The sequence below is a fragment of the Flavobacterium tructae genome, from assembly GCF_002217475.1.
Taxonomy (GTDB): Bacteria; Bacteroidota; Bacteroidia; order Flavobacteriales; family Flavobacteriaceae; genus Flavobacterium; species Flavobacterium tructae.
Genome location: NZ_MUHH01000003.1, coordinates 57,672 through 115,342, shown reverse-complemented (window position 1 = coordinate 115,342; position 57,671 = coordinate 57,672). Strand labels below are relative to the sequence as shown.

General features: G+C 37.0%; 52 protein-coding genes (2 of these 52 cut by a window edge). 25 read left to right on the top strand and 27 right to left on the bottom strand.

What is annotated here, in order from left to right; genetic code table 11:
* From hemE to hemA, 5 genes are all read right to left on the bottom strand, one after another.
* Positions 1 to 193 carry the 5' portion of a uroporphyrinogen decarboxylase gene (gene hemE / locus B0A80_RS00890; RefSeq protein WP_089076101.1) on the bottom strand. Its footprint begins 833 nt before the window's first position, so the window shows 193 of its 1,026 coding nt (coding positions 1–193); the start codon lies at positions 191 to 193; its stop codon lies beyond the left edge, outside the window.
* Between the two features lie 98 nt (positions 194 to 291).
* Positions 292 to 957 carry a uroporphyrinogen-III synthase gene (locus B0A80_RS00885; protein ID WP_089076100.1) on the bottom strand — a complete coding sequence of 222 codons (666 nt, stop codon included), beginning with the start codon at positions 955 to 957 and terminating at the stop codon, positions 292 to 294.
* The gene (gene hemC / locus B0A80_RS00880; protein ID WP_089076099.1) at positions 957 to 1,880 is read right to left on the bottom strand and encodes a hydroxymethylbilane synthase; all 924 of its coding nucleotides are present in this window, start codon (positions 1,878 to 1,880) and stop codon (positions 957 to 959) included. The genes B0A80_RS00885 and hemC overlap by 1 nt, the downstream gene beginning before the upstream one ends.
* Before the next feature lie 71 nt (positions 1,881 to 1,951).
* Positions 1,952 to 2,332, bottom strand: coding sequence for a GxxExxY protein (locus B0A80_RS00875; RefSeq protein ID WP_233430678.1), 381 nt, complete (start codon positions 2,330 to 2,332; stop codon positions 1,952 to 1,954).
* 168 nt (positions 2,333 to 2,500) lie between these two features.
* Entirely contained in the window at positions 2,501 to 3,751 is a 1,251-nt protein-coding gene (gene hemA, locus B0A80_RS00870; protein ID WP_017495823.1) for a glutamyl-tRNA reductase, read from the bottom strand.
* Positions 3,752 to 3,978: 227 nt separating this feature from the next.
* On the opposite strand from hemA, the gene B0A80_RS00865 reads away from it, so the two are divergent.
* The 6 genes from B0A80_RS00865 to B0A80_RS00840 all read left to right on the top strand — a co-directional run bounded on the left by B0A80_RS00865 (position 3,979) and on the right by B0A80_RS00840 (position 9,594).
* On the top strand, positions 3,979 to 4,851 hold the full coding sequence (locus tag B0A80_RS00865) for an AraC family transcriptional regulator (protein WP_017495824.1): 873 nt from the start codon (positions 3,979 to 3,981) through the stop codon (positions 4,849 to 4,851).
* A gap of 241 nt (positions 4,852 to 5,092) precedes the next feature.
* Positions 5,093 to 6,106 (top strand): ferrochelatase, encoded by a 1,014-nt coding sequence (hemH, locus tag B0A80_RS00860; RefSeq protein ID WP_089076097.1) that lies wholly within the window; start codon positions 5,093 to 5,095, stop codon positions 6,104 to 6,106.
* 43 nt (positions 6,107 to 6,149) lie between these two features.
* Complete coding sequence (locus B0A80_RS00855) at positions 6,150 to 6,698, top strand: CopD family protein (RefSeq protein WP_089076096.1); 549 nt, start codon at positions 6,150 to 6,152, stop codon at positions 6,696 to 6,698.
* Positions 6,699 to 6,840: 142 nt separating this feature from the next.
* Positions 6,841 to 8,256 carry an ATP-binding protein gene (locus B0A80_RS00850; RefSeq protein ID WP_017495829.1) on the top strand — a complete coding sequence of 472 codons (1,416 nt, stop codon included), beginning with the start codon at positions 6,841 to 6,843 and terminating at the stop codon, positions 8,254 to 8,256.
* 10 nt (positions 8,257 to 8,266) lie between these two features.
* Entirely contained in the window at positions 8,267 to 9,049 is a 783-nt protein-coding gene (locus B0A80_RS00845) for an enoyl-CoA hydratase/isomerase family protein (RefSeq protein ID WP_017495830.1), read from the top strand.
* A 146-nt stretch (positions 9,050 to 9,195) separates the two neighbouring features.
* Positions 9,196 to 9,594 carry a hypothetical protein gene (locus B0A80_RS00840; RefSeq protein WP_089076095.1) on the top strand — a complete coding sequence of 133 codons (399 nt, stop codon included), beginning with the start codon at positions 9,196 to 9,198 and terminating at the stop codon, positions 9,592 to 9,594.
* Between the two features lie 389 nt (positions 9,595 to 9,983).
* Here B0A80_RS00840 and B0A80_RS00835 read toward each other — a convergent pair whose 3' ends face one another.
* The 3 genes from B0A80_RS00835 to B0A80_RS00825 form a co-directional block, all read right to left on the bottom strand.
* A complete protein-coding gene (locus tag B0A80_RS00835) occupies positions 9,984 to 10,637 on the bottom strand; it encodes a metal-dependent transcriptional regulator (protein WP_070906288.1) in 654 nt (217 codons plus the stop codon).
* Between the two features lie 98 nt (positions 10,638 to 10,735).
* Positions 10,736 to 12,604, bottom strand: coding sequence for an Nramp family divalent metal transporter (locus B0A80_RS00830; RefSeq protein ID WP_089076094.1), 1,869 nt, complete (start codon positions 12,602 to 12,604; stop codon positions 10,736 to 10,738).
* Positions 12,605 to 12,678: 74 nt separating this feature from the next.
* Positions 12,679 to 13,071 (bottom strand): Fur family transcriptional regulator, encoded by a 393-nt coding sequence (locus B0A80_RS00825; protein ID WP_017495834.1) that lies wholly within the window; start codon positions 13,069 to 13,071, stop codon positions 12,679 to 12,681.
* A 93-nt stretch (positions 13,072 to 13,164) separates the two neighbouring features.
* On the opposite strand from B0A80_RS00825, the gene B0A80_RS00820 reads away from it, so the two are divergent.
* The 8 genes from B0A80_RS00820 to B0A80_RS00785 all read left to right on the top strand — a co-directional run bounded on the left by B0A80_RS00820 (position 13,165) and on the right by B0A80_RS00785 (position 21,208).
* Positions 13,165 to 13,512, top strand: a complete 348-nt coding sequence (locus tag B0A80_RS00820) for a MerC family mercury resistance protein (protein ID WP_089076093.1) — start codon at positions 13,165 to 13,167, stop codon at positions 13,510 to 13,512.
* Positions 13,513 to 13,514: 2 nt separating this feature from the next.
* Positions 13,515 to 14,720, top strand: a complete 1,206-nt coding sequence (locus B0A80_RS00815; protein WP_089076092.1) for a GTP-binding protein — start codon at positions 13,515 to 13,517, stop codon at positions 14,718 to 14,720.
* A 15-nt stretch (positions 14,721 to 14,735) separates the two neighbouring features.
* The gene (locus tag B0A80_RS00810) at positions 14,736 to 15,647 is read left to right on the top strand and encodes an NAD(P)/FAD-dependent oxidoreductase (protein WP_394364263.1); all 912 of its coding nucleotides are present in this window, start codon (positions 14,736 to 14,738) and stop codon (positions 15,645 to 15,647) included.
* 131 nt (positions 15,648 to 15,778) lie between these two features.
* Positions 15,779 to 18,040: a TonB-dependent receptor gene (locus tag B0A80_RS00805; RefSeq protein WP_089076090.1), complete on the top strand. Its 2,262-nt coding sequence runs from the start codon at positions 15,779 to 15,781 to the stop codon at positions 18,038 to 18,040.
* A 137-nt stretch (positions 18,041 to 18,177) separates the two neighbouring features.
* Complete coding sequence (locus B0A80_RS00800; RefSeq protein ID WP_089076089.1) at positions 18,178 to 18,642, top strand: thioredoxin family protein; 465 nt, start codon at positions 18,178 to 18,180, stop codon at positions 18,640 to 18,642.
* Positions 18,643 to 18,660: 18 nt separating this feature from the next.
* Positions 18,661 to 19,848 carry a lycopene cyclase family protein gene (locus B0A80_RS00795; RefSeq protein ID WP_089076088.1) on the top strand — a complete coding sequence of 396 codons (1,188 nt, stop codon included), beginning with the start codon at positions 18,661 to 18,663 and terminating at the stop codon, positions 19,846 to 19,848.
* A 3-nt stretch (positions 19,849 to 19,851) separates the two neighbouring features.
* Positions 19,852 to 20,652: a tetratricopeptide repeat protein gene (locus B0A80_RS00790; protein WP_089076087.1), complete on the top strand. Its 801-nt coding sequence runs from the start codon at positions 19,852 to 19,854 to the stop codon at positions 20,650 to 20,652.
* Between the two features lie 145 nt (positions 20,653 to 20,797).
* Entirely contained in the window at positions 20,798 to 21,208 is a 411-nt protein-coding gene (locus B0A80_RS00785; protein ID WP_017495842.1) for a BrxA/BrxB family bacilliredoxin, read from the top strand.
* A 163-nt stretch (positions 21,209 to 21,371) separates the two neighbouring features.
* Here the strand turns inward: B0A80_RS00785 and B0A80_RS00780 are convergent, their stop codons facing one another.
* From B0A80_RS00780 to B0A80_RS00770, 3 genes are read right to left on the bottom strand one after another with little or no spacing between them, the layout of a single operon-like run.
* Positions 21,372 to 22,742 carry a TolC family protein gene (locus tag B0A80_RS00780; protein WP_233430677.1) on the bottom strand — a complete coding sequence of 457 codons (1,371 nt, stop codon included), beginning with the start codon at positions 22,740 to 22,742 and terminating at the stop codon, positions 21,372 to 21,374.
* Positions 22,732 to 25,908, bottom strand: coding sequence for an efflux RND transporter permease subunit (locus B0A80_RS00775; RefSeq protein ID WP_089076085.1), 3,177 nt, complete (start codon positions 25,906 to 25,908; stop codon positions 22,732 to 22,734). The genes B0A80_RS00780 and B0A80_RS00775 overlap by 11 nt, the downstream gene beginning before the upstream one ends.
* Before the next feature lie 17 nt (positions 25,909 to 25,925).
* Complete coding sequence (locus tag B0A80_RS00770) at positions 25,926 to 27,071, bottom strand: efflux RND transporter periplasmic adaptor subunit (protein ID WP_089076084.1); 1,146 nt, start codon at positions 27,069 to 27,071, stop codon at positions 25,926 to 25,928.
* Between the two features lie 325 nt (positions 27,072 to 27,396).
* Here B0A80_RS00770 and trhO point away from each other — a divergent pair, with 325 nt between their 5' ends.
* A complete protein-coding gene (trhO, locus tag B0A80_RS00765; RefSeq protein WP_089076083.1) occupies positions 27,397 to 28,755 on the top strand; it encodes an oxygen-dependent tRNA uridine(34) hydroxylase TrhO in 1,359 nt (452 codons plus the stop codon).
* 140 nt (positions 28,756 to 28,895) lie between these two features.
* On the opposite strand, the gene B0A80_RS00760 is transcribed toward trhO, so the two are convergent.
* Together B0A80_RS00760 and B0A80_RS00755 are read right to left on the bottom strand one after the other, a co-directional pair.
* On the bottom strand, positions 28,896 to 29,363 hold the full coding sequence (locus B0A80_RS00760; protein WP_089076082.1) for a hypothetical protein: 468 nt from the start codon (positions 29,361 to 29,363) through the stop codon (positions 28,896 to 28,898).
* Positions 29,364 to 29,466: 103 nt separating this feature from the next.
* Positions 29,467 to 31,302, bottom strand: coding sequence for a T9SS type B sorting domain-containing protein (locus tag B0A80_RS00755; RefSeq protein WP_165769205.1), 1,836 nt, complete (start codon positions 31,300 to 31,302; stop codon positions 29,467 to 29,469).
* 227 nt (positions 31,303 to 31,529) lie between these two features.
* On the opposite strand from B0A80_RS00755, the gene B0A80_RS00750 reads away from it, so the two are divergent.
* Positions 31,530 to 31,760: a hypothetical protein gene (locus B0A80_RS00750; RefSeq protein ID WP_070906302.1), complete on the top strand. Its 231-nt coding sequence runs from the start codon at positions 31,530 to 31,532 to the stop codon at positions 31,758 to 31,760.
* Between the two features lie 77 nt (positions 31,761 to 31,837).
* Here B0A80_RS00750 and B0A80_RS00745 read toward each other — a convergent pair whose 3' ends face one another.
* Together B0A80_RS00745 and B0A80_RS00740 are read right to left on the bottom strand one after the other, a co-directional pair.
* Positions 31,838 to 32,410, bottom strand: coding sequence for a hypothetical protein (locus B0A80_RS00745; RefSeq protein ID WP_089076080.1), 573 nt, complete (start codon positions 32,408 to 32,410; stop codon positions 31,838 to 31,840).
* 9 nt (positions 32,411 to 32,419) lie between these two features.
* Positions 32,420 to 33,784, bottom strand: coding sequence for a hypothetical protein (locus B0A80_RS00740; RefSeq protein ID WP_089076079.1), 1,365 nt, complete (start codon positions 33,782 to 33,784; stop codon positions 32,420 to 32,422).
* 311 nt (positions 33,785 to 34,095) lie between these two features.
* On the opposite strand from B0A80_RS00740, the gene B0A80_RS00735 reads away from it, so the two are divergent.
* From B0A80_RS00735 to B0A80_RS00705, 7 genes are all read left to right on the top strand, one after another.
* Positions 34,096 to 35,439, top strand: coding sequence for a PSP1 domain-containing protein (locus B0A80_RS00735; RefSeq protein ID WP_089076078.1), 1,344 nt, complete (start codon positions 34,096 to 34,098; stop codon positions 35,437 to 35,439).
* Entirely contained in the window at positions 35,423 to 35,902 is a 480-nt protein-coding gene (locus B0A80_RS00730; RefSeq protein ID WP_017495853.1) for a gliding motility lipoprotein GldH, read from the top strand. The genes B0A80_RS00735 and B0A80_RS00730 overlap by 17 nt, the downstream gene beginning before the upstream one ends.
* Before the next feature lie 10 nt (positions 35,903 to 35,912).
* Positions 35,913 to 38,219, top strand: coding sequence for a penicillin-binding protein 1A (locus tag B0A80_RS00725; protein WP_089076077.1), 2,307 nt, complete (start codon positions 35,913 to 35,915; stop codon positions 38,217 to 38,219).
* Between the two features lie 218 nt (positions 38,220 to 38,437).
* Positions 38,438 to 39,139 carry a CoA transferase subunit A gene (locus B0A80_RS00720; RefSeq protein ID WP_017495855.1) on the top strand — a complete coding sequence of 234 codons (702 nt, stop codon included), beginning with the start codon at positions 38,438 to 38,440 and terminating at the stop codon, positions 39,137 to 39,139.
* A gap of 99 nt (positions 39,140 to 39,238) precedes the next feature.
* Positions 39,239 to 39,895 (top strand): CoA transferase subunit B, encoded by a 657-nt coding sequence (locus B0A80_RS00715; RefSeq protein WP_089076076.1) that lies wholly within the window; start codon positions 39,239 to 39,241, stop codon positions 39,893 to 39,895.
* A 366-nt stretch (positions 39,896 to 40,261) separates the two neighbouring features.
* The gene (locus B0A80_RS00710) at positions 40,262 to 43,030 is read left to right on the top strand and encodes a M4 family metallopeptidase (RefSeq protein WP_089076075.1); all 2,769 of its coding nucleotides are present in this window, start codon (positions 40,262 to 40,264) and stop codon (positions 43,028 to 43,030) included.
* 133 nt (positions 43,031 to 43,163) lie between these two features.
* The gene (locus tag B0A80_RS00705; RefSeq protein WP_165769204.1) at positions 43,164 to 44,054 is read left to right on the top strand and encodes an SAM hydrolase/SAM-dependent halogenase family protein; all 891 of its coding nucleotides are present in this window, start codon (positions 43,164 to 43,166) and stop codon (positions 44,052 to 44,054) included.
* A 112-nt stretch (positions 44,055 to 44,166) separates the two neighbouring features.
* On the opposite strand, the gene B0A80_RS00700 is transcribed toward B0A80_RS00705, so the two are convergent.
* Positions 44,167 to 44,697, bottom strand: a complete 531-nt coding sequence (locus B0A80_RS00700; RefSeq protein WP_017495859.1) for a DUF6646 family protein — start codon at positions 44,695 to 44,697, stop codon at positions 44,167 to 44,169.
* Between the two features lie 51 nt (positions 44,698 to 44,748).
* Positions 44,749 to 45,483: a metallophosphoesterase family protein gene (locus tag B0A80_RS00695; protein ID WP_089076074.1), complete on the bottom strand. Its 735-nt coding sequence runs from the start codon at positions 45,481 to 45,483 to the stop codon at positions 44,749 to 44,751.
* Positions 45,484 to 45,717: 234 nt separating this feature from the next.
* On the opposite strand from B0A80_RS00695, the gene dinB reads away from it, so the two are divergent.
* Positions 45,718 to 46,800 carry a DNA polymerase IV gene (gene dinB / locus B0A80_RS00690; RefSeq protein WP_089076073.1) on the top strand — a complete coding sequence of 361 codons (1,083 nt, stop codon included), beginning with the start codon at positions 45,718 to 45,720 and terminating at the stop codon, positions 46,798 to 46,800.
* A gap of 99 nt (positions 46,801 to 46,899) precedes the next feature.
* The gene (locus B0A80_RS00685; protein ID WP_089076072.1) at positions 46,900 to 47,397 is read left to right on the top strand and encodes a PAS domain-containing protein; all 498 of its coding nucleotides are present in this window, start codon (positions 46,900 to 46,902) and stop codon (positions 47,395 to 47,397) included.
* 146 nt (positions 47,398 to 47,543) lie between these two features.
* Here the strand turns inward: B0A80_RS00685 and B0A80_RS00680 are convergent, their stop codons facing one another.
* From B0A80_RS00680 to B0A80_RS00635, 10 genes are all read right to left on the bottom strand, one after another.
* Positions 47,544 to 49,148: a fumarate hydratase gene (locus tag B0A80_RS00680; RefSeq protein ID WP_089076071.1), complete on the bottom strand. Its 1,605-nt coding sequence runs from the start codon at positions 49,146 to 49,148 to the stop codon at positions 47,544 to 47,546.
* 71 nt (positions 49,149 to 49,219) lie between these two features.
* Entirely contained in the window at positions 49,220 to 49,951 is a 732-nt protein-coding gene (locus tag B0A80_RS00675; protein WP_089076070.1) for a hypothetical protein, read from the bottom strand.
* A gap of 529 nt (positions 49,952 to 50,480) precedes the next feature.
* Entirely contained in the window at positions 50,481 to 50,942 is a 462-nt protein-coding gene (gene tnpA / locus B0A80_RS00670) for an IS200/IS605 family transposase (RefSeq protein WP_089076069.1), read from the bottom strand.
* 92 nt (positions 50,943 to 51,034) lie between these two features.
* Positions 51,035 to 52,474 carry a nucleoside recognition domain-containing protein gene (locus B0A80_RS00665; RefSeq protein ID WP_070906317.1) on the bottom strand — a complete coding sequence of 480 codons (1,440 nt, stop codon included), beginning with the start codon at positions 52,472 to 52,474 and terminating at the stop codon, positions 51,035 to 51,037.
* 110 nt (positions 52,475 to 52,584) lie between these two features.
* A complete protein-coding gene (locus B0A80_RS00660) occupies positions 52,585 to 53,655 on the bottom strand; it encodes a winged helix DNA-binding domain-containing protein (protein ID WP_089076068.1) in 1,071 nt (356 codons plus the stop codon).
* A 14-nt stretch (positions 53,656 to 53,669) separates the two neighbouring features.
* Positions 53,670 to 54,383, bottom strand: a complete 714-nt coding sequence (locus tag B0A80_RS00655) for a 3'-5' exonuclease (RefSeq protein ID WP_089076067.1) — start codon at positions 54,381 to 54,383, stop codon at positions 53,670 to 53,672.
* Positions 54,384 to 54,523: 140 nt separating this feature from the next.
* Complete coding sequence (locus tag B0A80_RS00650; protein WP_089076066.1) at positions 54,524 to 55,000, bottom strand: methylated-DNA--[protein]-cysteine S-methyltransferase; 477 nt, start codon at positions 54,998 to 55,000, stop codon at positions 54,524 to 54,526.
* Positions 55,001 to 55,187: 187 nt separating this feature from the next.
* On the bottom strand, positions 55,188 to 56,012 hold the full coding sequence (locus B0A80_RS00645; protein WP_089076065.1) for an NAD-dependent epimerase/dehydratase family protein: 825 nt from the start codon (positions 56,010 to 56,012) through the stop codon (positions 55,188 to 55,190).
* Positions 56,013 to 56,083: 71 nt separating this feature from the next.
* Positions 56,084 to 56,503, bottom strand: a complete 420-nt coding sequence (locus B0A80_RS00640) for an SRPBCC family protein (protein ID WP_089076064.1) — start codon at positions 56,501 to 56,503, stop codon at positions 56,084 to 56,086.
* A gap of 12 nt (positions 56,504 to 56,515) precedes the next feature.
* Positions 56,516 to 57,671 carry the 3' end of a M28 family peptidase gene (locus B0A80_RS00635; protein ID WP_165769203.1) on the bottom strand. It continues 1,250 nt past the right edge of the window, so the window shows 1,156 of its 2,406 coding nt (coding positions 1,251–2,406); its start codon lies off the right edge, out of view — the gene reads right to left on this strand; it ends in the stop codon at positions 56,516 to 56,518.

Here is a 57,671-nt window from a genome sequence, read left to right as displayed (position 1 = left end):
CAATTCTACGGATTGGCTGAACGGTAATTTCGGCAGCCAGTTCCGGAGTTTCACATCTGGTGAAAAAATCATATTTATCACGCAAAGCTCTAAATTCCGGTAAATATCTTCCGGCTTGACGCATCATCCAAACTGGTGGACGCTGAACGGTTTCTCCTTTTAGTGCTTTTAAAAATAGGTCGTTTTTTAACATTGTTTCTTTGCTTTAGGCTTTAAGCTTTAGGCTTTAAGCGATGTTTGTTTTTTATTTTTTGTGTTTGCTTACAGCCTAAAGCTTACAGCATACAGCGATTATTTATATTCTTGTAAAACATCCTCAATGACATCTTCAACCGTTGGCTGATCTGCAATAACGATATTTTTGGTAATTTTTTCTAAAGCCTCTGCAGTAGTTTCACCAATGCAAAAGCAGGTTTCTTTTTTAATCGAATTTTCTTTCAGATAACTTTGTACACCTGATGGACTGAAAAACAGAATAGCATCAACAGGAGTCTTTATTTTCTGAGGGGTCAAAGAAGTATTATAAACCTGAATTTCATTGAATTTTAGCTCTGCTTCTTTTAAGGCTTTGGGTAAAGTTTCTCTGCGAAGATTTCCACTGAAAAAAGTATAACTTTCACTGCGGTATATTAAAGTGATAATTTCGGCTAAATCGGCAGCATAACCAGTGTAAGCGACAACATTGAATCCGTTTTCTGATAAGAGGATCTTGGTTTTTAAGCCAACGCAAAATACATTTTTACTTTTCAGTTCTTCCGATTTGGGATGGGAAAGAACACTATGAACGGCATTCTGACTTGTGAAAATCAAATTATCGTTGAGGTCTTTTATTTCGAAAGGTTTATTTTCGGTTTGAATAAAATCGGCTTCAATAACTTCAAGATGAGCGGTTGTTAAGGCTTGTCTTTGCTCTGTTGAAAGCTTTTTTGTAGATACTATTTGAATTGATTTACTCATTATTTTTTCAAAGATTCTTTAATGGCTTGCATCAATTCTGTTCCGCCGTTGTTCAGAATTTCCTGGGCAGCAAAGAATCCCAGTTTTTTCCACTCTCCAATTTCAACAGTCTTGTTGATTTCGAGTTTTTGTTTTCCATCAACCGAAAGTAAAACACCCTGAAAGTGAAGCGTGTCCTCCTCTTCATTATAACGAACCAAAGCCCCAATAGGAGCCGTACAGCCTCCTTCAAGAGTTCTTAAAAACTGACGTTCGATATAGGTGCAAATCTCAGTTTCAATATCGTTTAATTGTGAAAGAGCTTCAAGGGCATAGTTGTCGTTTTCCATGGCCACAACCACCATGGCCCCTTGTGCCGGTGCGGGAATCATCCAGTCCAGATCGATATAATTTTCCGGTTTTAAGTTGATACGCTCCAAACCTGCTGCTGCAAAAACAGCCCCGTCCCAGTTGTTGTCCTGTAATTTTTGCATACGGGTATTTACATTTCCGCGTAAATCAACAACAGTATGATTGGGGTATTTGTTGAACCATTGCGCCTGACGACGTAAACTTCCGGTTGCGATTGTACTTGGATTGGCAAAGTCAGGATTTCCTTTATGAACCAGAATATCAAGAACATTGGCTCTTTCTAAAACTGCTGCCTGAACAATACCTTTTGGTAAAGCTGTAGGTACATCCTTCATCGAGTGAACGGCAATATCTACGTCACCATTTATCATAGCAATATCTAACGTTTTGGTGAAAATTCCGGTGATGCCAAGTTCATAAAGTGGTTTGTCAAGGATAATATCACCTGTAGATTTTACTGCAATAATTTCGGTTTTATAACCCAGATCGTTTAGTTTTTTCTCGACAGTGTGTGCTTGCCAAAGTGCCAGTTCGCTATCGCGGGTTCCAATTCTGATTGTTTTTTCTGCCATTTTTATATTTTAACCATTAAGATATTAAGGTTCATTTAGCTTTGTGTTGATTTTTTAAGCTAATGAAGCTGTTAATCTATTAGTCTTGCAAAATAATCATTTACAAGTGGTTTCATTGATTTTGTTATATTTAGAGTATTGAAATTAATTAATAGTCCTTGAGGTCTTTGCAATAATTTCATATAAGTTAAAAGTTGTGCTTCATGAATTGGTAATAGATTTTCTATTGCTTTCAGTTCAACAACGACACAATCATTAACAAGAAGATCAATTCTTAAATCAGATTCCAACTCAAGATTATAATATTCTATTTTAACACTCAGCTGCTGTTTAACATCGTATCCATTTTGTTCTAATTCATATTTGAGGCACTTTTCATAAATGCTTTCTAAAAGTCCCGGGCCTAAGGCTTTATGCACTTTTATAGCAAAACCGGTAATTTCGTAAGCCAATTGAGTTACCTCCTTTTTGTCATAGAACTTTTTGTATTTCAACGATTAAGATATTAAGGTTCATTAAGCGTTGTGATTAATTTAAGAAAGTTAAGTTTCAAATCAGTTTTGCTTAATTTCCTTGACAAAGCTTGGCTTAATGAATCTAATATCTTAATGGTGAAAACCTTAAGATGCTTTTATTTTGAAGACTTTTTCGATCCATTCGATGCTTTCATCAACCATGGTATCGTCATCTTTTAAGTGATTGGCAAAATGAGTAGTGATTTTCTGAATGATTCGGTTACTGATAATCTCAGCCTGTTCCTCATTAAAATCAGCAATTTTTCTGCTTTGAAAATCTAATTCCGAGTTTTTAATCGCGTTTAGTTTTTCTTTCAAAGCATTAATGGTAGGAGCAAATTTACGGCCTTTAGTCCAGGTTATAAACTCTTCTTTAACTTCTTCTATAATGGCTTCGGCAGCAGGAATATGCAGTTTTCTGTTTTCCAGCGTTTCATCTGTCAACTGTGATAAATAATCCATGTGAATCAAGGTTACTCCTTCTAACTCCTCAACATTTTCATTAACGTTTTTCGGAATAGATAAATCCAGAATCAATAAAGGTTTTTTAAGATTTAGGATCGCTTTGTCAACCGTTGGGTTTTGAGCCCCGGTTGCTACCACGACCACATCAGCTTTTTGAAGCTCAAGATGTAGTTCGGAGTAATCTTTAACAATAAGATTCAGTTTTCCGGCTAATTTCTCTGCTTTGTCTTTCGTACGGTTGATTAAGGTGATGTGTTCGTTTTTAGTATGTTTTACTAAATTCTCGCAGGTATTTCTCCCTATTTTTCCAGTTCCGAAAAGCAGAATGTTTTTGTTTCCGATATCTTCTACATTTTTAAGAATGTATTGTACCGAGGCAAAAGAAACCGAAGTGGCTCCTGAACTGATTTCTGTCTCGTTCTTGATTTTTTTACTCGCCTGAATCACGGCGTTTACCAGTCTTTCCAAAAAAGCATTGGCTAAACCCATTGATTTCGAATGGGTAAAACTGGTTTTGATTTGAGAGATAATTTCAAAATCACCTAAGATTTGACTGTCTAAGCCGGTTCCTACGCGAAACATATGATTGATCGCTTCCTGATTTTTATAAACGAATCCTACTTTTTGAAAAGCATCAACAGATCCGTTACTATTATCGCAAATTAACTTTATTAATTGAAAAGGATGTTCTGCAAAACCGTAGATCTCGGTTCTGTTGCAAGTCGAAGTGACAATTAAACTTTCTATTCCCTCTTTTTTAGCCTGTTCCAACAAATGTGTTTTGGCAACTGCATCCAGACTAAATTGACCTCTGACCTCAGCATCAGCTTTTTTATAACTCAGACCAACTGAATAAAAATAAAGGTGTTTCGGTACGTTATTGTTTTCCATAAATTCACTTTCATAAAAGTGCAACAAAATTATCATTATAGTGTTTAGAAAAATAACGCTAAAAGTACTTTTTGTATCGCTACATGTTTTTTTGTTTCTAAACAGCTGTTTTTATGCAAAAAGAAGTATTTTTGTAGCAAAATCAAGTTGTTAGAAAAGGTTTGTTTAGAGTGATTCTAAATAACATTCTCTGTTTATGCTAATTTTTGTTTCAAAAAAATATCGCTATGAGTTCTCAGGAAATTATTAAAATCGAAGATGACTTTACGCTGATCCGTTTCCAAAACGACAGTTCAGAGCTCTTTTTGGGGCAGCACGAAGTAGGTAGTGGTCTGATACAGTTTCATTTCGGGATAAAAGGCAACGCTAAATTTTTGTTCAATCAGGGGACTTATGCTCTGGAATTGAAAGAAGAAAAATCGCTCCTTTTGTACAATCCACAAAAAGAATTACCATTGAATTTAGAACTTTCTCCAAATTCCTGGGTGATTTCGGTAATCGTATCGATCAAAAAATTTCACGCGTTGTTTTCTGCTGAAGCAGATTATATTACTTTTTTAAGTCCTGATAATAAGGACAAAAAATATTATAACGAAGGAAATATTAGTCCCTCTATGGCTATTGTGCTGAGTCAGCTGTTTCATTACAACCTGCATCCGTCCATAAAAAACCTTTATTATAAGGGAAAAGGATATGAATTACTGAGTTTGTATTTTAACCGAACCGAAGATCCAAATGCAGAACAATGTCCGTTTTTGATTGATGAAGATAATGTTTTGAAAATAAGACGAGCCAAAGAAATTATCATTGCAAATATGGCTGAACCACCGGGTTTGCAGGAACTGGCAGATGAGATTGGTCTAAACCTGAAGAAACTAAAAATGGGTTTCAAACAAATTTATGGCGATACAGTGTACGGATTCCTGTTTGATTACAAAATGGATTTCGCTCGAAAACTGCTCGATAGCGGTTCGTATAACGTAAACGAAGTTGGACTGAAAATCGGTTATAGCACAGGGAGTCATTTTATTGCGGCATTTAAAAAGAAGTTTGCTACAACTCCGAAAAAGTATTTGATGTCGATTAATGCAAATGTTTAAGTTTTAAACAACCGGAACGATAATAAAGTGCCAGGGCAATTTCAGAAATGAACTTGAAAGAATATGCAAAATCTGCGTGAAAATTTCTAACGAATCAATTTTTGATATTCGACAATAAACAAAAAGTAACATTTATCATATTTCTAAAAAGCTGCAAGCGCTACTTTTGACGAAATTTTTTAAAACAAACATATTAAAAGCTTAAAGCTTAGAGCTTAAAGCCTAAAGCAAAAAAAACATAATGAAAGGCGTATTATTAGTAAACTTAGGATCTCCGGAAAGCCCGGAACCAAAAGATGTAAAACCATACTTAGACGAATTTTTAATGGATAAATACGTGATCGATGTTCCGTATTTATTAAGAGCTTTGTTGGTTCGTGGTATTATTTTAAGAAAAAGACCGGAAGAATCAGCACATGCTTATGCGAAAATATGGTGGGATGAAGGTTCTCCTTTGGTCGTGCTTTCTGAAAGAATGCAAAAAAAGGTTCAGCCTTTGGTAAATGTACCGGTGGCTTTAGCAATGCGTTACGGAAGTATGACCATCGAAAAAGGACTTCAGGAATTGCATGAAAAAGGTGTTACAGAGGTATTGCTTTTCCCTTTATACCCGCAATACGCAATGGCTTCGACTTTGACTATTTTAGTTAAGGCAGAAGAAATTCGTAAGAAGAAATTTCCACAAATGACTTTTACTGATGTTCCTGCGTTTTACAATAAACCGGATTATATCAAGAATCTGGCTGATTCTATTCAGAAACATTTGGTTGGTTTTGATTACAATCATTTATTGTTCTCGTACCATGGAATCCCGGAACGTCATATTCGTAAAACCGATGTGACGAAATCACACTGTAAAATTGACGGATCTTGTTGCAATACACCTTCACCTGCGCATGATTTTTGCTACCGTCATCAATGTTATGAAACAACCAGGCAAGTCGTGAAGTTATTAGGACTTCCTGAAGATAAGTATAGCTTAACATTTCAGTCACGTTTAGCGGGAGACAAATGGCTGGAACCTTATACTGATGTTGAAATTGATAAGATGCCAGCAAAAGGAATCAAAAATTTGGCGGTTGTAACACCAGCTTTCGTTTCGGATTGTTTAGAAACTTTAGAGGAAATCGCAATGCGTGCCAAAGAAGATTTTGAAGCAAACGGAGGTGAAGAGTTTTTGGCAATACCTTGTTTGAATGACGACGACGAGTGGTGCCAGACAGTTGGAAATTGGATTAACGATTGGGCGAAATAGAAAATAGAAAATAGAATAAAGAGTAAAGAAAAAAGACTTTATGATGGAGTACTACAATTACTTAAAATCACTACATCTTATATTTGTAATCACTTGGTTTGCAGGATTGTTTTACATCGTGCGTTTATTTGTATATCAAATAGAAGCCAGTGAAAAACCGTCTCCCGAAAAAGAGATTTTACAGGCACAGTACAAAATAATGGCCTATCGTTTGTGGTACATTATTACATGGCCGTCAGCAATATTGGCCAGTATTTTTGCTTTTTGGATGCTGCTTTTTACAGATTTGGGTAACGCCTGGCTTAAAATGCCATGGATGCATGTAAAATTGTGTTTTGTTTTTTTACTTTATCTCTATCATCTAAAATGCCATCAGATTTTTAAACAATTACAAAAGGATGAGGTGAAATATTCCAATAACTTCATGCGTTTATGGAATGAAGGTGCTACCATCATACTATTTGCAGTAGTTTTTTTAGTAGTTTTAAAAAGTGCCATCAACTGGATTTTTGGTGTGATCGGAATTATTTTATTCTCAGTTCTGATCATGTTAGGATTTAGATTTTATAAAAGAATAAGAGAGAGGAAATAGTTTTTTAGTTTCAGGTTTCAAGTTTCAAGTTGCCAATCGTCAAGAAACCTGAAACTTGAAACCTGAAACAAACAAAACAAAAACTATGTTTAACAACTTCAAAATGTCGATGCTTTCGCTGCGTGTCAGGATTTTCCTGTCGATGATTGTATTGATTGTTGTGGCATCGTTTTTATTAGCTTCTATTTCTATTATTCAGTTTAAAAACGAAGCAAAAGAATACCATCAGGAACGTTTGGAACGCAAAGAGAATGCGGTGAAGGAACACATTAATTATGTGCTTTCCACAACAACATATCCTTTAAAAACCGCCAATCTGGATTTAATTTTTAAAGATAAAATACACGAACTGGCTCAGATTCATAAAATCGAAATCAATATTTACAGTCTTGACGGAAAATTATTGAAGTCCTCAAAGGAGTCTTTCGCCGTTGATAAAGTTGCTCCTCCAATTCCCGAATACATCCTGAAATTAGTGCGTTCTTCTATCGAAAAACGTTTTGTAGATATTAAAACCATTGATGGTGTTAAAAACAGATCGTCTTACAGTTTGATTAAAGACGAAAAGTTCAAACCGTTAGGAATTCTAAACCTTCCCTATTTAGAAGACGATGGGTACTACGACAATGAGCTGAATACCTTTTTGATTCGTTTAAGTCAGGTATATTCCTTCATGCTTATTGTGGCTTTTGGATTGGCTTATTTTTTATCGACTTATATTACAAAATCACTTAAAACAATTTCGGATAAACTGGAAGAAACTAATTTAGACCAGAAGAACGAGAAGATCGTTTTAGAAGCTAACAGTAAGGAAGTCAATTTCTTAATCAAGGCTTATAACGGAATGGTCGATAAACTGGAAACCAGTGCTATAAAATTAGCTCAAAGTGAACGTGAAGAGGCATGGCGCGAAATGGCGAAACAAGTAGCCCACGAAATCAAAAATCCGCTTACACCGATGCGTTTGACTGTGCAGAGTTTTCAACGCAAGTTTGATCCAACTGCACCGGATGTTAAGCAAAAACTAAATGATTATTCAGAAACCTTAATTCAGCAAATCGATACCATGACAGCGGTGGCATCGGCATTCTCGAACTTTGCTTCGATGCCGGCACAACAAAACGAAACCTTAAACGTGGTTGAGGTTGTGGAGCTTGCTTTAGATATTTTCAATGAAGATTATATCGTTTTTGAAAGTGAAGAGGAGGAAATTATCTCCAAGATGGATCGTACACAATTGATACGGGTTATCACCAATCTTGTTAAAAATGCGACACAGGCAATCCCGGAAAGCCAATTTCATAAATCGATTGTAGTTACTGTAAAACGTATAGACGACGATGTTGAAATTGCTGTAAAAGACAACGGTATCGGAATTCAGAAACAGGATATCAGCAGAATTTTCGAGCCAAAATTTACCACAAAAACAAGTGGAATGGGACTTGGACTCGGAATTATCAAAAACATCATAGAAAATTACAAAGGAACAATTACCTTTGAATCAACTTACGGAAAGGGAACCACATTCAGAGTTTCTTTACCGATAACAAACTCATAAAATTAGCATCATGAACTACGAAAATATTTTAATCTCAATAGAAGAAAGAATTGCGACCGTAACCATCAATAGACCTACCAAATTAAATGCGTTAAACAAAGCTACGATCAGTGACTTAAGTAAAGCAGTGAAGTTGTTGGGTAAAAATGATGATGTTCGTGTTATCATTATCACCGGAAGTGGGGAGAAGGCATTTGTAGCGGGAGCTGATATTTCGGAATTTGCCAATTATACCATCATCGAAGGAGCGCAATTGGCAGCAGAAGGACAGGAAACCTTATTTGATCTTATTGAAAATTTGAAAAAACCTGTAATTGCGGCTGTAAATGGTTTTGCTCTTGGTGGAGGATTGGAATTGGCAATGTCTTGTCATTTCAGAGTGGCCTCAGACAATGCTAAAATGGGCTTGCCGGAAGTAACTTTAGGATTGATTCCGGGTTATGGAGGAACGCAGCGTTTACCACAATTAGTAGGGAAAGGCCGCGCGATGGAAATGATTATGACCGCTGCTATGATTGGTGCAGAAGAGGCCAAACAGTACGGTTTAGTGAATCATGTAGTGCCACAAGCAGAGCTTTTGGATTTTACTACCGGAATTGCTCAAAAAATTATTAAAAATGCACCATTTGCAATCGCTAAAGCCATAAAAGCGATCAATGCAAACTATACCGATGGTAAAAATGGTTTTGATACTGAGATCAAATCATTCGGAAAATGTTTCGGAACTCAGGATTTCAAAGAAGGAACAACGGCATTTTTAGAAAAACGTAAAGCTGAATTTACTGGGAAATAAGTTATTCCACAAAGTCACACGAAGACAGCACAGAGGTTCACAAAGAAAACTTATATAAATCTTTGTGCAACTTTGCAATAAAATGATAGATTGAGGTTTTAAAAACTCAGAACCTCAGCATCTTAGAACCTTAGAACCTTAAAAAAATGTACGAACCAATATTTGCCCTTTTTTGTGAACGAGTTAAGGAAAGCATCCAGGCGGGAACTTTCGCAAAATTGACTTTGGCCAAAACAATGGGAGATACCGAGATTAAGAATATTTATTTTCGTTTAGTTTTGAATGAGGATAATACCTTCTCTATTTCTTTAACAACCAGATACAAAACCGAAGAAATTGAAAGTATTCATACGCTGGATGAAGCTTTATTGGTGTTAGGAACTTATATTAAAAATCCATTTTTAACAGCTTTATTGTTTACCACAGATAATGACTTGACGTTTAAGGTGAACAAGAAGAATGCCGGAAGTATTATCGAACAGCCGCCAACGTTTAAAAACGCTTCTCCGGTAATGCTGGAAATGATCGAGAAAGGGATTGTTTAAAGTATACTATTTATCGTTACGGTTATTGTGTAGAGAAATGGTTTGAAGCAAAGGCCTCGTTCCGATGGAACTCTATTGTATTTTTGCATTTTTTGGGTCAACGGATTAAAATCCATTGCTACAATATGTTCCGTTCCTTTGGAATTTCAATGGTATGGTGTGTTTCCAGATTATCGAATTAAAATCTATTGCGACATCATTTGCCATTTCTCTGAAGTTTTCTGAAACTATGATTAAAAGAGAGCCATAGGCTCGTTCTTTAATTTTGTAGGGATGGATTTTAATCCGTCCAAACGATAAATTCCCACTCCCACAAGATTGAGAGCCCGTAGGCTCGGCTCATTTATGGAGATCTAAAAAATCTTTATCCATTAACGAATAACAAACCTCTAAACCAGCTTCACAAACAAGTTTGAGGCAATTTTATTCGAAATAGACAATTCCCGTCCATCAACCTTAATTTTAACGGATAAATCAAATGATTCTTTCGATAAAAGATCAATTTTAGAACCCAAAGCAATTCCTTGTTTGTCCAGATACTTTAAAAACTCTGAGGAAGTATCTTTTACACCCACACAAACCCCGGTTTGATATTCTGTTAATTCTGAAAGCAATTGTTTTTCGATTTTGACGATTCGTCCATTTGCATCGGGAATCGGGTCTCCATGAGGATCTTCGGTCGGATTTCCCAAAAAGTCATCCAGACGATTAATCAGTTGTTCCGATTTGATGTGTTCCAGCTGTTCGGCAATATCATGAACCTCATCCCAGGAAAAGTTGAGTTTTTCTACTAAAAAGACTTCCCATAAGCGATGTTTTCTAACAATCATTTTGGCGGCCAGCTTTCCATTCTCCGTCAGCGAAACACCCTGATACTTTTTATAGTTGACTAAATCTTTCTCCGACAATTTTTTAAGCATATCAGTAACTGATGAAGCTTTAGTTTCCATCATTTCGGCAATGGCATTAGTGCTCACTTCAGCATCGTTAGAAGCCGTAAGGTGGTATATGGATTTAAGATAGTTTTCTTCTGAAAAAGTCATTTTTTTTGAGGTTCTGAGGTTCTGAGGTTCTGAGTTGCTAAGTTAAAGGACTCTAACAGAAAACCTGAGGACCTTAGCAGCTTAGAACCTTAGCCACTTTATTTAACAATTAGCAAAGGTATAGAAATTTTGTGTCTCAATTTGTCTACCGTTGTGCCAAACAAAATATCTTTTAGTCCGGTGTGGCCATGGGTTCCCATTACTAAAATGTCGAAATTACCAAGATTGATGATTTCCGGAATAACACTGTTGGGTTTTCCAAAGCCAAGTTCTGTTTCGATTTTGAAACCTTTTAAAGACAGCATCTCTTTGTATTCTAATAATAGCTTTTCGTCGATAGTCGTTTCATGATCGTCAACGTTACCTCCATACATCAAAGCTCCAACAGTTTCAACGATGTGAATTAAGGTGTATTGTGCATCGATTCCGCCCAGTTCAAAGGCATTGTTGAGTGCAACTTCATCGGCCTTAGAAAAATCGACTGTAATCGCTATATTTTTCTTGCCATAGCTTTCTTTTGGCGTATAGACTAATTTTAAATGATGTGGAGAATGATTCTCGATATTTGACTTTATTCTCGTCACAAAAGGCTTGAATACGATGTAAAGCAATAAAGCCAGAAATCCAAAGGCAAGCGGAACTACTGTCAACCAGAGAACGGTTGGATTATCAGAGTTTTGCAACCACGAAGTGATTTCGTCATATACCAGCTTTGCATTCAGAGTTACTATAATCGAAGCAATAATCCATGCGGCGACCTGTGTCGTTCTTGAAATATGAAAACCTTTCATTTTGGTTTTATCGCTCACGAAATGAATTAGCGGAATAATCGCGAAACCAAGCTGTAAACTCAAAATAACCTGACTTAGTATCAATAATTTTCCTGTTACGCTTTCGCCATAAATTAAAATGACTACTACGGCAGGCACGATGGCAATCAATCGTGTTAAAATTCTTCGTACCCAAGGCTGGATGCGTAAATTCAGGTAACCTTCCATTACAATCTGACCGGCTAAAGTTCCTGTTACAGTTGAGCTTTGTCCAGCAGCAATTAAAGCTACCGCAAATAGAATTGGCGCCCATTTAGTTCCCAGTAAAGGTTCGAGAAATTGATGCGCATCCTGAATTTCAGCCACTTCAAACATTCCGTTTTTGTAAAAGGTTGCCGCTGCAAGGATCAGAATGGCCGCATTTACAAAAAAGGCCAGGTTTAAGGCGATAGTCGAATCTATAAAGTTGTATTTCAATGCCTGCTTGATTCCGGCCGGAGTCCTGTCGAATTTTCGGGTTTGTACGAGTGATGAATGTAAATACAAATTATGAGGCATCACCGTGGCACCAATAATTCCGATGGCAATGTACAAAGCGGCAGAACTTGGAATTGAAGGAACCAGACCGTAAATAACTTTATCCAGTTCAGGTTCTGCAAAAATCATTTCGAATATAAAAGAGAAACCAATGATCGCTACCAATACAATAATAAAAGCCTCCATTTTTCGAATTCCTTTGTTAATCAGGAATAGTAATAAGAAAGTATCCAATACGGTAATTAAAACCCCCTCGATTAATGGTATGTCAAACAAAAGATTAATTCCGATCGCCATTCCCAGAACTTCGGCAAGGTCACAGGCGGCAATAGCAATTTCGGCTAAAAAGTATAAAATGTAATTGATAGATCTGGAGTAAGTCTCCCGAGATGCCTGCGCCAAATCACGTTGAGTCACAATTCCAAGCCTTGCACTTAAGCTCTGAAGCAGCAACGCCATCAAATTACTCATTAGTAAAACCCAAAGTAAAGAATACCCAAACTGACTTCCGCCGGCAATATCTGTCGCCCAGTTTCCGGGGTCCATGTAACCGACACTTACCAGGTAAGCCGGTCCTAAAAAGGCTAATATTTTTCTAAATCCTGTTTTTTTATGTTGTGTTGCAACCGATTGGTGTACTTCTTCTAAAGATTTGGTCATTGTAAAAATGTTGTTTGAACAAATATAGGGATAAATTATATCTGCACAACAATATTTTTAGACAAGTCTAAATCTTAATTGTTTGAATTCAAACAATTCGGACACAATCCTGACAAGGTGAAGTTTATCTCATTTACTTTATAATTGTGCGGAATAATATAGCTTGGTTTTACATTTTCCAGACAAGTGACCTCGAGACATTTTTCACAGCTAAAATGAGCGTGATTGTGAATGTGTACTCTTTGGGCATGATGATGGCATTTGGCATACTTTACGGTACCGTCAAGATTCACAATTTTATGAACAATATCTTCATTTACTAATCGGTCTAATATTCTGTAAACGGTCACACGATCGCACAAATCATCAATCTGTTTGTGAATTTCTGTATGGGACAAGGCGGTTTTAGATTTGTCAAAAATCTCTAGAACCGCTGTCTTTGCTGCTGTATTTCTTGTTGTTTTCATTTTTAGAGCATTAAAAAAACTAACGCAACAATGTTGCATTAAAAATAAAATTCTATATTTGCAACATAATTGCATTAAGCAAATGTACTGAAAATGAAGAAAACAACGACGCCTTTTTACGATATATTAGGAATCTCAAGTGCTGCCATTTGTCTGGTTCATTGTCTGATATTTCCGCTACTTACGATTTTGCCTTTGGGCATTAGCCATAATCCATTTATCGATTTGACCTTTGCTTCAATAGGTTTAATTGCAATTGTCAAAATTATTAAAAAATCAAGTCTTTTGGTCGCTATAACTTTGATTTTATCGATATCTCTGATTTGGATCAGTATTCTGAGTGAAATGATACTGGATGTTCATTTGGGTCTGATTTTTATTGGCGGTATTGGAATGATTATCGGACATCTTCTAAATTATAAAAACCACAAACACCTTTAGTAATGAAAAAACTACCCGTAACCGTTTTAAGCGGATTTCTTGGCGCAGGAAAAACAACACTTCTCAATCATATTCTTCATAACAAAGAAAACCTTAAAGTTGCTGTTATCGTAAATGACATGAGTGAAGTTAATATAGACGCGCAGCTCGTGAAGAAGGAGTATACCTTGTCCAGAACGGAAGAAAAACTGGTCGAAATGACGAATGGCTGTATTTGCTGCACCCTGCGGGAAGATTTAATGCTTGAAGTCGAAAAACTGGCCAAAGAAAACAGGTTTGATTATTTGCTTATCGAAAGTACAGGTATCAGCGAGCCCATTCCGGTAGCGCAGACTTTCTCTTTTGTGAACGAAGAGGAAAATATTGACTTGTCCAGATTCAGTTACATCGATACCATGGTGACTGTTGTAGATAGTTTTAATTTTTTTAAAGATTTTGGTTCGGCCAAAACACTGCGGGAGCAAAACTTATCCGATCTTGAAAATGACAATAGAACGATTGTCAATCTTCTGGTAGATCAGGTAGAATTTGCTAATGTTATCATTTTGAATAAAACAGATCTAGTTAGTATCAGATCATTGGAGTTTTTGAGAGCTTCTATTCAAAAGCTGAATCCTGTGGCGAAAATAATCACTTCGGTTTCAGGTAAAGTTGATCCAAACGAAATTATGAACACGGGATTATTCAATTATGAAGAAGCCGAAAATTCAGCGGGTTGGATTCGGGAATTAGAAGGTATTCATACACCTGAAACAGAAGAATATGGAATTAGTTCTTTTGTATTTCGGGATCCCAGGCCTTTTCATCCCAATCGATTGTGGAATTTTTTTACATCCGATTTTCCCGCCAGCATCATTCGAAGTAAAGGACTGCTGTGGATGGCATCCCGACCGGAACAAGCCATAAACTGGAGTCAGGCCGGTGGATCAATGAAAGCCGAAGGAGCCGGAGTCTGGTGGGCAAGCATGCCGTTAAGCGAACGAATGACCTTTAATAATTTTGTTGAATTTCAGGATATTATAGAAGAACGGTGGACTTCTAATTTCGGAGACAGACTCAATGAGCTTGTTTTTATTGGTCAGAAAATAAAAGAATCTGAAATTCTTAACGAGCTTGAAAAATGCCTCTGTACCGCAGATGAAATTGTAGATTATCAGGACGGATTTTTCCCTAAGAAAGATCTTTTTCCCATACCAAGAACTTCTTAAAAATAGAATATAGTGATACAGAACAATAAATACGATGTTATAATTATTGGCGGCAGTTATAGCGGGCTTTCGGCTGCAATGAGTCTGGGGCGTTCTTTGCGACAGGTTTTGGTGATAGACAGTGGTTTGCCTTGTAACCGACAAACGCCTTATTCACATAATTTCATCACACAAGATGGTGAAAAACCTGCCGTTATTTCGGCGAAAGCTTTAATTCAGGTTGATTTTTACGATACGGTTCATTTTTATAACGGATTAGCGATTCAGGCATTGAAAACAAAAGAAGGATTTGAAATCAAAACAGAATTCGGAAAAGTGTTCATTTCTAAAAAGTTATTGTTTGCAACCGGAATAAAAGATTTACTACCCAAAATTGACGGTTTTAGCGAATGCTGGGGGATTTCAATATTGCATTGTCCGTATTGTCACGGCTATGAGGTCAAAAACGAAAAAACAGCAATTATCGCTAATGGTGATATGGGGTTCGAATATGCAAAACTAATTTCGAACTGGACGAAGGATTTAAGAATATTAACGAACGGAAAATCAACTTTTACCGTAGCGCAATCTCAAATTTTACAGCAACATAAAATTAAGGTTATAGAAGATGAGATTACTGGCGTAAAACAGGAAAACGGAGATATTCAGGAGCTTATTTTCAAAAGTCAAGTGGCAATTGAAGTAAAAGCTATTTATTTCAGAGCGCCTTTTGAGCAACATTGCCCACTTCCGGAAGCTTTAGGCTGTGAATTGACAGAACAAGGTTTGTTGAAAGTAGATGCGTTTCAAAAAACAACAATTCCCGGAGTTTTTGCCAGTGGTGATTGTCATATTCAGGCGCGATCTGTTGCTATGGCTGTTTCTTCCGGATCTTTTGCCGGGGCTTCGATGAATAAAGAACTGATTGATGAATCATTTTTAGGTTAAATCGGATAACAATTCCATGTGATTAAAATAGCTGCAAAACCTTGAATTGAAGTTAGATTAAAGTTTTTTGCGTCAGGAACACTATTTGTCAAATTTAATTTTTAGTTTTGTCTAAATTTAATTTTATAATAATGAAAAAACTATTTTTGATGCTGCTTTTCTTTTACTTGCAGTTTTCATTTGCTCAGGAAACCAGTTCTGTTTCCGGAATTATTTCAGGTGATGGCCATCAATTGCAGTTGGCAAACGTACATTTAGTGGGAACAAAATACAGATCGGTTACGGATAGTTTAGGATATTATAACTTCGAAAATGTACCGGTTGGAAATTATACGCTTCAGGTTTCACTAGTAGGTTTTCAGACTTCAAAAAAGAAAATCGACGTAAGGAAGGATGCTATTCAAACGTATGATTTTGAATTGGACGATACAGACAATCAATTGAATGAAGTAGTGGTTTCGGGAACTTTAAAAGCAGTTAAACGTTTGGAAAGTGCTGTTCCGGTTGAGGTTTATTCCCCTGTTTTTTTTAAGAAGAATCCAACACCGAGTATTTACGATGCGCTTCAAAACATAAATGGCGTTCGGCCACAGTTAAATTGCGGTGTTTGTAATACGGGAGACATTCATATAAACGGTCTCGAAGGCCCGTATACTTTGGTTTTGATCGATGGAATGCCAATTGTCAGCAGCCTTTCAACGGTTTATGGTTTGTCCGGAATTCCGAATTCTCTGGTGGAAAGAATAGAGATTGTAAAAGGTCCGGCTTCTTCTCTTTACGGAAGTGAGGCTGTTGGGGGATTAATCAATATTATCACCAAGAATCCAACAAACGCTCCGGTTTTTTCGGCAGATTATTTTACCACAACGTATTTAGAAAATAATCTCGATCTGGGAATGAAATTTAATGCCGGAAAAAAGGCGACTTCACTTTTAGGAGTTAACTATTTCAATTACGATCAGGTTATCGATAAAGACAACGATAATTTCACCGATGTGACGCTTTCTAAAAGGATTTCGGTTTTTAATAAATGGAGTTTTCATCGAAACGACAACCGTCTTTTTACCATAGCAGCACGCGGTATGTATGAAGACCGTTGGGGAGGAGATGTTCGTTGGGAAAGAAAATACCGTGGAGGTGATGAAATTTATGGTGAAAGTATTTATACGAAAAGGGGAGAATTAATTGGAAGTTACCAATTGCCTTTTGAAGAAAAACTGATGTTATCGTTCTCGGGGAATGTACATTATCAGGACAGCCGTTACGGAACGACGTCGTATATTGCGAATCAAAAAATAGGCTTCCTGCAGTTAACCTGGGATAAAAAAATAGGAAGCAATGATTTCCTTGTCGGAATAGCAAGCCGATATTCCTACTACGACGACAATACGCCGGCAACAAAAAATGCCGAAAAAACCTGGTTGCCGGGAATTTTTGTTCAGGACGAAATAACGTTTTCTCCAAAGAGTCAGGTTCTGTTAGGGGCACGATACGATTATAATTCTATTCATGGTTCTATTTTTACACCCCGATTTGCGTATCGTTTTAAGGCAAATGAAAATACGATTTTCAGGTTAAATGCCGGAACAGGATTCAGAGTGGTGAATTTGTTTACCGAAGACCATGCAGCGCTTACGGGATCACGAGATGTGGTGCTTAAAAGTGATTTAAAACCGGAAAAATCAGTAAACGTTAATTTGAATTATATTCAGAAAATAAACTTTGACAGCGGAGTTTTTGTCGGAATCGAAACAACGGCTTTTTATACACGTTTCAGTAATAAAATCATTTCAGACTACGAAACCGATCCCAATAAGATCATTTACGACAATATCGATGGTTATGCTCTCAGTCAGGGAATCAGTACCAATATTGATGTCAATTTCACCAATGGTTTAAAGTTCATTTTAGGAGCGACTGTTTTAGATAATAAAAATGTTCAGGACAAAATTTCACAGCGACCGTTCTTAACCGAAAGATTTACCGGAACCTGGAGTGTCTCGTATAAAATAAACCCTTGGAATTTAGTGCTTGATTACACCGGAAATGTTTACAGTCCGATGAAATTGCCATTGTTGAATGAGTACGATCCGAGAAATCCAAATTCACCTTGGTACAGCATTCAGAATATTCAGTTTACGTTTACAGGCTGGAAGAATTTTGAACTTTACGGGGGAATCAAAAATTTGCTGAATTTTACTCCGAAACAAAATAATCCCTTTTTGATTTCGAGAACGAATGACCCTTTTGATAAAAATGTACAGTATGATTCGGCGGGAAAAGTATTGGTTACACCGGATAATCCATATGGTTTAACTTTTGACACCACTTATGTTTACGGACAAAACCAGACCATTCGAGGATTCTTAGGATTGCGATACAATTTTAGATAAATTTATAAGCCACAGATTGATAAAGGTTTTTTATGAGCCACAGATTCAAAGGATTATTAGGATTTTTTCTGCTCTATGAGTTTTACGAATTGAATAGTTAAGTTCTGTAAAAAAAAATCTTTGACTCAAAAAAGATAATGAAAAAACTATTTCTACTTATTTTCTTTTTCGGAATAACTTCAAGCGGTTTCTGCCAGTTAAAAAGCAGGACTTTTGAGGAGGTGGATAGCTTGGCACAATTTCAAAAACGAAAAATCATTGTTTTCATTCATACCGATTGGTGTCAGTATTGCCAGAGAATGAAAAATACGACGTTTAAAAATCAGGAAGTGAGTGAAAAACTCAATTCAGACTTCTACTTCATCGATTTGAATGCTGAAGAAAAGAGAGCGATTGCCTTTAACAAACATATTTTCAAATACAAACCTTCAGGAAACAATGTTGGGGTTCATGAACTGGCTTTGCAGCTTGGCACCATAAACGGACAGCTTGTGTATCCGGTTTTATGTGTTTTGAATGAGGAGTATGAAATTATTGCTCAGTATAACAGTTACCTGAAACCTGCCGATTTTAACCTGCTTTTAGAAAAGCTGCAAAAATAAAATTCCTTATTTTTGAAGATGCAATCCTCACAAATCAAACACTTCGATTACATTTTTACCGGAACGGGTTTAGCAGCTTTGATGACCGTTTACAAAATGGTATTGTCAGGGAATTTTGCCCATAAATCGGTTTTGTTGTTGGATCAGGACTCGAAAAAGACCAATGACCGAACCTGGTGCTTTTGGGAAAAAGAAGATTCGGTCTGGAGTCAGATTGTTCTTAAAAAATGGGATTCGGCCTTGTTTGCTAACGAAAATTTCAAACGTGATTTAAACCTGAAACCCTATCAATACCATCAAATTCGGGGATTAGACTTTTATGATTTTGTTTTTGAAGAGTTGTCCAAACATTCTAGTATTACTTTTTCAAACGAGAAAGTAACGAATATCAACGAACTCGAAACCCATGTTTTTGTAGGTTCAGAAGAGAATAGGTACACTTGTAATTATTTACTGAATAGTATTTATACCTCATCAACTGCATTAAGTCAAATGAAATATCCCGTTCTGCAACAGCATTTTGTGGGGTGGTATGTGAAAACCGAAAAGGAAGTCTTCAACCCGAAACAGGCTACTTTCATGGATTTTTCGGTAGAACAAAAAGGGAACACTAGATTTATGTATGTACTGCCGGTTTCTAAAACAGAAGCTTTGGTTGAATATACCTTATTTTCGGAGAAATTGCTTTCAACGGCGGAGTATGAAAACGAGATTCAGATCTATTTAGAAAAACAAGGCATTGAGCAGTATGATATTGTAGAGAAGGAGCAGGGAAGCATCCCGATGACTTGTTATCCGTTCTGGAAGAAGAATACCAAAAGAGTTTTGAATATTGGAACCGCCGGAGGGTGGACCAAAGCCAGTACAGGTTATACTTTTAAAAGTGCCGATAAAAAATCAACTGATTTGGTGGAGTTTCTCTATTCTTCGACATCAATTAAGATGATATCATTTCATAAAAGAAGCCGATTCTGGTTTTACGATTTACTGCTTTTGGACATTCTGTATCGTCATAATGAATTGGGAAGAGGTGTTTTTTCGTCCTTGTTCAAAAAAGGAGATCCACAATTAATTTTTAAGTTTTTAGATGAGGAAACTAGTTTGATCGAGGATGTTAAAGTTATTTTAAAGTGTCCTAAAGTGCCATTTATAAAAGCGTTATTTAGAGTGATTTTTCTGCTAAATAAATTTAACTTAAACCAATAACCTTTGAAAAACATTATTTTAGGATTCAGTTTCTTTTTTTCGATTACCACTTTTGCACAAGTATCTGCAAACAAAGTACATGATGCAATTGTTGAAGAGTTTTTAACCAATTGTGCGGAAAAACACAATTATGTTTTTGAAATGGCTGAATGGCAGGAATGTCTTGATCAGGGACTAAAAAAAGACAGTACTGTTGCTTATCTCTGGCAGCAAAAAGCAATGCCCTATTTTAAGTGCAAGAAGTATGAGACGGGAATGCAGTATTTAGACAAAGCTGTTTTTTACAATAAAGAAAGGTGGCTGCCTTACAGAGCTTTTATTAAATGCATTTTTGCGCATACTTACAAAGAAGCGATTAAAGATTTTGAAGAATGTATTAAACTTTACGGAAACAGCTATGTCATGGATCATTCTTTTAGTTTTTATATGGGAATCTGTTATCTGCAATTGAATGACTATCAAAAGGCAGAGAAGCTTTTTGACGATTATGTAAATGATATTTACAAAAACAGACAACAATTAGAACATCCTACAGCGTATTTTTATCAGGGAATTGCCAAATACGAGCTCAAAAAATGGGATGAAGCTATTGCTATTTTTGATAAAGCGCTCAAAGTATATCCTGAATTTTCGGATGTGAAATATTATAAAGCGGTTTGCTGGTTAAAGCAGGGTAAACCAAGAGAAGAAGTCGTCGCTTTGGTTGGCATTGCGAGAGATGATGCTGCTAAGGGGTTTTCTCTTAATGAAGACAATACGATTTATGAGACTTATCCATATCAGAAGAAATTCACCAAACAATAGATTGTTTTAAGTGTTTGTTTTTTATGACTTTACAGCTTTCGACTAAATCAATTGAACTATAACAAAACTTTATACCACAAATTAAGTAGTTGCGGGTAAACTTCGTAACTTTGCAAATCAAAAGTAAAATTTAAAAATAAGAAATATGTATCCACAAGAAATGGTAAAACCTATGGAGGCTGAATTAACAGCTGCTGGTTTTCAAGATTTACATAGTGCAGAAGCAGTTGATAATGCTATCAAAGCTGAAGGTACCACTTTAGTTGTTGTAAACTCTGTTTGTGGTTGTGCTGCAAGAAATGCACGTCCGGGAGCAAAAATGAGTTTAGAAGGAGCTAAAAAACCAGATCACTTAATTACAGTTTTCGCTGGTGTTGACAAAGAAGCTGTTGATGCTGCAAGACAACATATGTTCCCTTTCCCTCCATCATCGCCATCTATGGCTTTGTTCAAAAACGGAGAATTAGTTCACATGTTAGAGCGTCACCACATCGAAGGTCGTCCGGCAGAATTAATCGCTGAGAATTTGAAAGACGCTTTTAATGAGTTTTGTTAATTTAAGGGACTAAGGTTCTGAGTTGCTGAGATTCTAAGGTTTTAGGTACAAAGCGACAGAGGTACAAAGAGTTATAACAAAAAGCACTATGAAAATAGTGCTTTTTTTTGTTTTATCCCCTTTTAAAACCTTAGTACCTTAGAATCTTAGCAGCTTAGAACCTTTACGGACTCCATCCCCCGCCAAGGGCTTTGTACAATTGAACCATTGAACTTAATTGTCTTTCAGATAATTGTGATAGGCTTAATTGCGCCTGAAACAAGTTGCTTTCGACATCTAAAACTTCGAGATACGAAACATAACCGCTGTCATATCTTTCGTAGGACAGTTTATAGTTTATTAAAGCTGCATTAACCTGTCGGTTTCGGGCGCTCCATTCTTCTTTGTAGGTTTTGATGTTCTGAATAGATTGTTCTACTTCATTAACGGCAGAAATATACGTTTTTTGATAGGTAAATTTGAGTTCTTCAGCCTGTTGTCTGTATATTTCTACTCTGCGTTTGTTTCTTCCAAAAGCAAATATAGGACCGGTAACTCCCGCAGAGGCATTCTGAGAATAAGAACTTCCTAAAAACAAATTGCTTAAGTCGGCGCTGGCGAATCCGGCAATTGCTGCGAGGTTAAAAGAAGGAAAGCGCATCGCCTGAGCGGTTCCGATTCTTTCATTGGAAGCTTTGTATTTTAACTCTGCCGCTTTCACATCAGGTCTGTTTTCTAATAGAGCAGACGGAATTGACAAGGGGATTTCGCTTACTATTCGCAATTCGGTGTTGGATTTTCCTCTGGGAATTTGCGATGGAAGCTGACCGGTAAGTAGAGAAATAATATTTTCCTGAACCGTTATCTGTCTTTTAATGTTTGGAATAGTTGCTTCGGCGATCGCAACCTGTTGTTCGATTTGTGCTTTGTCTACCTCAGAAATATAACCGCTTTTGAATCTTTGGTTTATAATTTCATAATATTTTTCGCGGGTAGAAAGGGTATGTTGTGCGATCTCTAACTGATCGTCGAAATTTCGCAGCTGAAAATAAGCCGTAGCAATATCACTCACAATATTTGAAAGTACAACTTTACGGGCTTCCTCAGTAGCCAGAAGTTCATTTTGTACTGCTTTATTTTCATGACGGTATCTTCCCCAAAAATCAATTTCCCAGGACATGTTTGCACCGACATTTGACGGCGTCAGATTTTTTTCATTGCTGTTTATAGTTGCTCCATATTGAAAAGAGGGCAATAGATTTGTTTTAGAGTATCCTAGTTGTGCCCTAAGCTGATCAATTCTGGTAACTGCAATTTTTAAATCATAATTATTCTGAAGCCCCTTTGTAATCAGGTCTTTTAAAACATCATCATTAAATAAATCAAACCATTTTAAGTTGACGACCGAGGCGAGACTGTCTAAATTTCGTTCGTGTTGATAAGAATCAGACTTTAGCTGTTCGGGCTTTGTATACTTAGGTCCCACCATACAGCCTACAGGCAATAAGGAGAGTAAAAGGATAATGGCTATTATTTTATATTTCTTAATCATCATGGCCAGTGGTATTAGAGTCCTTATTATTTTCCGTCGTTGCGATAGTATCTTTTTTCTTTTTTCCGATGTTTTCAATCATGACAAACAAGCCGGGAACAATTAATACACCCAAAACAGTGGCGATTAACATACCGCTAAATACCGCCATTCCCATTACAATACGTGCCTGAGAGCCGGCACCCGTAGCCGTTAAGAGCGGAACAACACCAAGAATAAAAGCAAAGGCCGTCATGAGAATTGGACGGAAACGAAGTTTTGCCGCTACCATAGCCGATTCGTACAGCGGTTTTCCTTTTTCGTATTCTTCTTTGGCAAACTCCACAATAAGGATCGCATTTTTTGCTACTAATCCGATTAAGAGCACTAACCCAATTTGAGCAAAAACATTGTTGACATAAGCATCACTTCCGATTCTGGCTAATAGCAGTCCTAAAAAGGCTCCAAAAACGGCAAAAGGCGCACCAAGTAATACACTGAAAGGCAATTTCCAGCTTTCGTATTGTGCGGCAAGAATGAGGAACACAAATACGAGCGCCATGATAAACACGGAACTTCCGCCAGGTGAGTGTTTTTCCTGATACGAAAGGTTGATGTAATCGTAACCCATATCTGCCGGCAGGGTTTGTTGGGCTACTTCTTCTAAAGCTTCTAAAGTTTGCGCACTACTGTAACCGTCATTCGGACTTCCGCCAATTTCGGCAGATCGGAACAGATTGAGACGATTGGTAAAATCGGGACCCATAACTTTTGTAGCGGTTACCAACGTGGAAATAGGAAGCATATCACCATCATTATTTCTGATATAAATCAGGTTTAAATCTTCGGGTTTTACCCTATTAACGGCTTCACCTTGTATGAAAACCTTGTATTGACGTCCAAAACGATTAAAGTCATTTACATAACTTCCCCCTAAAAAGGCACCTAAAGCTTCGGTAACTTTCGAGACCGGAACACCAAGTTTCATGGCTTTGTCGTTATCAATATCCAATTTGATTTGTGGAGAACCGGCATTAAAAGTGGTATAGATTCGTTTTATTTCCGGACGTTGTTGAGCGGCGGCTATAAAAGCCTGAGTCTGTTCCGCCAGGTACTGTGGAGTATTACCACCTTTGTCCTGCAGCATTAAACTAAAACCTGCGGAAGCGCCCAGACCCTGAATGGCCGGAGGACCAAATCCGAATACGGAAGCAGTGGTGATTTGAGTCGCAAATTTTTTGTTTAAACGGTCCACAAATTGCTTAGAAGTTTCATCTCGTTCTTCCCAAGGTTTTAATGAGATGAAAATAAAGGCACTGTTCGGCTGGTAAGAATTGGTAAGCATACTAAATCCGTTGATCGTGGTATACGATAATATGGATTTTTCTTCTTTTAAAAAACGGTCCACTTTTCGCGATATTTCATCTGTACGCTGTAAGGAAGAGGCTGGAGGTAGTGACATATTGACCAATACATAACCCTGATCTTCTTCGGGAATAAAACCTAACGGAATTTTTTTGCCTAATACTACAACGGCAGCCATAATGACGGCCAGTAAGACTACAATTCGCATTGATTTTTTGGCAAAGAAAGTAGCTCCTGTTAGGTATCTTCCGGTAACTTTTTCAAAAATTCGGTTAAAACCGGCGAAAAATTTGGCCAGCCATCCGGTTTGTTCTTCGATTGGTTTGGTGGGTTTTAATAACATGGCACATAAAGCAGGACTTAGAGACAATGCACTAATGGCTGAGAATGCTACCGATACCGCAATGGTGATGGCAAACTGCTGATAAAAGCGACCCGTGATTCCGGGAGTCATGGCAACCGGTACAAAAACAGCAATCAAAATTAAGGCAATGGCGATTACCGGACCTGATACTTCTTTCATTGCCTGAATGGTGGCTTCCCGCGGACTTTTGCCTTTTTCGATATGGTGAATAACAGCTTCTACTACAACAATAGCATCATCGACTACAATACCAATGGCCAATACCAATCCTAAGAGTGAAAGTGTGTTTATCGAAAATCCTAATAATGGAAAAACGGCAATGGTTCCCACTAAGGAAACAGGAACCGTTATTAGAGGAATTAAGGTAGCGCGCCAGTTTTGCAGAAAGATAAACACCACCAGAATTACCAGTATGACCGCTTCAAAGAGGGTGTGAACAATATCTTCGACTCCGGCAGTAATAGCAAGCGTTGTATCGAGTGATTCCTGATATTCGATATCTTTTGGGAATTTTCCAGAAAGGTCTTTCATGGCTTTTTTGGCCAGTTCAGCTACTTCAAGCGCATTACTTCCGGGCATTTGATAAACCGCCATTACCGCACTTGGTGAACTGTTTCGGCGTGCAGACGAACTGTAATTTTCAGTTCCCAGTTCAATTCGGGAAATATCGCTGAGTAAAACCTGTGCACCGTCTTTTTTACTTCGAACAACGATTTCTCCAAATTGTTTTTCCGTTACCAGACGATCCTGAAGTGTAACACCATAAGTAAACTCAGTACCCGGAGGCGCAGGTTCAGCCCCAAATTTTCCTCCGGGACTAATCATGTTTTGGGCGTTTAGGGCATTTTTTACATCATCAACCGTAACACCCAGTTTGCTCATGACATCGGCCTTTAACCAGATACGCATCGAATAGTCACTGCCTCCAAAAAGAGCAACCTCTCCAACACCTTTTATACGAGCCAGCTGATCTACAATATTGATACTGGCATAATTGTTTAAAAATTTAGCATCGTATTTCGGATTGTTTGAGGTAACAGTAAACAGCATCATCGGGAAGGACAAGGATTTTTTTACCACAACCCCTTGCTGTTTTACACTGGAAGGCATAAAAGGGGAAGATTGATTTTGCCTGTTTTGAGTGAGCATATTGGCATTATCCAAATTAGTACCCACATCAAAAGTTACCTCAATGGTACAGGCACCATCAGAAGTATTGGTAGATTTCATGTACAGCATATTTTCCACACCATTTACTTTTTGTTCAATAGGTGTAGCAACTGCTTGTTCAACATTCAGCGCATTGGCACCTGTAAAACTCGTATTGATTTTAACAACAGGCGGGTTAATGTCGGGATATTGCGAAATAGGTGTTTTTTGTAATGCCAGCAATCCGAGTATCACAATAATAATACTCATTACAATAGCAACAATTGGTCTTCGAACGAAAAATTCTCCCATGATACGTGGTGTATAAGTTATTTAGTTGCCGCAGCTTGTGTCTGACCCAATTGCCATTGAACTACCTTTGGAGTAATAGGACTTCCATTTTTTAATAATGAAGTACCTCCCATGGCTATTTTGTCTCCAGGTTTTAAGCCGTCTTCTATTACGTAACCATCTTTTACAGCCGGACCGGGTTTTACGATTTGCATGTTGACTTTATTGTCTTTGCCTAATACATAAACCTGATAAATACCCTGTACTTCAATAACAGCACGTTGCGGAATCACGATCGCATCTTTACGAATGTCTGTAAGCAATCCGATTTTTACATATTGTCCCGGACGTAATAATTTGTCAGGATTTGAAAATGCCGCTTCAAATGTTATCGCGCCCGTAGAGGGATCAATCTGTCTGTCGGCGAAACTGACTTTACCCGTTTCAGGATAAGTCGAACCGTCGGATAATTTTAGAGAAACCACAGCGCCGGAACCTTTTAAAGAAGAATTAGGTTTGTTGAATTCTCTAAATAAACGAAGAAATTCCTGTTCGCTCATGGTAAATCGAACCCTGACATCACCTAAATCGGAGATTGTATTTAGAACTGATGCCGCACCAGGTCTCACATAATCGCCTACTCTTACTTTTGATATTCCGATTAAACCTGAAATTGGTGCGATAATACGGCAATAGCCCAGTTCGATTTTTGAATTTTCTAGAGAAGCCTGAGACGCTTTAATTTTTGCCTGAGATGCACTGTAGGCTGATTTAGCCGAAATTAACTCTCTTTGACTAACAGCATTTATCTTTGCTAATGGCGCTATCATGTCTAAATCGGCTTTGGTTTTTGCAAAACCGGCTTGCGATTCTGCTAGTGCCCCTGCAGCTTCGTCCATTTTGGTTTTATAAGGAAGTGGGTCAATAGTGTACAATAATTGTCCTTTGGTAACAAAACCACCTTCTTTAAAATTTTGACTCATAATAATACCGTCAACACGAGGATTTATCTGAATGTCTGATTGACCATAGGTCTGTCCGGTGTATTCCGATTCTACATTTACATCCTGATTTAAAACAGTAAGAACTGAAATTTCAAGAGGTTTGGGTGGTGGCGGAGTTTCTTTTTTACAGGCTGAAAGAAAGAAAAGGAGTAGGATTGCAGAAGGATAAAATTTGTTCATTTTTAATTTATATTAAGATGTATTAATATTCAACTAACTAGAAACCAAATATGTGCATTGCTAAGTTAACATTTTTTTGGCAAAAAGTAAAAAAAGAATTTCCGCAACTGTTCTGTTTAGTTACAACGGTATTTGAATTAACCTTTTGCAGAAACAGGACGGACTTTTGAATGATAAAATAACAAGCATCTATAAATTTGGGGCTTTTTTGTGAGATGAAAAAATGAGATGAAATGTTAATAGAATTTTTAATCTAAAAATAAATGGTACTTTTGCACCAGATTTTAAAAATCAAACTTATTCTTAACTTAAAACTGTTTATAGCATGCAACTGTATAACACTTTGAGCGCAGAAGAAAGAGCCATCATGATCGATGATGCCGGTAAACAACGACTAACGTTGTCTTTCTATGCGTATGCCAAAATTGAAGATCCCAAAAAATTTCGCGACGATTTATTTATTGCCTGGAACAAGCTTGATGCTTTAGGCCGAATTTATGTGGCTAACGAAGGTATTAATGCTCAAATGAGTATTCCTGCCGAAAATTTGGAGGCTTTTAGAGAAACTCTGGAAGTATACGATTTCATGAAAGGCATTCGTTTGAATGAAGCCGTAGAACATGATGATCATTCCTTTTTAAAACTAACGATCAAAGTTCGACACAAGATTGTTGCTGATGGTTTGAATGACGAAACTTTTGATGTAACCAATATTGGCGTTCACCTGAAAGCCAAAGAATTTAATGCCATTCTTGACGATCCTGATACAATTGTGGTTGATTTTAGAAATCACTACGAGAGTGAAGTAGGGCACTTTAAAAATGCAATTACTCCCGATGTTGAAACTTTTAGAGAAAGTTTACCAATCATCAACGAACAGCTTCAAAATCATAAAGAAGATAAAAACCTTGTGATGTATTGCACCGGAGGAATTCGTTGCGAAAAAGCAAGTGCCTATTTTAAGCACCAGGGTTTTAAAAATGTCTATCAATTAGAAGGCGGTATCATTAATTACGCCAAACAAATTGAGGAAGAAGGTCTGGAAAGTAAATTCATCGGAAAAAACTTTGTGTTTGATAATCGTTTAGGGGAAAGAATTACAGAAGATATTATTTCGCAATGTCACCAATGTGGAAAACCTTGTGACAATCATACCAATTGTGAAAACGATGGCTGTCATTTATTGTTTATTCAGTGTGATGAATGTAAATCGGCAATGGAAAACTGTTGTTCAACAGAATGTCTGGAAATTATCCACATGCCTTTAGTAGATCAGGTTCGATTGAGAACCGGAAAGCAAGTTGGAAACAAAGTTTTCAGAAAAGGAAAATCGGAAAATTTGAAATTCAAACATTCAGGCGATTTACCCAATACAGCTTTGGCCGCAGCAGAAAAACCTGTTGATATTCGTCAGAAAGTAAAAGTAAAAAAAGTACTTCTTGGAAAAGCAGAACATTATTATGTAAAAGCACAGGTGGCACAGTTTACCATTGAAAACCAAGAGTTAAACAGTGGTGACAAAATCTTAATTTCAGGACCAACAACCGGTAATCAGGAATTGGTTTTAGAAAGACTGATTGTGAACGGAGCCGAAACTTCAACGGCTAAAATTGGTGATAAAGTTACTTTTGAAGTTCCTTTCAGAATCAGATTGTCTGATAAATTATATAAAATTATAAACTAGCGGTAAATAAATATCTGTAAAATTAAAGCAGATTTAAATTGTCGTTTTTTAGAATAACAAAACCCTATTTTGTGTAATAAACAAAATAGGGTTTTTAAATTTTGATTAATCGGTGTCTACAAGTTTAATATAATAAGATATCAATTTAGCAAGTTTTCCAAATTCGTATATTCCTCAATAGCGTGTAGTTGTTGTGATTTTCTTTTTTTTAGGGAGAACAAAGAATGGCCAACAGCCCAATCAATGATTAAATTTAAAAATTTAATACTATAGCCAATCTCTAAATAATGATGAACAATAGTCTTGTTTTGAGAAATGCTTTCTAAAGCTATAGTAAGATAGATAGGATAGAAATACAAAGCTTTCATTTTTATCAACTTATTTTCAGTTAGTTCAATTATGCGCCATTTGTAATTTACTGTTGTTTCATCAACAATTTCTTTGAAATAAAGAATACTTCCAAGTTCTTTCTCTGTTCTTTTAATCACTGCAAATTCCTTGTGTGCCGGGTGCCATTGGCAATATTTTTCCTTGTCAAGATTAAGAAGGAATTTATAAATAAGAGCCTTATTCTTTTTTACCTCTATATCTGTTAACAGGTGAATCATTAGATACTTTTTTATGGTTTAAAAATTAAATGATTTTATTTCTATTGTAATTGTATTCATTGGAAAATGAGTTCTGATAACATCGTTTTCTTCTCCTTGGTATTTATCGGTAAAGAGTAAAATGACCACGAAGTCTTCTATTGTCTTTTGGGGTATTTAGAATTATTTCGTACCAATAATCACCGGAAGGCAGTTCAGCACCATTGTATCTTCCGTCCCATTTTTGATCGTAATTATTGGTTGTAATGGTGCGCCCGTATCGGTCAAAAATAGTATAGGTTAGGTTTTTGTTGTTGCCTAAGCAGCCCGGAGCCCATTCGTCGTTTATGCCGTCACCGTTTGGGGTGAAATAATTGAGGATGCAAATGTCGTTTTTAATAGCGTATTCAAAATATTTCGAAGTGGAGGCAGTACATCCATTTTCATCGGTAACGGTAACGGTATAGAGGCCGGATTCGGTAATGATAAATCTGTTGGATTGACCACTGGAGCTTCCATTTAGGGAATATTCATATTTTGAAGTTCCTCCACTTGCTTTAGCTACAATTTCATTTTGTTCGCCTTCTGTTAAGGTTAAAGTTAGTGGATTTGTCAGGTTACTTATTTTTACTTCAACATTCAGAAAGTCGCTTTCTGTATTAGAAACACTATCCTTTTGCTTAAGCTTATAAGTTGTGTCAGCGGTCAGGACAGGAGTTGTGAATACAGAACCTTCATAAAGTAGATTTGTCCCGGTAGTATCGTACCAGTAAAAAGTTGCATTAGGAACTCCTGTAGCGGTAAGGGTAGCGGTTGTTTTATAACATATTGTCGTGCCAGGTGCAACTGGAATTGCAATGTCTTTTTTAGGAATGTATTCAAAATACTTTGTAACGGTCGTACTGCATCCATTTGCATCTGTAACCGTAGCCGTATACGTGCCGGATTTATCAATGGTGAATTTGTTGGAGGGTCCACTAGAGCCTCCGTTTATGGAATATTGATATGCTGGTTTTCCTCCACTTGCGTTTGCTATGATCTCGTTTTGGTCATTTCCTGTTAGCGTTAAAGTTAGTGGATTTGCCAGATTGTCTATTTTGACAGTAACGTTTACAAAATTGCTTTCACAATTAGAAATAGTATCTTTTACTTTCAGCTTATAACTTGTATCAGTTGTAAGGATAGGAGTTGTAAATACCGGTCCTTCATAAAGCAGATTTGTTCCTGTAGCATCATACCAGTAGAAAATTGCATTAGGAATTCCAGTTGCTGTAAGTGTGGTAGCTGTTCCGTTACATATTGTTTGGTCAGTTGCTGAGGGAGGAGCAATAGAGGCGGTGAAATTTACAGCATCCAGAAAATTACCAACTGTTGGGTCTCCGGTTGAAGTTGATATCGCTTCGAAAATAAAACGGATTTTGGTGAGACCTTTTGGAATCTGATAAGTGCCGGTGTATAATTTCCATGCCGTACCTGTTGAGGCTGTCATAATAGTAGTATAAGGACCTCCGGGAGGGCCTGCTTTTAGTGCCATTTTATCAACACCACGTCTACCCATATGAGCAAACGAGTAATTAAAGTATGTTGTGGTTGAGGTATCATAGTCTTGATACAAACCTGAAAACTGATAGGCGTTAAGTTCTACAAATTGTCTTCCACTGTATGCGTATTTCCCCTCATTGCCATTAGCCCAAAACTCTATGATGTCATCAGTAGCTGTTGTTCTCCAACCAAGCAAAGAAGCTGGAAGTTGGTTTTGGTTGATAAATTCAAGACCTTGAGCAAAAGCAGGGTATTCAAAATCTGCGTTTATGGTTTCAACCGTACATTGACCATTTGCTAAAGAAGACAGCATAATTAGAGTAAAGACTACAAACGTTTTTGTGAAATTAACCTTCTTCTTTGAATCCGTTTTTTGGTTTAGTATATGGAATCCGCTGATAGCTGTATAAAAAGACATTTTTACCATAAGAGTGAATTGGAAGGGAGTAAAATGTTCTTTTTTTGCTTATTGCTAAAGCTTTATAACAAAGCGAAAAAGGTTTACAGATTCTGGAGTACAAACGGTTACGTTTTACTATCCCTGCATTTTTAAGATTGAACGACTAGTGAAAATCTATTCAAAATTATTAAGACTCAAGCGTAGATTTGGTGTACAATCAATACTTGGTAAACTCGAAGTAATAGGTGGAAGAGTTCAATGAAACTTTGGATGTTCCGAATGCTACAGCAGTCAATTTTAGAAATGACTACGGGAGTGAAGTAGGATATTTTAAAAATCTAAATACTCTCAGGTATAATATTTTAGGGAAAGTTTTTCAGCAGGAAGGGGAGAGCTGTAATGATATCAAACAAACCTCTGAAGTTCTTCTTTGTATTCGTTTGTCTGATGAAATAAATAAAATTGTAAAAAATTAAAGAGGCTTAAAGCCAACATTAAAAAAGTTCTGTTACTTACATTGGTAATAACAGAACTTTTTAATGCGTTAAAGTGACTAATGGTATATATAATCTGAAACTTCATCGACAATTTGCCATTTTCCTTTCACTTTCTGCATGATTATAGTTTTGTTTTCATGAATTAGACCTTCTATATCACCAGTTGATCCACGCGAAAAGTGAAACAAAACATATTTTTTGTTTTTATAAAAAACAGGGTCAGATATTGAGAACACAAGTCCTGGTTTATTTTCATATTTATCCAGAAATTTTGTGTTCCACATTCCCAATCTATTTTCAAAAATAAAATCAAATCCAGGAAAATCTTTTGGTTTCCAGTATTTTTTAATTGTGTCATTGGAATAAGTTTCAAGCATAATGTCATAACTTTTTTGATCAAATAACGAACTTCTGTTGTTTTCCTGGACTTCAGCAGTTTTGTCCCCACCATAAAATATGCGTAAAGCATTGCGAAGATCTGCTTTTTCTTTTATGATAATTATGCTTTCATTATTTGTAATTTTTGTTTTAAGGAAAGTATTAATTGATTCGTACCTGTTATGGTTAATAGAGGAGCATGAAAGTAGTAATGCCTGAAATACTATTAAAATTAAGATCTTTCTTTTCATAATTGTCTTCTAATTACATGGTTTTCCTTCGGGATTTTGGTTTCCTCTGGATTTGTTTCTGGCTTCTACCGTTTTACGTTGCGCAATTCTGTCCTTATCAGCAGCTGATAGTTTAGCGTTATAAATTGGAGTGCCTTGCAAGCTACTCCATGCTAAGTCTTTGTACATTTGTTGAGCTGCGCCTGAGGCAACAGGTGTTCCGGTGTTAAATTCCTGTAAGGCAGAAGCCATTATGTCAACATAGCGATTTGCAATTTCAGCATGATGTGCATCAGCCATGTCATTTGTCGGAGATCCGGGATTAGTGCTTCGTACATAAGCTTCAAATAAAGTTGGAAAATCGGATAACGAAGAATTTCCGGTTGATTTTTGTTGATCGATAATACTTAAAAAATAAGCATGTATTATTTCGTGAATGAGTGTTGTTGCTACCGATAAATCTGTTGGAGGTGAGTTTGGTTCTGAATCTATAACTCCATTTAGATAATCTTGATTAATTGTAATTTGATAATTGTTATCAGACAATTTGATGGTTTGCCCAAAAACAGATGGGCCTCCTAATACCGGTCCTTTTTGCATAGTAACATCATAAGGAGAGATTGGACCTCCAAAACGTTGTAACATCTTGGTAATGTCATTTTGTTTTAAATTTTTTAGTTTTTCAAGAGCTGATTTTCCGCAAGGGTCCAGATTGTTATCTTTAATTTGTTCCACTCTATTCCAATTTGCCGATCCGCCACTAGAACCACCACCAATTGGTACTATTGGAGGATTTACAGGATTTGTAATAGGATTAGGCCAGGGATTACCGCCGGGACCAGTTACAACTACTTCGTTTAGTTTGATCGCGCCTTCATCTCCATGGCAGTTATTGCAAACACCCGCTCCACTTGATTTCGAAAAAAGATTATTACCATTGGCTATCCCTTGTTTATAACTATCCTTTCTCGTTTCCATGGTCTCTAAGTTAGTAATTCTTACTTCACCGGTAAACGATTCCAATATTTTGTGTGTGGCTATTTTTTGCAGATCCTCTATTTCTTGAGAGTCTTTAAAATCAAAGCTCCATAATTTTCCCGTAATATTATAATCATTGATTTCCAGAATAATTTTTTGCAAAAGAAAAGAGTTGGAAGATTTTACTGGAATAATAGCAACAAAAGAAGTTTCGGTGCTTTGCTGATAAAGGGTAGCGGAGTTCCAAAGTACATCTTTTTCACTGATAGTGTGTTTTGAACTTAACCATTCTTTTGAGCGGATAAGTAATGCTGATTCCTGTTTTTCAATACTGGTGTAATCATTTTCAGAAGAACAACTGAAGATTAGTAAGCATAATAGAACAATCGTTAACAGATTGTAAAGGTGTTTTTTCATGAGGTTATTTTTATTAAAACTGAATAAATTTAGAGCAAAAATATTTAGAAGATTTTTTATAAGAAAAAATATATGATTTGATATTTAAAGAATAAAATTGTACGGAAAAGCCTCTAAAAACGACATAGGATGAGTTAGAAAAGATGGATTTAAGAGACCAAAAAATGCGTTTTTGATTAAAAATGAGACATTTGTTCATTTAACATCCCTTTAGTTTTAATGGATAAAAAGCAAACTAAAAAAAATACTATCTTTACCGATCAAACGTTTATGAACTTAAGTCGCGTTTTTGCGACACTACATATATAATTATGGCATGTACAAGTTGTTCAACCTCAGATGGTGGCGCACCAAAAGGTTGTAAAAATAATGGGACTTGCGGCACCGATAGCTGCAATAAATTGACGGTTTTTGATTGGCTCGCAAACATGAGTCCGTCCAATGGAGAGGCGATTTTTGATTGTGTTGAGGTTCGTTTTAAAAATGGACGCAAGGAATTCTTTAGAAATTCAGAAAAATTAACGTTAAGTATTGGTGATATTGTAGCAACTGTTGCTTCACCGGGACATGATATTGGAATTGTTACTCTGACAGGTGAATTGGTAAAAATTCAAATGAAGAAAAAAGGAGTAAATCCTGAAAGTAATGAAGTTCCTAAAATTTACAGAAAAGCGTCTCAGAAAGATATTGATATCTGGTCTGTAGCACGTGATCGTGAAGAACCAATGAAAGTTCGTGCACGTGAATTGGCCATTCAGCATAAACTGGAAATGAAAATTTCTGATATTGAATTTCAGGGAGACGGGTCGAAAGCTACATTTTATTACACCGCAAATGACAGAGTCGATTTCAGACTTTTAATTAAAGATTTTGCTAAAGAATTCAGTACCAGAGTCGAAATGAAACAGGTTGGTTTCCGTCAGGAGGCAGCCCGTTTGGGAGGAATTGGTTCTTGCGGACGTGAACTCTGCTGTTCAACCTGGTTAACCGATTTTAGAAGTGTGAATACTTCGGCCGCACGTTACCAACAGCTTTCACTGAATCCTCAAAAGTTGGCAGGACAATGCGGAAAACTAAAATGCTGTCTGAACTATGAGTTAGATACTTACATGGATGCGCTAAAAGACTTTCCGGATTACGATACCAAATTGGTAACCGAAAAAGGAGATGCTATTTGCCAGAAACAAGATATTTTTAAAGGCCTGATGTGGTTCGCCTATACCAATAATTTTGCGAACTGGCATGTTTTAAAAATCGATCAGGTAAAAGAAATTATTGCCGAAAACAAACAAAAAAACAAAGTTTCTTCACTGGAAGATTTTGCTATTGAGGTAACTTCTGAACCTGAGAAAGACTTTAACAATGCAATGGGGCAGGAGAGTTTAACCCGTTTCGATCAGCCAAAAAGAAAGAAAAAGCCAAGTCGTAAACGCAAACCAAATGCTGAGAATGCAGTTGTGGCCGCTCCGAACAAACCGCAGCAAGCCAATAATAATAATAATAATACAAACAAACCGGCTGGTGGCAATCCGAATAAATCGAATAAACCACACAACAAACAGAATCAATCGAACAAGCCCAAAAATTCGAACGATAAAAAGCCAGCCGAGCCAAGAAAACCTATAATTATTACTAAAAATGAGAATAAAAAGTAGTGGAATTCTTCTTTTGTCAGCAATACTTCTTTTTTCGTGCGATAAAAAAAGAGTATTTGACGAATACAAATCTGTTGGAAGTGCCTGGAACAAAGACAGTATTGTAACCTTTGATCTGCCGGTTTTAGATTCTACCAAAAGATACAACCTGTTTGTAAATTTGAGAGACAACAACAATTATCCGTTCAATAATTTGTTTTTGATTGTAGCTATCGAAACACCAAGCGGTTTTACCAAAGTGGATACTTTAGAATATCAAATGGCAAATCCCGACGGTAGCCTGATGGGGAATGGCTTTACAGACATTAAAGAAAGTAAACTGTTTTACAAAGAAAACGTAAAGTTTAGAGGAAAATACAAAGTACATATCAAACAAGCAGTCAGAGAATCAGGTAAAATTCCGGGAGTTCAGACTTTAGAAGGTATTACAGATGTTGGTTTTAGAATAGAACAAAAAGATTAGAAAAATAGTTATGGCTGCTAAGAAAAACAATCAATCCAATAGCGTTAAAGATATTAATTACTACAAAAAGAAGTTCTGGAGAATTTTTGCCTATAGTTTATTAGGAGTTCTTGCCTTCTTTTTATTTGCCTCATGGGGATTATTCGGTTCAATGCCTTCTTTTGAAGATTTGGAGAATCCGGATTCTAATTTGGCCACCGAAATCATTTCGTCTGACGGAGTGGTGATTGGTAAATACTTCAAAACCAACAGATCACAGCTTAAATACTCAGACTTGCCAAAAAGTCTGGTAGAAGCTTTGGTGGCTACCGAAGATGCTCGTTTTTATGAGCATTCCGGAATTGACGGACGCGGAACTTTAAGAGCCGTTTTTAGTTTAGGAACCAATGGTGGAGCTAGTACATTAACGCAGCAATTGGCCAAACAGTTATTTCATGGAGAAGGGTCTAAGTTCCTTCCTTTTAGAATTGTACAAAAAATAAAAGAATGGATTATTGCCATTCGTCTGGAGCGACAGTATACCAAAAATGAAATTTTGGCCATGTATTGTAATGTTTATGACTTCGGAAATTATTCTGTTGGAGTAAGTTCTGCAGCACAAACCTATTTCTCTAAAGATCCGAAAGATTTAACCATGGATGAATCGGCAATTTTAGTCGGAATGTTCAAAAACTCAGGATTATACAATCCGGTTCGTAATCCGGAAGGGGTAAAAAATCGTCGTAACGTAGTGCTTTCTCAAATGGAAAAAGCAAAAATGATTACTACAGCTGAGAAATTGAGATTACAGGCATTGCCAATCGCTTTAAAATTCAAATTAGAAAGTCACCGCGAAGGAACGGCTACTTACTTTAGAGAGTACCTTCGTGATTACATGAAAAAATGGGTGGCTGAGAATAAAAAACCGGACGGTTCCGATTACGATATTTACAAAGACGGTTTAAAGATCTATACCACCATCGATTCAAGAATGCAATTGCATGCAGAAGAGGCCGTTTCGGAACACATGAAAAATATGCAGGAACAGTTTTTTATTGAAATGAAAACCAATAAAAATGCACCCTTCCTGAACATTACTCAAGCTGAAACAGACCGTATCATGATGCAGGCGATGAAAAATTCGACGCGTTGGGCTCTTATGAAAGAAATGGATAAAAGTGATGAAGACATTATTGCGTCATTTAAAGTGAAGACCAAAATGCGTGTATTCACCTGGAAAGGAGAACGTGATACCGTGATGACACCACTTGATTCTATTCGTTATTTCAAACACTTCCTGCAATCTGGTTTAATGGCGATGGAACCTCAAACCGGAAACATTAAAGCATGGGTAGGTGGAATTAATTATAAATATTTCCAATACGACCACGTAGGGCAGGGAGCAAGACAGGTAGGATCTACATTCAAACCGTTTGTGTATGCCACCGCTATTGAGCAATTAAACATGTCTCCTTGCGATTCTATCTTGGACGGACCTTTTATGATTCACAAAGGACGTCACAATGTTACTGCTGACTGGGAACCAAGAAACTCTGATAACAGATACCGCGGAATGGTAACTTTAAAACAAGGTCTTGCCAATTCGATTAATACCGTATCGGCTAAGTTAATCGACAGAACAGGTCCTGAAGCTGTAGTAGAGTTAACACACAAATTAGGTGTAAAAACCGAAATCCCTGCCCAGCCTTCTATTGCACTTGGTGCTGTAGATATTACGGTTGAAGATATGGTGGCTGCCTACAGTACATTTGCCAATCAGGGAGTATATGTAAAACCGCAGTTTTTAAGCCGTATAGAGAACAAAAGCGGTGAGGTGATCTATGAGCCAATTCCGGAATCTCATGACGTTTTAAACAAAGATATTGCCTTTGCAGTAATTAAATTATTAGAAGGAGTTACCGAAACAGGTTCAGGTGCACGTTTGCGTACAGAAGGCGGAGGAAGCGGTGACAATCGTTGGACTGGATACCCGTACATGTTCAGAAACCCGATTGCAGGTAAAACCGGAACCACTCAAAATCAATCAGACGGTTGGTTTATGGGGATGGTACCAAATCTCGTAACCGGTGTCTGGGTAGGTTGTGAAGACCGTTCAGCACGTTTTAAAAGTTTGACTTACGGACAAGGAGCTACAGCGGCCTTACCAATTTGGGGGTATTTCATGAAATTATGTTATGCCGACCCGGGATTACAGGTCTCAAAATCCGAGTTCGAGCGTCCGGCAAACCTTTCTATAAAGGTAGATTGCTACAGCAGACCGGCAGTGGTAAAAGATACGACACAGACTGACCAAAATACAGACGAATTCGAACTGTAGGTTTGATTCTCATAGAATAATAAATCCTTTTGTGATCTTCTACAGGAAGAATACAAAAGGATTTCTTTTTATAATGATGTAGTCTGTCACTCAACAGGTATGTGAGCAGTTCGTTTTCAAAGAATAAAATCGGTTATTTTATTTTTTACGAAATCGTTATAATTTAATCTAAAAATCTTATTTTTATCAAAAATATACAGTAATAAAGACAGTTTGTTATGATTACAAAAAAAGTAAATAACGTTCAGGAAGCTATCGAAGGAATTGAAAGTGGAATGACTATAATGTTCGGAGGTTTCGGTTTATGCGGAATTCCTGAAAATACAATTGCAGCACTGGTAAATACTTCCATTTCAGATTTAACCTGTATTTCGAATAATGCGGGAGTGGATGATTTTGGTTTGGGATTGCTGTTGCAAAAGAAGCAAATTAAAAAAATGATTTCCTCTTATGTGGGGGAGAATGCCGAGTTTGAACGTCAGATGCTTTCAGGAGAACTGGAAGTCGAATTGACTCCGCAAGGTACTTTAGCCGAACGCTGTCGTGCAGCTCAAGCCGGAATTCCCGCGTTCTTTACACCTGCAGGTTACGGAACTGAAGTTGCCGAAGGCAAAGAAGTACGTGAGTTCAATGGAAAGATGCACATCATGGAACAAGCTTTCAAAGCGGAGTTTGCTATTGTTAAAGCCTGGAAAGGTGACGAAGCAGGAAACCTGATTTTTAAAGGAACAGCCAGAAATTTCAACGCTTGTATGGCAGGTGCGGGTAAAATTACCATCGCCGAAGTGGAAGAATTAGTTCCGGTAGGAACATTAGATCCAAATCAAATACACATTCCGGGAATTATGGTGCAGCGTATCTTTCAGGGAGAAAAGTTTGAGAAAAGAATCGAGCAGAGAACGGTAAGACAACGAGCATAATTAGAGAATTAGAAAATATGATAATTAGATAATTATTTGGATTGCGTAAATTTTTTACATTATCTAATTATCTAATTTCCAAATTGACACATTAGAACTATGTTGACAAAAGAAGATATTGCAAGACGTATTGCAAAAGAAGTAAAAGACCGCTATTTTGTGAACCTTGGAATTGGTATTCCAACTCTGGTAGCAAATTATGTGAGAGAAGATATTGCTGTGGAGTTTCAAAGTGAGAACGGTGTTCTTGGCATGGGGCCTTTCCCTTTCGTCGGAGAAGAAGATGCAGATATTATCAATGCCGGAAAGCAAACTATCACAACACTTCCGGGAGCCAGTTTCTTTGATTCGGCTTTTAGTTTTGGGATGATCCGAAGCCAGAAGGTAGATTTGACCATTTTAGGAGCTATGGAGGTTTCTGAAAATGGTGATATTGCCAATTGGAAAATTCCGGGTAAGATGGTAAAAGGAATGGGCGGTGCAATGGATTTGGTAGCTTCTGCCGAAAACATTATTGTTGCCATGATGCACGTTAATAAAGCAGGTGAATCGAAAATACTGAAAAAATGCTCTTTACCCTTAACTGGCGTAGGCTGCGTTAAAAAAGTAGTCACCGAGCTTGCGGTTCTGGAAGTGACTGATAAAGGGTTTAAGCTACTAGAAAGAGCACCGGGTGTTTCTGTTGAGCACATCATCGCATCAACCGAAGCCGATTTGATCATTGAAGGTGAAATTCCGGAAATGGATATAAGATAATTCTGTATTTAAGATAAATTCACATGAAGGCTAGCTTTTAAACGGGCTGGCCTTTTTTGTAGGAAAAAATTAAAGAAAAGTCACCGGGTTTGTTTTTTTCTAAAAGCCTTGTATTTACTGACTTTTTTGGGTTAATGTATTAATTATCAATAGAATAATTATTTTTTGGGCCTGTTTTTTGTGAATTCATCACAGTTTGTTAAATAAAAGTAAATTTAAAGTAAAAAAGATTGTATTTAATCGATTAACGGCAAATTTCACCGATTATATAACATAAATAAAATACTTTTATGTTAAAATAGAGTATTTACTTACGTTTAATATTTTATTTGTAATCCATTTAACCAAACTAAATACCACATTATTATGGACAGAAAATTACCAAAAATCATGGCATCAGCCGTTGTTATTCTTACATTTTCAGTATCAGGATTTGCTCAAAACACAGACAAACGGGTAAGTCAGAAAAATGTATCCGAAAATGGGCAACCAAGCTTAATCACTTTTAGTGATAAATCTACTTACAGAGGAACAGATTACAACACTGTTTTTAAAGAACAATTAGGTTTAAAAGACAATCAGTCTTTTTCTAAAATTAAGATCGAATCTGACAGAGAAGGTTTTACACATGAAAAATTTCAATTGTACGAGCAAGGTATTAAAGTAGAATTTGCCAATTATACACTACATTCCAAAGAAGGAAAATTAGTTTCCATGAACGGAGAGTTTTATGCCCTTCAAAATGTAAAAACAACCCCAAAATTATCCAGTAAAGCGGCTTTCGACAGAGCGGTTGCTTATACAGGAGCAAAACAATACCTGTGGGAAAACCCGCAAGATGCTGCAGCAATGAACTATGAGAAGCCAAAAGGCGAATTGGTTTTATTGCCGGCAATGGAAGAACAGGGTGAAACCAGAAAGTCAGATAAGGTGAGACTGGCTTATAAATTTGACATTTATGCCACCAATCCGGTAAGCCGCGGAGATCTTTATATCGATGCAGAAACCGGAAAAGTTCTGTTTTATAACGCTACCATAAAACACCTTGGTGAATACAGCCACGGAAATAAAGTAAAAACCGCCAAAGCAATAAATCAAAAAGAGGACGTAAATACTAAAAAAGCTTTTGTTGCAGCCAATGCCGCGACACGTTATAGCGGAACGCAGGTAATACAAACTACCTTAAGCGGAGCGTCCTATATACTTGCTGATGCGACAAGAGGTTTGGGAATCAACACCTACAATATGAAAAAGGGAACCAGTTATACAGCAGCCGTAAATTTTACGGATGCCGATAATAACTGGACCGCTGCTGAGTATAACAATGCGAACAAAGACAATGGAGCTTTGGATGCACATTGGGGAGCTGAAAAAACATACGATTACTGGTCAACAGTGCATGGCAGAAACAGCTTTGATAACGCAGGAGCAATTATAAAAAGCTACGTACATTACAGCAATGCGTACGATAACGCTTACTGGAACGGTAGTGTAATGACTTACGGTGACGGAAGCGGAACTTATTTCGATATCCTGACTGCTATTGATGTTGCCGGACACGAAATAGGACACGCTGTTTGTACTTATACAGCGAACCTGGCGTATCAAAAAGAATCCGGAGCGATGAACGAGGCGTTCTCTGATATTTGGGGAGCCTGTATTGAATATGCAGCAGCACCAACAAAATCGATCTGGTTAATTGGTGAAGATATCGAAAGAAGATCAGGGCACCTTTCTTTGCGCTCAATGAGTGATCCAAATTCTGAAGGTCAGCCGGACACTTATGGCGGAACCTATTGGATCAATCCAAATTGTACACCAACAAGCGGTAACGATTATTGCGGTGTGCATACTAACTCCGGTGTATTAAACCATTGGTTTTACATTTTGTCTGTGGGTAAATCAGGTACAAATGATATTGGAAATGCCTATAACGTAACAGGGATTACAATTGATAAAGCGGCAAAAATTGCGTATCGTCTGGAAAGCGTGTATTTAACCGCAAATTCTACTTTTGCCAATGCAAGAACTTCAGGAATACAATCGGCTATTGATTTGTATGGTGCCGGTTCACCGGAAGTTATTGCTACCACTAATGCATTTTATGCTGTAGGTGTTGGAGCTGCGTATGTGGACTCAAATGATACAACTGCGCCAACAGCGCCAACAAATCTTGCTGCTTCCGGAACAACGGGGTCAACAACTAATTTAACATGGACTGCTTCAACAGATAATGTAGGGGTTACGGGGTATGATATTTACCAGGGAACAACTCTAAAAGGTTCGTCTACTACAACCAATTATACCGTAACAGGTTTAACAGCATTGACAGCGTATAGCTTTAGTGTAAAAGCCAAAGACGGAGCAGGAAATGTTTCAACAGCAAGTAATGTGGTAAATGTTACCACTACAGCTGCATCTTTAAACTACTGTAACTCTCAGGGGAACAGTACTGTAGATGAGAGAATTGGAAAAGTAGTATTCGGTACCATCAACAACACTTCAACAGGAACAACCGGTTATGAAAACTATACCGCTATCTCTACAAATGCTGCCAGAGGAACAGCTTATACGATAACAATTACTCCAGTTTGGACTTCCACTGTTTACAGCGAAGGATATGCAGTTTTTATCGATTACAACCAAGATGGGGATTTTACTGATGCAGGTGAAACAGTTTGGACGAAAGCAACCTCTACAGCGGCTACAGCTACAGGAACTATTACAATTCCGGCTACAGCAACACTTGGTACAACAAGACTTAGAGTTTCTATGAAATATAACGGAATACCAACTTCTTGTGAGTCCTTTTCTTATGGACAAGTAGAAGATTACTCGATCAATATCACAGCTTCAGGAGCTATTGTAAATCAGGAAATTGCAGCAGGATTAGTTGAAACTAATGAAACGGCAAGATTTGCATTGTATCCAAATCCGGTTGTTGATGAATTAAATGTTTCATTAGCAGATAATACAGGATATACTTTCAGAATTACAAATACATTGGGTCAGCAAGTGAGCTCAGGAGCCCTTTCAGGAAATCCGATTGATGTGAGAACTTTAAAAACAGGACTTTATGTTATCGAGTTGAATAATGGTACTAAAAGAATCGTTAAGAAATTCGCCAAAAAATAAAAATGTTAGTTTAAAAAACGAAAAGCCTCGCAATTTGCGGGGTTTTTTTATGGAGTTCCCCAATGTAATTTTTGTATGTCACGGTTAGACCGCTTTTTGTAAGTTTGTTTGTTTAGTAATCCTAAAAAAGATCATGATGAAATTATACTTATTGCTTTTTTTGTATGCCATTAGTTTTAGTAGCTTTTCTCAGAACAACGTGCTGGTTTTTCAATCTGATTTTGGGTTGAAAGATGGAGCCGTATCAGCAATGAAAGGAGTGGCAATGGGAGTTTCAACAGATTTGAAGATATTTGATCTGACGCATGAAATTCCGGCGTTTAATATTTGGGAGGCTGCTTATCGCTTGTCGCAAACCGCGCAGTACTATCCCGCAGGAACTGTATTTGTATCCGTTTGTGATCCGGGAGTGGGAACCGCAAGACATTCTGTAGTTTTACGCACCAAATCAGGACATTATTTTGTGACTCCCGACAACGGAACCTTAACTTTAATTGCAGAACAATTAGGAATTCAGGAAATTCGTGAAATTGATGAAGTAAAAAACCGTCGACAAAACTCAAATGAATCGTATACTTTTCATGGACGCGATGTATATGCTTTTACCGGAGCACGATTAGCCTCAAAAACGATTGCATTTGAAGAAGTAGGGGCTAAGTTGCCTAATGAAGTGGTGAAAATTGATTATCAGAAACCGGTTTTAGAAAATGGAGTTATTAAAGGAGGTATTCCGGTTTTGGATATTCAGTATGGCAATGTATGGACAAATATCGATAAGAAGACCGCTGAAAATTTAGATTTGAAAGCAGGAGATATTGTGAAAGTTCAGATTTTTGATGGTGCTAAAAAAGTATACGAAGGAAAACTGAAATTAGTCCATACATTTGGTGAAGCAGCAATTGGTACAGCTGTTTGTTACTTCAACAGTCTTTTAAATTTCTCGCTCGCAGTCAATCAGGGGAATTTTTCAGAAAAGTATAAAGTGTTTAGCGGAGCCCATTGGAGTATTTTGCTAAGCAGATAAAATAAAAAACCGCCTAACTAGGCGGTTTTTTTGACTTTATAAATTTTGCTGTCGGACAATTTCAGAGGAAATACGGTTTTAAATAAAACTTATATTTTCTTATCCGTTGCGCTTATTGTAAATTGAATGAGGCTCCTAAACTAAAAGTTGCCTGATTGTTTAAATGATCAAATACATCGTTGTTATTTCCGTATTTTGCAATTGGAAATCCAATTTCTGTGAAAACACCAAATCCGTCCGTAAAGAAATAACGTCCGCCAACATGACCTCCAAAGTTACGCAACCCTAAACTTAAACCAGGATAAACATCCAATTGTTTAACCCCAATAACACTGCTTAGGTTAGCATTAATTCTGGCTTTAGCATCAAAACGATCACTAAACTTCGGTTTTAAATCAGTGTATGGCGTTGGATTGTTATGATAGAAACCATTAAAGTTGTCTACTCCTAATAAATAATTGGCTACAAATCCAAAAGAGAAATTTTCTCCAAGACCAAAATCTACCGAACCCTGAATTCCGGAACCACCATTTTGTATGTTAGCACCAACATTCACTCTAATGTCTCCTTTTCCTTTAAAAGCCTCTTGTGCTTGTGTGAATCCAAATGATACTAAAAACAAAAGTGTAATTACCTTTTTCATAAATATAAATTTTAATTATTTTTTTAAGTGCAAAAATAGCCATTTTAGGAGTTAATTCCTGCCTTTTTCAGAAGAATACAGTTCATTTAACGGTTCGCTCTGCCAGAATTCTTTAGTGTCAACATCTAGAATGGTCAGCGGGCCTTTAAAAGCAGCGCCGGTATCGACGTTCCATATGTTTGCTTTTTGTACAGGTGTTGTTTTGCCAATTCGGGTCACAGGAGTATGTCCGATATAGATTTCTTTATACAACGTAAAACGCTTAGGATAAAGTGCATCACCGATTTTTAAATTAGGATCTAGCGAAAGAGCTGTCTCCCAAAGTGTTCTGTCCCAGTAGAATAATTTTGGGAAATATTCATATTTGACGCCATTCAGATTGGTAAAACCTGCATGAACAAATAATCGGTTTTGATCGTCAAGGTAATAATCTTCCAATGATTCGAGGAAAGCGATATGTGTCTGTTTTTCTTCCGTACTCAGTTTTTCGTAAGCCAGAACAGTCGCTTCTCCACCGTGTTTGAACCATAAAGTCTCGTCAACATCTTCTGTTTTGCTTTTAAACCAGGACAAAAGCAGTTCATCGTGATTTCCTCTGATGCAAATGCAATTTTGCTTACTTTTTAAGTCCATTAAATATTCAATTACTTGCGGAGATTGGCTCCATCCGTCAACGTAATCGCCTAAAAAAATAAGAGTATCTTGTGTAGTAACTTTGGCTTTTTTCATCACTTGTTCAAGCGCGAGTAATCCGCCGTGTATGTCGCCTATAACAAATGTTCGCATTTTAATTCTTTAATGTAGAAATACAAAAATAACGAAAAGGATTCGTTTGAGACTAGTAAGTTGAGAATCTTTACAAATGGTGTGATTTGAATTGTTATATGTAAAATGTGAAATGTGAAATTTGGAATTTGGAATTTGAGATTTGAAATTTGGAATGAACTTGGGGTGATTGGAGAGATTATTTTTATGATTATTTTCGATACTTTTTGTGCCTTTCCTCTTTAAATTTGTAGTATGTCCGAAACCCCAACATATCGAAAAATCATTCATATTGATATGGATGCTTTTTATGCTTCGGTAGAGCAGATGGATAATCCCGCTTTGCGTGGAAAACCTGTTGCTGTTGGCGGATCAGAGAATAGAGGCGTAGTCTCGGCTGCAAGTTACGAAGCGCGAAAATTTGGTGTACGAAGTGCCATAAGTGGTGTTCTGGCCAAAAAATATTGTCCGGAAATTATTTTCGTTCGTCCGCGATTTGATCGTTACAAAGAGATCTCGAATAAAATTCATAAAATATTTCATGAGTACACCGATCAGGTTGAGCCTCTTTCGCTGGACGAAGCTTATCTTGATGTGACACAAAATAAAAAAGGCAACCCAAGCGCAAGTTTGCTTGCACAGGAAATCAGACTCCGAATTCTGAATGAAGTGGGACTGACGGCTTCTGCGGGAATTTCGATTAATAAGTTTGTAGCGAAAATTGCATCGGATGTTAACAAACCAAATGGACAGAAAACGGTTAATCCGGACGAGGTTTTAAGTTTTTTGGAAGAACTGCCCATTCGGAAGTTTTATGGTGTTGGAAAAGTGACCACCGAAAAAATGTACCAATTGGGAATTTTTACAGGAGCAGATCTTAAGAGCAAAGAAGTGGCGTTTTTGGAGAAACATTTCGGAAAGTCGGGGGCTTTTTATTACAATGTGGTTCGCGGAGTTCATAATAGTGAAGTAAAAGCGTCTCGTGTAACGAAATCAGTTGCGGCAGAGCACACCTTCGATGTCAACTTATCCTCTGAAATTTTTATGCTCGAACAGCTTGAAAAGATTGCGGTATCTTTAGAAAAAAGATTAAAAAAATATAACATCTCGGGCAAGACCGTGACACTTAAAATCAAATACAGCGATTTTACGCAACAAACGCGTAGTAAAACGTTGCCATACTTTATTTCTGATAAAAGTTTAATTTTAGAGACTGTAGAGGAGCTTCTGTATCAGGAACGGATGAAAGATTCAGTTCGATTGCTTGGCATTTCGCTGAACAATCTAAATGCAGAAGAAAAAAAGGCAGTAGTAGTACAGCTTAAATTTTCCTTCTAATTGCATTAAGGAATAATTAAATTGTATAATTTATCCTTTTGTGATGAATTTTCTCTCTATCTTTGAGTGAAAGAGTCCATTAACATTGAATCATTCGCAATGAAAACGAATAAATTTGAAGAAGTTTCTCATCGTAATTCAGTCCCTATTATGGCCTGGGATTTTCATTGTGAACATTTAAAAGAATTAAAAGCGATTCTTACTGATGTAAAGAAAGTGAATAAAATTTCGAGTCAGTTTATCTGGGACGCCAAAAATCTGGAAATTGAAGAGCGAATAAAAAATGAAGTGGTCCTGGTTACCGATTTGGATTTGAAGATCATTTTTGCTTCAAACGGAATCAGAAAAATGACAGGTTATAAGGAAGAAGAAGTTTTGGGTAAAACGCCGAAAATGTTTCAGGGACCGGCGACTTCAAAAGTTGTGCTTAAAGAAATAAAAGAAGCCATTCAGCAGCGAATTCCTTTTGAAAAAACAATTGAAAACTACAGAAAAGACGGCAGAACGTATAAATGTAAAATCAATGCACGTCCTGTTTTTAATTTAAAAGGACAGTTGTCTCATTTCATTGCTTTCGAAAGTGAAGAATTGGGTTAAGGTTCTAAGATTCTAAGGTGCTGAGAAGCAAAGGTGCAAAAGATAATACTTAGTAAAAAAACAAAACCGCCCTAAGGCGGTTTTTTATTGTTTAAAAAGACTTAGAATCTTAGTATCTCAGCACCTTAGAATCTTAGAACCTTAGTCTACAAATTTTCAAAAAAATCATTTCCTTTATCATCCGTAATAATAAAAGCCGGGAAATCTTTAACGGTAATTTTACGAACCGCTTCCATTCCTAATTCTTCGAAATCTACGACTTCAACTTTTAAGATATTGTCTTGTGCTAAAATAGCAGCAGGACCTCCAATAGAACCCAGATAGAATCCGCCATATTTTTGACAGGCATCTGTTACCTGTTTGGTACGGTTTCCTTTGGCCAACATGACCATACTGCCTCCATGTTTTTGAAACTCATCTACATAAACGTCCATACGTCCTGCAGTTGTCGGTCCAAAACTTCCTGAAGCCATTCCTTCCGGAGTTTTTGCAGGCCCGGCGTAATAAACTGGATGATTTTTAAAGTATTCCGGCATCGGTTTACCTGCTTCCAATAATTCCATGATTTTGGCATGTGCAATATCACGGGCTACAATTACAGTTCCGTTAAGTTTTAAACGGGTTTTAATTGGATATTGAGATAATTTGGCCAGAATATCGGTCATTGGCTGATCTAAATCAATTTCAACAGGTGCTTCTAAGTGCGGAGCTGTTTCCGGTAAAAATTGCTTTGGATTTACTTCTAATTGCTCAACGAAGATTCCGTCTTTGGTAATCTTTCCTTTGATATTTCTATCGGCTGAACAAGAAACTCCCAATCCAACCGGACAAGAAGCTGCGTGACGAGGCAAACGAATTACACGAACGTCATGCGTGAAATATTTTCCACCAAACTGAGCCCCAATCTCACTCTCCTGACAGATTTTCTGAACACGCTCTTCCCATTCTAAATCACGAAACGCCTGACCGGCCATATTTCCTGAAGTTGGAAGGTGGTCATAATAACCCGCAGATGCTTTTTTTACAGCACTTAGATTCGCTTCCGCAGAAGTTCCTCCAATTACTAAAGCCAGGTGATAAGGCGGACAAGCCGATGTTCCTAAATCTTTAATTTTCGTACGGATGAAAGTATCCATCGATTTATCATTTAATAAAGATTTTGTTTGTTGGTACAAGTAGGTTTTATTAGCAGATCCACCACCTTTTGCCATGAATAAAAACTCGTAAGAAGTTCCTTTTTTGGCATAGATATCAATTTGTGCCGGAAGATTTGATCCTGAATTTTTCTCTTCAAACATCGAAATCGGAACAATTTGAGAATAACGAAGGTTGCGCTTTTGATACGTATTGAAAATTCCTCTGCTTAACCATTCAGCATCATCAACACCTGTAAAAATACTTTCTCCTTTTTTTGCCATTACAATAGCTGTTCCCGTATCCTGACAGCTAGGTAACTGACCTTCGGCAGCAACGGATGCATTTTGTAATAAGTTGTAAGCAACAAAACGATCGTTATCTGTAGCTTCAGGATCGTCAAGAATGTTTCTTAATTTTTGTAAATGGGTCGTTCGTAACATGAACGAAACATCGGTAAGGGCTTCTTCTGCCAATAATTCTAATCCTTTTGGGTCAACGGTCAAAACTTCACGTTGTCCAAATTGCTCTACTTTTACAAAATCAGAGGTGATTTTGCGGTATTGCGTATCATCCTTCAAAATAGGATAAGGGTCCTGGTATATAAAATCAATCATTGTTTTGTTTTTTACAAAGTTAGAAATTATTTACCTAAGAAAGAATTTGAATAAGGTCCGTTTTCTATCCTTTATTTTTGACTGTGGAAAGCATCAAAACTCATTTTTTTCTCAAAATAGGTTTGATCAACCTTGGTAAGCAGCTGCTTTTTCCACTGATTTCCAATCAAGCGAAAAACCATTGAATCCGAGTATTTAACAGTTCCCATATTCTCGTCATTGTCATCGGGTTCAAAGAAAACAGTTTTGCAGTAGAAGGAATCCGGATCCGTTTTTGCAGAAGGATTTACAAATTCAACCCATCCGCCCCAGCCACTATCGGACATGCTTGACCATTCATGAACCAATTGTACGGTCTTATTTTTCAGATAGTATAAATAGTTGTTCTGATTGTAACCACAAGCAGGATATCCAAAACTAATATGAATGAACGGAGAGTTTTTAGTCGTGGCTGAAGCCAATCCAAGAGAAGCTCCCCATTCTGAACCTTTTTCGATCCCTTTAATTGAGATTTTTGAAGAAACAGTTTTGGTTTTATTTTGGTAAAAATCAAGTTGGTAATTTCCGGTTACGATACTGTCTTTATCTGCCTTTTGGCTGATAAGATGTGCAAGAATATAGCTGTTTGCTGGGGTTTCGCCCTCATCGTTAAGAGTTATTGTATCCGTTTTTAAGAATTTTTCTTTAGCGGGAATTGCGTTTTCAACTTTGTTTTCAGGATTGATGCTTATTATCTGCGATTCGGATTTTGGTTTTTGACAGGCGATTACAAACGATAGAAGTAAAAGGTATTGTGGTTTCATGGTTTGTTATTTTTTAGGCTTTGAGTAAATGGTTCTTATTTTAATATGGTTTTTTTATTGATCAACGGATTGAAATCCGCTGCTACAAAAGAGGTCATTCCTACGGAATTTGTAATTTTTAAGAAAGAGCCTTCGGCTCGACTAATATTGTAGGGCCGGATTTTAATCCGGTTTAAAAATATGCGACAAGGGGATTTAAAGATCCATCAGATCGGTTTATATTTCTAGGTTTTGTAAAAGATCGCATTGTAATATGTTTCGTTCCTACGGAACTTTTTAAATTATGGTCGTTTTATCGATCAACGGATTAAAATCCGTTGCTACAAAATAAGCCATTCCTACGGAATTTTGCAATCGTTAAAATAGGGTTCTGTGGCCCAATTAATATCGTAGGGCCGAATTTCAATGCATTTTAAAATATTTGGATATCCAAATAAAGAGCCTTCGGCTCGACTAATATTGTAGGGGCGGATTTTAATCCGGTTTAAAAAATATTCGACAATGGGATTTAAAGATCCATCGGATCGATTCATATAAGATCATTAAATAGATATTTTTCATCGTAAGAAACCTGAAATCTCTCTAAAAATGTAAAATACTCTTCTTTGAAAGATTGCTTTTTGTGGTGTTCTTCCTGATTTTGAATATATTTATACACCGCATCAACATGTGATTGGCTGTATGAGAAAACACCGTAACCTTCCTGCCATTCGAATCTGGATTTTGTCAGCTTATGGTCATTGATATATTTTGATGATTTTGCTTTTATGGTTTTCATTAGTTCAGAAATTGAAACATTTGGTTTTAAAGCCAGAAAGCAATGAACGTGATTTTCGGTACCATTTACAATTATGGTTTTGCATCCCGTTTCGTTTATCAGATGACCAAGAATGCTTAGAAATTTCGATTTCCATTCGCTATTAATAAGTGCTTCTCTGTATTTGACAGCAAAAACGGCCTGTATATAAACTTGATGATAGGTGTTTGCCATTTCGCGTATTTTGTATTATAGAAGCAATAATACAAAATATTTCTATGCGCTATTAGTAAAAAAATAAGAAAAATACTATTTTTTACTAAGCTCTAAAAAAACCAGCTGGCCACAAAAATCGCAGCGATTACACAAATAAAATCAACCAGTAACATTGTGGTAAGCGCGTATCGGGTGTTTTTGATATTTACTGATCCAAAGTAAACTGCGATTACATAAAAAGTAGTTTCGGCACTACATTGGAAAATACTGCTCAAACGTCCGGTAAGGGAGTCTGCTCCGAAAGTACTCATCGAATCGAGTAAGAATCCTCTGGAACCTCCTGAGCTAAAAGGTCTTAGTAATGCAACCGGTAATGCATTTATGATTTCGGAACTTACGCCGATACTGCTAAAGATAAATCCGATTCCATTGCTGATAATTTCAAAGAGTCCACTATTTCTAAAAAGAGAGATGGCAACCAGCATTCCTAAAACATAAGGAAATATTTTAACTCCGGTTTTTAAACCATTGTTGGCACCATCAACAAAAGTATCGAACATTGTAGTGTCTTGTGCTACAAATTTCTTCTCATGAATGAAGGAGAAAATGAGTGTAATTCCAATGATTCCAACCAACATTAATCCTGAAAGGTTAGAAGTAAAGTAGTTTTTTCCAATTAAATCTAAATGATTGACATAGAATAATAATCCTATGATCGCAGCAATAATAGCCATTAAAGCAAGTACCAATGAAGCACTTTTGAAATTTATTTTTTGTCTGATTCCCACAATCAGGAATGCTGCGACAGTTCCAATTAGCGAAGTGATGATACATGGAAGCATAACATCCGCCGGATTGGCGGCATTTGCTGCGGCGCGATATCCAATAATTGAAGTTGGAATTAAAGTTAGACCAGACGCATGCAGACACATAAACATGATTTGAGCATCACTTGCCTTGTCTTTTTCGACATTTAATTCTTGTAAGCTCTCCATTGCTTTTAGTCCAAATGGCGTGGCAGCAGAATCTAAACCAAGGAAGTTTGCGGCAAAATTTAAGGTCATATAGGATATCGACGGGTGATTTTTAGGAACCGAAGGGAACACTTTGGTAAACATTGGACTTAGAAATCTGGCTAGTTTTTCGGAAGCTCCGGAAACGATTAAAAGTTCCATTAATCCGCAGAAAAAGGCTAAGTAGGCAATTAATGGAATGATAATGTCGATCAAAGTACTTTTACAGGTTGGTAGTAAACCGTCTGATTTTTGTACTCCGCTGTAAATTTTTACCGTTTTGTTTTTGTAAACATAAGTAGTATCGGGATTTGTTAAGTCCCTGTTTACAATCATGGTTTTATCTTCTTTTAAGTCGATACTGTCTCTCACAAAAGCAGGAATCTGCTCCAGATATTTTTCAGATACCAGAATTGGGTCATCTTTTTGTCCGTTCAAAATAAAATCAAGCGTATAACTGTTGCCAGTAAACAAACTCACTACGACAAATAAAATTGAAGACACAAAAATAGCTAACCAAAATCTGCTCAATACCATAATTATATTTTTTTGTAAATGTAATTATTTAACCCTAAAACGCGCAAGGATTTTAAACAGGAAACAGGAAGTATTTCATTGAAAGCAATTCGGTTTTGTGAAAATTCAAATTATTCGATTTGAATTTTGGTTCCTAAATAGTTTTCGAAAGGCTTAATGGCTTCAAAAAGAATTGCCTTTTTATGATTTTCAGTCTCGTTAAAAAATTGGGTTTCTATTTTGGCATGATCTCTTTTGATGGTGCGTTTCCAGGTTCCGATGACTTTGCTGTTTTCCAGAATTATGGGTTTGAAAATGCCGTTGTTGGTAAAAGCCTTTGGTTGATGTTCTGGTAAAATGGATGCTTCTCGGGATTTATACGAAATTAAGATTTCATCAAAAGCTGGAAGAAAATGAATGCTTTCGCGGAAGTCATCTTCGGTAGAAATATCCTTTTTGAACCAATACTTCTGATCCTCAATGGTAATGGAATTTAATTGCAATTCGATTGCATTAATGATGTTTTTACAGCTGGTAGGGGAGAAACCTGACCACCAGGAAAAGTCAAGAAGGGTAGCAGGGCCATGGCTTTCAAAGTAGCGAAGGGCTAGTTTTGCCAAGCCTTCTTCTTGGGTTAGTCTGCCTTGTGGTTTCGGGACCCTTTCTTCAAGTAAAGCATACGTCATTTGTTTTCCCTTCATTTTTCCGTTACAAACTAAACCATCGAGCTCGGCATACATCATAATGGGACCGCTTAAATGATCAGGACTAGGAGTTTTAGTAATGCTAAGTTCCTGCATGATTTCTTCACGGGTGAGATGATTGTTTCCTGCGAGTATTTTTTGGATAGCGGCATTAGTCTGATCTAGTTTCTTAGCATCATAACCGTATTTTTTTACATAAGAAGTTACAATGCGTTTGACTTGCGGCCCTGAAATATCCAACATCCAGTAAATATCATCGGCAGAAACAAAATGCCAGGTAGGTCGTAAAATATGAGTTCGGATAATTTGTGCCGAATTGATAGCTTCTTCAATCACTTTTTCTGAAGCATCGCAGCGGGAGCCAACTGCCCATTTTGCCATTGCATAGTCCTGAGCCTGCATTGCACCTAAATGCTGCACAATTTCTTGTGGAGTACTGTGAGTCGTTTTATGAAGTTTTTGAGAGATGAGCCTGAGCTGTGCTATTTTTGAATCCATTGTTTAAAGCGGTATTACACATGAATGATTTCATCGTCAATTAATAAATCTTCACGGCGCAGGCGAAGAAAAATCTGAGCTACAGCTATGGTGTCTTTCTCACAATAGGTTACAATTCGGTCAATGTCTTTTTCGACATAAAAAACATGTGCGACCTGACTGCCGTCGATATCGCCTTTCGGAGAGGGAACTCCCAGAATTTTGGTCAATAGTTTTAAAGAAGTAAAGTGTTTGTAATCGCCAAACTTCCATAATTCTAAAGTGTCTAAATGAGCAATTTCCCAAGGTTTTTTGCCAAATAAATTAAGCTTTTCCGGAATCGGAATCTGATTGATGATCATGCGTCGGGCAATAAACGGAATGTCAAATTCTTTGGCATTGTGTCCGCACAGTAGGTGCTGCGGTTTATTGAAATGATTGTTGAGGAGATTGTTGAAGTCGCGAAGAATTTTTTTTTCATCTCCAAAAAAAGAGGTTACCCTAAAATTTCTAACATCACCTTTGATGGTAAAATAGCCAACCGAAATACACACAATCTTACCAAATTCTGCCCAGATTCCGGCACGTTCATAAAATTCTTCGGGAGTAAAATCGTCTTTACGCTGGTATTGTGTCTTCTGATCCCAAAGAGACTGCATTTCTTCGTCAAGCGAATTGAAATTTTCCTCTTCCGGTACCGTTTCAATATCAAGGAAAAGAATGTTGTTAAGGTTAATTTTTTCAATCATTATGGAGACGTCTTATATTTTTAGGCATTTAGATTTATAAAAGTACGCAAATGATTTTAAAAATAAGAAATAGCTTATGTTTTTAAGATTTCGATACTTTTTTGCCTTCAGCTTTCGTCAAGGTATGACTTGTTCAAAAACTAAAATAAACTTTGTTGCGTACTGGGATTCTCATGTTCCAGCAGCCATTTCTTACGAGAAAGACCACCGGCATAACCCGTTAAAGAACCATTGGTACCTATAACACGATGACAGGGAACCACAATCCACAGTGGATTTTTACCATTTGCTGATGCAACAGCGCGAATAGCTTTTACATCTCCCAGTTTTTTGGTTTGATCCATATAGCTGATGGTTTTTCCGTACGGAATTTCCAACAGTGATTTCCATACTTTTTGCTGGAAGTCCGTTCCTTTTGGGTTTAGTTTTAAATCGAAGTCGGTTCTTTTACCATCAAAATACTCCTGAAGCTGTGAAACGGCCTCTGCAAGAACTTTAGGAATGGTTTGCGAAATGTCATTGTCGCCAACATCAGAAACAGAGACAATAGCAATGCCGTCTTCATCTCCAACGATTTTGGTAATTCCTAATGGTGAATTGACATAAACGGTTTCCATAGTTTTAAACGTAAAGTTTTTACTGCAAAGGAGTAAAGGTTTATCGCAAAGTTCGCAAAGTTTTTTTAAATGATATAAGTTATGGAGGTAATTTAAATTTTGTATGTTTGGGCAAACGATTGTTGTCCTGAGCGAAGTGGCAGGCTTATAAGTAGGTTTCGACTTCGCTCAGCCGAATATGAGGCTTTTAGTAATGGTCCGGTCTAAATTGATAATTTAAAACCGATTCCATTTTTTTACTTGAAATGACCTTTTGAACGTTTGACTTTTCAGCTTTGAATTTTGGTGGAATCAGATTGTGTTCTTTTGCTTTTTGAGTGTAGTATTCTTCTCTCGTTGGGTGAAAAGGTGCTACAGCATTGAAAACTTCGTTCCATTGAGACTGATTTAGGATTGCCTCGATGATGGCAATACAATCGTTTTGATGAATCAGATTTACCGGAGCATCGGGGTTTTCAAGGTTTTCTTTTCCGGCCAGAAATTTTACCGGATGACGATGTTCTCCGATTAGACCGCCAAAACGCAATATTGTGGTTGCAAAGTTTTGATTCTTTTGAAGTAAAGCTTCCGCTAAAAGCAATTGTTTGCCACTTTCGGTTTCCGGATTTGGGAGCGTTTCTTCTGTGATTGTTGTGTTGTCGTTTCCGTAAACTGCGGTTGAGCTTACAAAAAGTACTTTTTTTACCGTTGATTTTTCTATAAACGGAATTAGATTCTCCATTTTTCGAACAAATACCATTTCAGTAGAAGTGGCAACATTGGTTTTACTTTCTCTTAATTTGGGTGGAATATCAATAATTAAGATTTCACTTTCGGTTAAAAAATCAGTTATGGTATTGGAAACACTTTCGCTTTCAAGTGTAACCAGAAAAGGATTTATGCCTGATTCTTTTAAAACAGTAAGTTTACTTTCAGAAGTTGTCGATCCGTTTACCAGATGTCCTTTTGCGGCAAGTTTTTTAGCCAGGGGTAATCCCAACCAGCCACAGCCCAGAATACTTATTTGTGTCATTTTGTGTTTAAAGCTGTAAAGCTATAAGAATTAAAATTTACCGATTTTTTTGTATCGATAAATGAACGTCTTTACGATTCGATTAAAGTTTTTAAAGCTTTTAAAATTGGGTTTTCTTCACCCTGAGGTTTTTCCTGAACTGCTCCGGGACGATTGTCCTCCTGAATAATTTCGAGTTTTGTTTTCTGATTTTCTTCTGTTAAGACATAACTCATTACGAAGTAATTCTCGGGTTTGTCCTCTAATTCCGGTCTGGGGAAGAATAAAGAATATTTGATTTTTTGATTGGGGATAATCTCCAAAACAGTTCCCCATTGCTCAAAAACCTGACCTTCCCATTCGTTCCTAAATCTGATTTCATTACCGATTTTCCAGTCCGTGATTAAGTCACTGCCGTATTGCCATTGTTTGACCAACTCAGGTTGAGTGAGTGTATTCCAGACTTTTTCGGATGACGCATTTAAAAGAACAGTAGAGATATTTGTTGCCATAATAAGTAGTTTTTATTGTGGTTTTACAATTGGCTTTGCAATAGTTTTTAAGCTGTCTTTTTTTAGGGTAGTACTGTCTTTCATTATTGCTGCAGGTGCAGGAACAGTTGCGGGTGCTGTGTAGCGTTTTATTTTTTGCTGAATGAGTACTGCATCATTGAGTACAAAAGGTGTTGGCATCATCCAATTACTTCTTGGTTTTACTTTAAGTAGCGGATTGGTCATCAAATCGAAAGAACTTTCAATTAACTCCATATCCAGAGCCGTTAATTTGTTGGTATAAAATTCCATGACAAGAGGTTCGTTGCCTACTACATAGTAACATAAGATTTTCATGCCATCGCGTTCCAGACGATTTCCTTTCTGCCCTGAAGCTAAAACTCCATTAGCTTTGAAATTGAAAAAAGTCATTTTTGGATTGGCATAAATGTCATAACGATTTACCTTTCTGTTTGGGGTGATTTTTATTTTTAAATGCCTGTTATTGCCAACCACACTGTCTTTTAAAAATGCAATGGTTGGTTTCGGTATGTCGACTACAGGAGCAATCGCACTATACGTAAAGCCCGAATTGTATTTACTGGCTATTGGTAATGTATTTAGACCAACAGCGCTCTGGTTTTTTTGCCCTAAATAAGTTTTGGTCCAATCGTCAAGGTTAACATCATAAGTTGCCCAAAGAGCAGAGTTGGTATTGGCATTGTAAACGTACAGTAAACTGTTTGATTTTGCTTTTCCCGGTTCGTAATCGGAGTGGTATCCCGCATAGACAAAAAAGCCAATTGAAACAGCAAAGAAAAAGATCGTCCAGATCCCTTTTTTAGCAAACGTGCCAAATATCGGTAATACCAATGTAAAAAGTAATACAGTTAGAATAGCGCTTACAAAGAGAATTTTTAATCCTAAGCCAACCGGAAACATCACAATAAAGGGAGCGATGATAACGAATGCCGGAATACTAAACAGTAGATTGAGTCCGAGACTATAATGTTGAGTAAGAACAAAAATTCCGAACAGGAATATGCCGAAGTATACCGGTATGATCAGAAAACCGGCACCTGCCAGACTATTAGCTACAAATGCATTTATGATGATCCAGAGCAGCAATGGTGCTACAAAATGATTCATGGTGATTTTAGCTTCTGAAAAATGATGGTAGAAGGCAAAT

What these genes read in the sequence shown, in the direction of transcription:
- tnpA (WP_089076069.1), bottom strand. Translation starts at nt 50,942, where the DNA reads ATGGCAAACACCTATCATCAAGTTTATATACAGGCCGTTTTTGCTGTC.
- B0A80_RS00800 (WP_089076089.1), top strand. Translation starts at nt 18,178, where the DNA reads ATGAAAAAACTATTTCTACTTATTTTCTTTTTCGGAATAACTTCAAGC.
- B0A80_RS00680 (WP_089076071.1), bottom strand. Translation starts at nt 49,148, where the DNA reads ATGATTGATTTTATATACCAGGACCCTTATCCTATTTTGAAGGATGAT.
- B0A80_RS00740 (WP_089076079.1), bottom strand. Translation starts at nt 33,784, where the DNA reads ATGAAAAAACACCTTTACAATCTGTTAACGATTGTTCTATTATGCTTA.
- B0A80_RS00825 (WP_017495834.1), bottom strand. Translation starts at nt 13,071, where the DNA reads ATGAAAACAACAAGAAATACAGCAGCAAAGACAGCGGTTCTAGAGATT.
- B0A80_RS00725 (WP_089076077.1), top strand. Translation starts at nt 35,913, where the DNA reads ATGGCTGCTAAGAAAAACAATCAATCCAATAGCGTTAAAGATATTAAT.
- B0A80_RS00865 (WP_017495824.1), top strand. Translation starts at nt 3,979, where the DNA reads ATGAGTTCTCAGGAAATTATTAAAATCGAAGATGACTTTACGCTGATC.
- B0A80_RS00735 (WP_089076078.1), top strand. Translation starts at nt 34,096, where the DNA reads ATGGCATGTACAAGTTGTTCAACCTCAGATGGTGGCGCACCAAAAGGT.
- B0A80_RS00645 (WP_089076065.1), bottom strand. Translation starts at nt 56,012, where the DNA reads ATGACACAAATAAGTATTCTGGGCTGTGGCTGGTTGGGATTACCCCTG.
- B0A80_RS00705 (WP_165769204.1), top strand. Translation starts at nt 43,164, where the DNA reads ATGATGAAATTATACTTATTGCTTTTTTTGTATGCCATTAGTTTTAGT.
- hemA (WP_017495823.1), bottom strand. Translation starts at nt 3,751, where the DNA reads ATGGAAAACAATAACGTACCGAAACACCTTTATTTTTATTCAGTTGGT.
- B0A80_RS00730 (WP_017495853.1), top strand. Translation starts at nt 35,423, where the DNA reads ATGAGAATAAAAAGTAGTGGAATTCTTCTTTTGTCAGCAATACTTCTT.
- B0A80_RS00655 (WP_089076067.1), bottom strand. Translation starts at nt 54,383, where the DNA reads ATGATTGAAAAAATTAACCTTAACAACATTCTTTTCCTTGATATTGAA.
- B0A80_RS00775 (WP_089076085.1), bottom strand. Translation starts at nt 25,908, where the DNA reads ATGGGAGAATTTTTCGTTCGAAGACCAATTGTTGCTATTGTAATGAGT.
- B0A80_RS00770 (WP_089076084.1), bottom strand. Translation starts at nt 27,071, where the DNA reads ATGAACAAATTTTATCCTTCTGCAATCCTACTCCTTTTCTTTCTTTCA.
- B0A80_RS00660 (WP_089076068.1), bottom strand. Translation starts at nt 53,655, where the DNA reads ATGGATTCAAAAATAGCACAGCTCAGGCTCATCTCTCAAAAACTTCAT.
- B0A80_RS00795 (WP_089076088.1), top strand. Translation starts at nt 18,661, where the DNA reads ATGCAATCCTCACAAATCAAACACTTCGATTACATTTTTACCGGAACG.
- hemC (WP_089076099.1), bottom strand. Translation starts at nt 1,880, where the DNA reads ATGGCAGAAAAAACAATCAGAATTGGAACCCGCGATAGCGAACTGGCA.
- B0A80_RS00755 (WP_165769205.1), bottom strand. Translation starts at nt 31,302, where the DNA reads ATGTCTTTTTATACAGCTATCAGCGGATTCCATATACTAAACCAAAAA.
- B0A80_RS00710 (WP_089076075.1), top strand. Translation starts at nt 40,262, where the DNA reads ATGGACAGAAAATTACCAAAAATCATGGCATCAGCCGTTGTTATTCTT.
- B0A80_RS00640 (WP_089076064.1), bottom strand. Translation starts at nt 56,503, where the DNA reads ATGGCAACAAATATCTCTACTGTTCTTTTAAATGCGTCATCCGAAAAA.
- B0A80_RS00820 (WP_089076093.1), top strand. Translation starts at nt 13,165, where the DNA reads ATGAAGAAAACAACGACGCCTTTTTACGATATATTAGGAATCTCAAGT.
- B0A80_RS00840 (WP_089076095.1), top strand. Translation starts at nt 9,196, where the DNA reads ATGTACGAACCAATATTTGCCCTTTTTTGTGAACGAGTTAAGGAAAGC.
- B0A80_RS00815 (WP_089076092.1), top strand. Translation starts at nt 13,515, where the DNA reads ATGAAAAAACTACCCGTAACCGTTTTAAGCGGATTTCTTGGCGCAGGA.
- B0A80_RS00650 (WP_089076066.1), bottom strand. Translation starts at nt 55,000, where the DNA reads ATGGAAACCGTTTATGTCAATTCACCATTAGGAATTACCAAAATCGTT.
- B0A80_RS00855 (WP_089076096.1), top strand. Translation starts at nt 6,150, where the DNA reads ATGGAGTACTACAATTACTTAAAATCACTACATCTTATATTTGTAATC.
- B0A80_RS00715 (WP_089076076.1), top strand. Translation starts at nt 39,239, where the DNA reads ATGTTGACAAAAGAAGATATTGCAAGACGTATTGCAAAAGAAGTAAAA.
- B0A80_RS00745 (WP_089076080.1), bottom strand. Translation starts at nt 32,410, where the DNA reads ATGAAAAGAAAGATCTTAATTTTAATAGTATTTCAGGCATTACTACTT.
- hemH (WP_089076097.1), top strand. Translation starts at nt 5,093, where the DNA reads ATGAAAGGCGTATTATTAGTAAACTTAGGATCTCCGGAAAGCCCGGAA.
- B0A80_RS00785 (WP_017495842.1), top strand. Translation starts at nt 20,798, where the DNA reads ATGTATCCACAAGAAATGGTAAAACCTATGGAGGCTGAATTAACAGCT.
- trhO (WP_089076083.1), top strand. Translation starts at nt 27,397, where the DNA reads ATGCAACTGTATAACACTTTGAGCGCAGAAGAAAGAGCCATCATGATC.
- B0A80_RS00700 (WP_017495859.1), bottom strand. Translation starts at nt 44,697, where the DNA reads ATGAAAAAGGTAATTACACTTTTGTTTTTAGTATCATTTGGATTCACA.
- B0A80_RS00835 (WP_070906288.1), bottom strand. Translation starts at nt 10,637, where the DNA reads ATGACTTTTTCAGAAGAAAACTATCTTAAATCCATATACCACCTTACG.
- B0A80_RS00780 (WP_233430677.1), bottom strand. Translation starts at nt 22,742, where the DNA reads ATGATGATTAAGAAATATAAAATAATAGCCATTATCCTTTTACTCTCC.
- B0A80_RS00760 (WP_089076082.1), bottom strand. Translation starts at nt 29,363, where the DNA reads ATGATTCACCTGTTAACAGATATAGAGGTAAAAAAGAATAAGGCTCTT.
- B0A80_RS00885 (WP_089076100.1), bottom strand. Translation starts at nt 957, where the DNA reads ATGAGTAAATCAATTCAAATAGTATCTACAAAAAAGCTTTCAACAGAG.
- B0A80_RS00830 (WP_089076094.1), bottom strand. Translation starts at nt 12,604, where the DNA reads ATGACCAAATCTTTAGAAGAAGTACACCAATCGGTTGCAACACAACAT.
- B0A80_RS00675 (WP_089076070.1), bottom strand. Translation starts at nt 49,951, where the DNA reads ATGAAACCACAATACCTTTTACTTCTATCGTTTGTAATCGCCTGTCAA.
- B0A80_RS00665 (WP_070906317.1), bottom strand. Translation starts at nt 52,474, where the DNA reads ATGGTATTGAGCAGATTTTGGTTAGCTATTTTTGTGTCTTCAATTTTA.
- dinB (WP_089076073.1), top strand. Translation starts at nt 45,718, where the DNA reads ATGTCCGAAACCCCAACATATCGAAAAATCATTCATATTGATATGGAT.
- B0A80_RS00850 (WP_017495829.1), top strand. Translation starts at nt 6,841, where the DNA reads ATGATTGTATTGATTGTTGTGGCATCGTTTTTATTAGCTTCTATTTCT.
- B0A80_RS00720 (WP_017495855.1), top strand. Translation starts at nt 38,438, where the DNA reads ATGATTACAAAAAAAGTAAATAACGTTCAGGAAGCTATCGAAGGAATT.
- B0A80_RS00805 (WP_089076090.1), top strand. Translation starts at nt 15,779, where the DNA reads ATGAAAAAACTATTTTTGATGCTGCTTTTCTTTTACTTGCAGTTTTCA.
- B0A80_RS00695 (WP_089076074.1), bottom strand. Translation starts at nt 45,483, where the DNA reads ATGCGAACATTTGTTATAGGCGACATACACGGCGGATTACTCGCGCTT.
- B0A80_RS00685 (WP_089076072.1), top strand. Translation starts at nt 46,900, where the DNA reads ATGAAAACGAATAAATTTGAAGAAGTTTCTCATCGTAATTCAGTCCCT.
- B0A80_RS00845 (WP_017495830.1), top strand. Translation starts at nt 8,267, where the DNA reads ATGAACTACGAAAATATTTTAATCTCAATAGAAGAAAGAATTGCGACC.